Source organism: Stenotrophomonas sp. S39 (assembly GCF_016624665.1).
Lineage (GTDB): Bacteria > Pseudomonadota > Gammaproteobacteria > Xanthomonadales > Xanthomonadaceae > Stenotrophomonas.
The window spans coordinates 1-41,170 of sequence record NZ_JACVTT010000038.1; the positions used below are offsets into that span (position 1 = coordinate 1).

The window sequence follows — 41,170 nt, forward strand, 5'->3', positions numbered from 1 at the left end:
CCCCCCCGCCCGCGCCCCCCCCCCGCCCCGGCCCGCCCCCCCCCCGCCCCCCCCCCCCCCCCCCCCCCGTTCAGGTGTTGCCGGGATCAGTTGTCCAGGCGGGCGGCGGCGGCAGCGGCCTCGGCCGGGGTGTCCGCAGCCTCGCCCTTGGCCACCAGGGTGGTCAGGGCCAGGTCGCCGGTCACGTTCAGCGCGGTACGGCACATGTCCAGGAAGTGGTTCACGCCCAGGATCAGGCCGATACCCAGCGGGTTCACGCCCACCATGGCGCAGATCATCGCCACCACCGGCAGCGAGCCGGAGGGAACGCCCGCGGTGCCGATGCCGCCCAGGATGCAGACCGCCATCACCATGACCTGCTGGCCAATGGACAGGTCCACGCCGAAGAACTGGGCCAGGAAGATCACCGTCACGCCCTCGAACAGCGCGGTGCCGTTCTGGTTGGCGGTGGCGCCCACGGTCAGCACGAAGCGCGACACGCGCTGCGGCAGGCCCATCTGGTCGGCCACGCGCAGCGCGGTCGGCAGGGTGGCGTTGCTGGAGGCGGTCGAGAACGCCATGACCGTCGCTTCCTGGGTATCGCGGAAGAACGACAGCGGCGAACGGCCCGACAGCCACACGGCCGCGCCATAGGTCACGATCATGTGCAGGCCCAGCGCCAGCACCACCACGCCCACGTAGGCGCCGAGGCGGATGATCAGCTCGAAGCCGAACAGCGCGGCCAGGTTGAACATGAAGCAGGCCACCGCATACGGGGCCAGGCGGATGACCAGGTTGATCAGGGTCATCGAGATTTCGAACACGCCTTCGATGGCGCGGCGCAGCGGGGCGACCTTCGCTTCATCGGTCAGCACCATGCCGATGCCGAACATCAGCGCGAAGAACATCAGCGAAAGGATGGCGCCGTTGTCCGAAGCGGCCTGCAGCACGTTGCTCGGCACGATCGACAGCAGCATGTCCATGCCCTTCGGCGTGCCATGGATGCCGGCGACGATTTCCTTGCTGCGCTCGGCGTTCTCCGAGAGCATCAGCGCGGCGGTCTGCGGGTCGACGCCGGCGCCCGGCTTGAGCACGTTGACCAGCACCAGGCCGATGCCCACAGCGATGCCGGACAGCAGCACGGTGTAGGCCAGGGTCTTCCAGCCGATGCGGCCGAGGGCGCGGATGTCGCCCATCTCCGACACGCCCATGATCAGCGCCGAGAAGATCAGCGGCACGATCAGCATGAAGATCAGGTTGAGGAACAGGCCCGACGCCGGCGTGGTGATGTAGTCCATGACCCACTTGGCACCGGCCTGCAGGCCATCGACGCTGCCGCCCAGGGCATGCACGGCGAGTCCCAGGACCAGGCCGATCGCAAAGCCGATGCCCATCTTCCAGTGCAGGGGCAACTTCTTCTTGTCGGCAGCAGCTGCTGTCATACGCGGCGTTCCTCGAAAAATGAATCTACTCTAACAAAGCGCGCAAGCCGCGCCGGTTCAGGGTCGCTGCGTGGGGTACAGCGGCGCCAGCCCAGTGTCGGCGGCCTCCTGCGGTGCCGACCAGTGCGGTCCGTCACGGAAGCATTCGCGCAGGCGTGCACGCAGTGCGGAGGCTTCGCCCTGCCCGCCCCAGCGCGCGGCCTGCAGGTCCAGCAGCACCTGGCGCTGCGCTGGATCAGCCAGGCGTTCGATCACCTGCTCCAGGCGCTCGACGCCGGCCATTGCACACAGCTGCGCCTGCACCTGGTCGAAACCTTCGCCGTCGAGCGCACGGCGCAGCTCGGCCACGCTGCCGCGCGGCACGCCACTGTGGTTGGCGCCTGCTGCTGTAGGCGACCCTGCAGGAGACACGTGGCGGCCACGGCGCCAGCCCCAGGCCAGGGTCAGCAGCCACAGCAGGGCGAGGCCGGCGGCGGCGGCGATCCACGGCCACGGGCGCGCGTCCGCGGCCCCCAGCGGCACTGCAGTCGGTGCGGCCGGCGGCGCGTCGTCGCCGGGCAGCGCGGCCTGGGTGTCGATGGGCTGGGCGGCCGGAGCGCCACCACGGCCGGCGGCCACCGCCAACGTCAGGTCCGGCAGCGTGGCCTGCTGGGCGCTGCCGCTGTCCACGTTCCACCAGGCCAGCCTGGGCCCGGGCACCACCAGCGTGCCGGCCTGGCGCGGCACGATCGAGTAGCGCCGGGTGATCTTCAAGCGCGGCGTGCTGCCGGTGAACGTCTCATCGTACTGGGCCGGCTCGGCGAAGACCTGCCCGGCATCGCCCACGTCGGGCACCGGCAGATCGGTGAACTGGGCGCGGGTCGCGCCGTTGGCCACGGCTTCGACCACCACGGTGGCCGCTTCGCCGGCACGCGCACTGTCCGGCGCCGTGGTGTAGCGCAATTGCAGGCCATGCAGCGGCAACCACGGCTGCGGTGCCTGCGCCGGCTGCGCGCGGACCTGCAGGGTACGCTCGGGGGCGACGGCATTCATGCGCCCGTCGCCGCCGGCGCCGAAGAAATCATCGAAGAAGCCACCCGCGGTGCGCCCGTTGAAGCGGGCACCGGGCAGGCGCAGCGGCCCGCTGCGTTCGGGAATCAGCAGGAAGCGCCGCTCCACCACGTTGTAGCGGCGGCCGTTGATCTGGCGCACATCGGTGCGGTCCTCGCCCACGCGCTGCAGCGACGCGCCCTCGGGCGTATCCAGCACCAGCTCGCCGGAGGCCAGCTGCGAGGCGAAGTAGAGGCGCACCACCACGCCGACGCTCTGCTGCACGTAGGGCTGCGCATCATCCACCTCGGTTTCGACGAAGGCGACGGCGTTGCTCTGTGCGGTGGCCACCGTGCCCGCGCCCACCTGCAGCTGCAGCGGCTCGGTGCGCTGGCTGCCCACCTGCAGCGAGGGCACCAGCAGGGTGCCGCTGCGGCGCGGGGTCAGCGTCACCGAGTAGACAGTGCGCTGCTGCATGCTGCCGTTGCTCCATTGCACCTGGCGGTTGCTGCCCTGCGCGCCGAGCACGAAATCGGCATTCAACGGCGCGTAGTCCGGGCTGCCCTGGTCGGTTTCCACCTGCAGCGTGACCGGTTCACCGAGCTGCGTGCTGGTCGTCTCCAGCCACGCGCGCGTCTGCGCCAGCGCGGCCGATGGCAGCCAGGCCAGCAGCATCGCCAGCAGCAAAGTCACGTGGAGTGTCCTGCGCGGCACGCCGATCATCGCCCTTCCCTCTTTCTACGTTCGTTTTCCAGCTGGAACTTGGCGCGCAGCAACGAGCCCGGGTCATCGGGCACGCGGCGCATCCAGGCGTCCACGGCCTGCTGCTCTTCGCGCTGCTGCGGTGTACGCCCGTCGCCACGTCCAGCGGGCTTGCCCTGCTCGCCCGGCCTGGATTGCTGCATGGCCTGCTGCATGCGCTGGCGCTGTTCCGCATCGGCCTGTGCCTGCGCCTTTGCATCAGCCGCCTGCGGACCGGCGTCCTGGCGGTCCTTGTCACCGGGCTTGCCCTGCTGCGGCGGCTGTTGATCCTGCCGGCCCTGCTGCGGGTCCTGCTGCCCCTGCCTGGGATCCTGCTGCCCCGGCGAACCCTTCTGGCCCTGTTGCTGCCCTTGCTGCGGCTGCTGCTGGCCCTGTTGCTTGTCCTGGTTGGAGCGGTTGTTCTGGTCCTTGCTGGACGGCGGCTTGCGCTTGCGCGCGGCGTCCACCACCGCACGGTTGGCCACCGCGTCGGCCATGCCGGGATGCTTGGCCAGCGCGCGGTCGTAGGCGGCGATGGCACCGTCGTAGTCGCCCTGCCGCGCCAGCGCGTTGCCCAGGTTGTACAGGCCGGCATCGCTGTCGATGCCTTCGAAGCGCGCGCGCGCCGTATCAAAATCGCCGTTGCGGTAGGCCTGCACGCCTTCGGCGATGCGTTCATGCTCGCGCTGGTCGGCACGCTGCCAGAGCGTGCCGGCTTCCCTGGCCGGTGTGTTGCGGGATTGCGCCTGCAGGTTGCCTGACAGCGGCAACAGCCCCACCGCCAGCACCGCGGCCAGCACCGCGCGGCGGCGGAACGCCAGCAGGGCCAGCAGCATCAGCGGCGGCAGCAGCCAGTAACCTTCGTCCTGCCAGTGCCTGCCCTGCCCCGGGCCCTGCCGTGCAGGGCCATCACTGGCATCCAGCACGTCCAGCGCGCGCAGGTCGCGGTCATCGGCGGCAATGCGCGCGTACTGGCCCCCACCGGCGGTCGCCACCGTGCGCAGGCTGCCTTCATCCAGCGCCGCCTGCGCGATCTGCCCGCTGCCATCGCGATAGGCTGCGCCCGTGGGCGTGCCCAGCCCCAGCACGGACACCTGCAGGCCGAGACTGCGCGCCTGTGTTGCGGCAAGAGCAGCGGCAGCATCGGCCTGGTCAGTGACCAGCAGGATGCGCCCGCGCAGGGTGCCGGTCTGGCGCAGCAGCTGGGTGGCCCAGTCGATGCCACGATCGGCATGCTGGCCATCGCGCGGCATCACATCCGGGGCCAGCGCATCCAGATAGAGCGCTACGTTGGCGGTGTCATCGGTCAACGGTGCAACGGTGTAGGCATCGTCGGCATACACCACCAGGGCGACCTGGCCGCCTTGCCGCGCACGCAGCAGCGCACCGATCTTCGCCCGCGCCTGCAGCAGCCGCGAAGGCGGCAGGTCGGTTGCGGTGATGCGGCTGGACAGGTCCAGCACCACCACCAACGGCGTGCCGGCCTGGTACATCGGCTGCGCCTGCTGGCGCCAGCTCGGGCCGGCCAGGGCCAGCACCGCCAGCGTGCAGCCCAGCAGCAGGGCCCACGGCAGGCGCGTACGGCGGCGCTCACCGGCCGCCAGCAGGTGCGACAGCAGGTGGGCATCGACCGCCTGCCGCCACGCATCGCTGCGGCGTTGCCGGTACAGCGTGGCGGCGATGACCAGCGGCAGCACCAGCAGCGCCCACAACCATTCCGGCCGCAGGAAATGCAGTGCGCCCGCATCGGGGAGGACGGCGTGGAGCTTCTGCAGGAATGTCGCGATCATCGGCGTCGCTCCGGCCAGAGCCAGGCCAGCGCGCCCAGCAGCAGGGCCAGCGCCAGCGGCCAGGCATAGCGTTCGCTGCGCGGGCGCAGGCTCGGGCCCTTGGCGGCGATGGGTTCCAGCCGGTCCAGCTCGGCGTAGATGCCAGCCAGCTCGTCGGTGTCGCGGGCGCGGAAGAATCGGCCCCCGGTCATCTCGGCAATCCTGCGCAGGGTGGCTTCATCCACTGGATCACGATCACTGGCGATGGGGATGCCGAACAGGCGCATGCTGCCATCGCTGCCAAAGGCGACGGTGTGCACGCGCACGCCTTCGGCACGGGCCAGTTCGGCCGCGCGCAGCGGCTCCAGCACACCGGCATTGCTGACGCCGTCGGTCAGCAGGATCAGCACGCGCTGTCCTTCGGGTTGGCTGCGCAGGCGCTTGACCGCCAGCGCGATCGCATCGCCGATGGCCGTTTCGCGCCCGGCCAGGCCGACCACGCTGTCGCGCAGCTGGTCACGCACGCTGGCCAGGTCGGGGGTGATCGGGGTGAGGGTGTACGCGCGGTCACCGAACACCAGCAGGCCGACACGATCACCGGCACGCCGGTCGAGGAAGTCGGCCAGCACCGCCTTGGCCGCGGTCAGGCGTTCCACTGCCTGCGAGCCGAGCACCATGTCCGGCTCGCTCATGCTGCCGGACACATCCATCGCCAGCATCATCTGCCGGCCCTGCTGCGGCGGCGTGATGGCCTCCCCCAGCTGCTGCGGCCGCGCCATCGCCACACACAAGGCGGCCCACGCCAACCACAGGATGAGCGTGCGCAGCCAGGACGCATCAATGCGCCCGCCCCCGGACAATGCCTGCAGCTCGGCTGCGGCATAGGGCACGCGCAGGGCTGCACCGGGGTCGGCACGGCGTTTCCACAGGTGCATCAGCAGCGGCACCGGCAGCGCGAAGAGCGCCAGCGGCCAGGCCAGCTGCAGGTCCGGCCAGGGCCAGTAACTTGCCAGCAGGCTCATCGGCGGCGCTCCTGCAGCAATTGCAGGTATCGCTCGCGCGCCCAGCGACGGACCTCGGCCACGTCGCCTGCTGCGACCTGCGGCCGGTAGGCGCCTTCGGCCAGCAGGCGACGCTGCGGCTCGGACAACTGCTCCTTCGGATCAATCCGCTGCCACCAGGCCTGGTCATGCAGGGCTTCGCTGCCGGGCTGGGCCAGCCGCGCGGCACGGCGCAGCAGCCCGGCGATGGCGGCCAGCTCGGCCGCTGCGGCGGGCGCGGCCTGCAGCTCCCGGTCGAACTGCTGCAGCCAGCGCTGGCGACGGCGGCGACGGCGCTGGCTGATGAACACAAGAACGCCCAGCACCAGCAGCAGGACGGCGGCCAGCATCAGCCAGCCCGGTGCGGGCGGCCACCACGACGGTGGCGGCGGCAGCGCGACATCGCGCAGCGGCAGCGCCGCACTCATGCCGGCACCTCGGTGGGCGCAGGTGCCAGCCAGGCATCGCTGGGGGCGTCGGTGGAAAGGACCTGCACATCGACCCGGCGAGCGGCCAGCTGCTGGCGCAACGCCTGCAGCGGTTCGACGAAGTGGGCGTGCCAGTGGTCCTGCACCTCGCTGCGGCGCAGGTCCAGGCCGATGCGCTGCTGTGCTGCCAGGAACTGCAGCGGTGCCGACGGCGGCTGCAGTTCCAGCGGGTCGACCAGCAGCAACAGGGTCAGGTCATGGTGCTGGGCCAGGGCACTCCAGCGCGCCGGCGCGATGCGCAGGGCCTGCTGGGGATCGGCCAGCACCAGCATGCGCGCGCCGGGGCGCAGCACGCGGCCGGCGTGGTCCAGCGCACGCTCCAGGCCGAGGTCATCGGCGGGCGGTTGCGCGTACCAGCGGGTCAGTGCGTCGAGCACGCGCAGCACGCCACGCGGCCCGCCGGCTGGAGCAATCGGTGGTTCACGGTCGCTGCCGCGCAGGGCGCCGATACGGTCGCCACGACGCTGTGCCGACCATGCGGCCACGGCACCGGCGCGTGCAGCCTGCACCGATTTGAAACGAACGCGCGTGCCGAAGTACAGCGCGGGCGAGGTGTCGGCCACGATCAGGCTGACCCGCTCGCGCTCGGCCTGGAACAGCTTGGTGTGGGCGCGACCGGTACGTGCGGTCACCCGCCAGTCGATGTGCCGCGCGTCATCGCCGGCGACGTATTCGCGTGATTCGGCGTACTCCATGCCGCGCCCACGCAACGGTGAGGGCGCCTGGCCGGCATTGCCGGCACGCCCACGGCGTGGCGGTGGCGGTCGCTGTGCCAGGCGGCGCAGGGCCACCAGTTCGGCCAGCTGCGGGCGCAGGCCATCGCCTTCGACCACGCGGGCGCTCTGTGGCGCGGATGGATCGGACATGCGCAGGCTCAGGGTGCCGGCACGCGGGCCAGCAGTTCCTGCACCAGGCGCTCGCCATCCCAGCCTTCGGCAGTGGCTTCGTAGCTGGGCAGCACGCGGTGGCGCAGCACATCGGCGGCCACGGCACGCACGTCATCGGGGGTGACGAAGTCACGACCGGCCAGCCAGGCCCGCGCACGCGCACAGCGCTCCAGCGCGATCGAGCCACGCGGGCTTGCGCCCCAGGCGATGCGGCGGCCGAGGCCGACGTCATAGCGCGACGGATCGCGCGAGGCCAGCACCAGCTCGATCAGGTAACGCTCCAGCGCTGGCGCCATGTGCAGGTCCAGCACTTCGCGACGGGCGTCGAAGACCACCTGCATCGGCAGCTTTTCCGGTGCGGGCGCCGCGTCGCCGAGGGCGCCACGTGCACGCTCGCGGGCCAGGCGCAGGATCTCCGATTCAGCGGCCTGGTCGGGATAGCCGATCCGCACATGCATCAGGAAGCGGTCCAGCTGCGCCTCGGGCAGCGGGAACGTGCCCTCCTGCTCGATCGGGTTCTGCGTGGCCATCACCAGGAACAGCGACGGCAGCGCATAGGTATGCCTTCCGACAGTGACCTGGCGCTCGCCCATCGCTTCCAGCAGGGCCGACTGCACCTTGGCCGGGGCGCGGTTGATTTCATCGGCCAGCAGGATCGGATGGAAGATCGGGCCCGGCACGAATTCGAAGCGGCCTTCCTGCGGACGCCAGATCTCGGTACCGGTCAGGTCGGCCGGCAGCAGGTCCGGGGTGAACTGGACACGGGCGAAATCAGCTTCCAGGCGCGAGGCCAGCGCGCGGATGGCGGTGGTCTTGGCCAGGCCGGGGGCGCCTTCGACCAGCAGGTGGCCATCGGCCAGCAGAGCGATCAGCAGGCGCTCGACCAGCGCGGCCTGGCCGACGATCTCGGCCGACAAGGCGTCACGCAGGCCGATGAAGGCCGCATGCAGCTGCGAGGGGGTCGGCGCGGGCGGCGCGGTGGTTGTCGCGTCGGGCGGCGCGTTCGACGAATCGGGCATCGGCGGTGGCAGGTTCATGGGGGCCTTTGACCGGCGCGGGGTGGCACGGGTTCCCCACATCATCGCAGGCCGGTCCCGGGATTGGATCAAGGACGGATGAATGGCCATCCATGCAGGGCATGGCGCCACAACGAACCGGGGCCGCACATGGCGGCCCCGTTTCGAACAGCGTGTGATGGCTGGCTCAGCCCTTCTTGGCCACGCGCAGCACCTTCGGGGTCACGAACACCAGCAGTTCGGCCTTGTCCTTGTTGCGGCCACGCTTCTTGAACAGGTTGCCCAGGAACGGCACGTCGCCCAGGAACGGCACCTTGCTGACGCTGCTGCGGTCGGTGAACTCGTACACGCCACCAATCACCACGGTCTGGCCGTCTTCCACCAGCACGGCGGTGTTGACTTCGCGGCGGTTGATTTCCGGGATTTCACCGTAACCGGCCAGGGTGATGTAACGCTGCACTTCGTCCTTCTTGACCTCCATGTTCAGGAACACACGGTTGTCGTCGGTGATGGTCGGGGTGACCTTCAGCTGCAGCACCACTTCCTTGAACTGGACGTTCGGGGTGGCGGCACCGCCGGCGGCACCGCCGCCGCTGATGGTCACGTAGCCGATTTCCTTACCCTGCTTGATCAGGGCCTCGCGCTGGTTGGTGGTCACCACGCGCGGGTTGGAGATCACTTCACCGCGCGACTCTTCCTGCATGGCCGACAGTTCGACGTCCAGCAGGTAGCCCGCGTTGAGGATCGACAGTGCCAGCGAGCCCGGGTTGCTGGTGGAGGCCACCGGCAGGTTCCAGTTGAGGCCGTCGCCAATCTTCGAGGCAGTCGGAACCGGGGCGGGGCCGACGCTGCCGCCAATGATCCAGTCACGCACGGCATTGGCGTTGGCTGCGTTGGTGTCCACCTGCGAGTTGAGCGTGCTGTGGTTCTGGGCCACGTTGCCGCCGAAGAACACATTGTCGCGGCTGCCGCTGATGCCGAACTTCGCACCCAGCTCGCGGGCGAAGGTATCGGTGGCGATGACGATGCGGCTCTCGATCAGCACCTGGTCGACCGGGCGGTCGATCACGTCGATCAGCTCGCGCATGCGCGCGATCTTCTTCGGGATGTCGCTGATCATCAGGGTGTTGGTGCGCTCGTCGGCCACGATGCGGCCGCGCGAGGACAGGAAGCCACTCTCTTCATTGCTGGAGCTGCTGCCACCGTTGCCACCGCCACCACCGCCACCGATGCCCTTGGCTTCGGTCAGCGCTTTGAAGATCTGCGAGGCGCTGTGGTAGTTGATCTGCACGTAATCGGTCACCAGATCCTCGCGGTTCTCGATGGCGATGCGTGCGTCTTCCTTTTCCTGCTCGAACTTGGCCAGCTCAGCCTGCGGCGCGACCCAGATCACGCTGCCATCCTGGCGCTTGTCCATGCCCTTGGCGCGCAGCACGATGTCCAGTGCCTGGTCCCACGGCACGTTGACCAGGCGCAGGGTCACATTGCCCTGCACCGAATCGGACGCCACGACATTCAGGTTGGATTCTTCGGCGATCAACTGCAGCACGGTGCGCACCGGCACGTCCTGGAAGTTGAAGGTCACCGGCTTGCCGCTGTAGCCACGCTGCGGCACGCCCTTGGCGGCCTGGGTGACGCTGCCTGCGGTGACGGCACCGACGGCGGCCGGTGCCTTGCGGGCACTGATCTCCACCACGTACTCGTTGCCGCTCTGGTAGGCCAGCGATTCAACCGCGCCGCCGGTGCTCAGCACCAGCTGGGTGCCTGCGCCGGACGGCTTGGCGTCGATGCGCTGCACCGGCGTGGCGAAGTCGGTGACGTTCATCGGCTTCTGCAGGTTGGCCGGCAGCCGGGCATTGCCGACGTCGACCACCACGCTGTTGTCCTGCGTGCGCAGGTCAGGGATGGCGCCCTGGCCGTCGAACTCGACGATCAGGCGGCCGCTGCCGTCTTCGCCGCGTTTGAAATCGATCCGCTGCACCGCCAGCGATGCCGGCGCGGTGGACTGCGCTGCAACGGTGGTGCTGGCCGGCTTCTCAGCCGGTGCGGCAGCCAGTGCCGGAGCGCAGGCCAGCATCAGCGCGACTCCCAGCGCGCTGATGCGGTTCAAGGTAGAGCGCCGGATGGGTCGCAGCCCCTTGGCTTGGTGAAAAGTCATCGTGCTATCCCCAGTAAACGATCATTGATCATCGAGCGCGAGCGTGGCCGGACGTTCCAGCCAGCCCCCCGCGCCGTCCGGCACAAGTTCGATCAGTTCCACGCGGTCTTCGTAGACCGCGGTGACCCGCCCGTCGCTCTGCCCAAGGTAACCACCCGGGCGCACCCGGTAGGTCACCTTGTCGGGCCCCATCACCAGGGCGACCGTGCCGCCTCCGGTACCGATGGTGCCCACCATGTCCAGCGCATCCAGCGGGAAGCCTTCAAGCGGCTCCTTGCGCCGGTTCGGATCCGGACGGGTTCCACCAGCCCCCTGCTGCGGATTGGTCCAGGCATCGGTGAACGGATCGCGCATGCCCTGCGCGGAGTATTCGAAGGTCTCGAACTGCTGCATCACCGGCAGCGGCTCCAGCGGCTGCGCCGGTCGTGCACGTTCGCTGGCGACCCAGGTTTCAAGGTTGGGCGCGTCGCCCGGCGTGCTGGTGACGCCGCGGCCACAGCCGGCCAGCATCAACACCGCCAGGGCCATGCCGCCTCGTGCAATGAAGGAACGGATCACGGCTGCGCCTCCTTGCCGGCTTCAAGCTGCTGCTGTTCGGCGACCTCGGCATCATCCAGGTAACGGTAGGTCTTGACCGTACCGGACAGCTCCAGCGCACCGGCACGGCTGTTGCCGTTGGCCTTGTCGACAGGCTTCAGGTTGATGTCGTGCATGGTCAGGATGACCACGCGCGGCAACGAGGCCACGCCACTGACGAACGCGCCGAACTGGTGGTAGCTGCCCACCATCTTCAGTTTGATCGGCTTCTCGGCGTAGAACTCCTTGATCTGTTCCTGTTCCGGCTCGAACAACTGGTTGGTCAGGCCGCTGGACAGCGCGGTCTGCGAGATGTCGATGATCAGGTCCGGCATTTCGGTCTTGCTGGGCAGCTGCCGGAGCATCTGCTGCAGGACCTGCTCCATCTGCGCCAGCTGCTGCTTGAGCGGTTCCAGGTTCACCGCGCGCGCCTGTTCCTTGCTGAACTGGTCACGCAGGGTGGTTTCCTGTGATTCCAGGCCCTCCAGCTCCTCGCGCTTGCCGCTGATCAGCAGCATGTACGCGACGAACATGATGACCAGGGCGATCAGCGCGCAGAACACGATCTTCGCGTTCCGCGGCCAGTTGCCGATGTCGTTGAAATCCAGGCTCTTGACGTCGAATTTCTTGCTCATGCGCGGTCCCCCTGCAGCGGGGCATGGAAGGCCTGCGGCGGTTGGGCCAGGCGGCTCCCTTCAGGCTTGGGCGGGGCCGCCGGGGTGGCTGCCGGTGCCGCCGGAGCGGGCTGGGCAGCCGGTGCCTTCGCGGGGGCAGCCGGTGCCGGCGGCGGCGTCGGGGCTGCGCCGGGCTGGGCAGGTGCCGGGGCCGCCGAAGCGGCATCGGCGCCAGCCGCCAGCGGCGCGACGGCCGGAGCCGCAGCACCCGGTGCCGCGACCGAACCATCGGCGTTCAGGCCTGGCGTGGTCGACTCATCGCTCTGCGCCGGCAGTTTCACCGTCACCTTGAACTTGTACGGCAGGGCCTTGACGTCAGCCAGCAGGTTGCCCTGGCTCGACTCCTTGTCCGGCGCGCTGGCTTCGATGATCGACAGTTCCGGGCTGGTCATCCAGCCGGACACTTCCAGGTTGCGCATGTACGCCGAAACGCGTGCATTGGACTGGGTCCGGCCTTCCAGGGTGAGCATGTCACCGTCCTGGGTCAGGGCGGTGAGCACGACGCCATCGGGAATCGTGCGGACCAGGGCGTCGAACAGATGGACCATCTGCGAACGCTTGGCCTGCAGCTGCTCGATGACGGCCTTGCGGGCCAGCAGGCGGTTCTTCTGCTCGTCGAGGCGCTTGATCTCCTCGTTCTGCTTCTTGACCTTCTCGATCTCGGTCTGCAGGTAGGCGTTGCGATCCTGCTGGCCGCTGACCTGCATGTCGTAATAGAACCAGATCAGCAGGGACAGCAGCAGGCCGCCGAGCGCGGCCATGCCAAGCATGACGCCGAACTCGCGCTGGCGTTGCTTGCGCCGTTCGGCGCGCCAGGGCAATAGATTGATGCGTGCCATCAGTCGAAGCTCCTCAGTGCCAGACCGGTAGCGATCATCAGCGCGGGGGCATCCTGGGCAAGCGCCTGCGCCTGCACCTTCGGGCCCAGGGTCATCTGTGCCAGCGGGTTGGCGACCACGGTCGGTACGCCCAGCTGTTCCTCGACCATTTCCGGCAGGCCGGCCAGCGCGGCGCAACCGCCCGCCAGCACGATGTGGTCGACACGGTTGAATTCACTGCCCGCGTAGAAGAACTGCAGCAGGCGGCTGATCTGCTGGACCGTCGCCTCCTTGAAGGGTTCCAGCACTTCCACTTCGTAGCTTTCCGGCAGCCCGCCCTGGCGCTTGGCCAGGCCGGCTTCCTCGTAGCTCAGGCCGTAGCGGCGCATGATCTCGTCGGTCAGCTGCTTGCCGCCGAACACCTGTTCGCGGCTGTACAGGCTGCGGCCACCGCGCAGGACGTTGAGGGTGGTCATGGTCGCGCCGATGTCGACCAGGGCGACCACGCCGTCGTGGGACACCGGCAGCTCGCTGGCCACCAGGGCGAAGGCGTTCTCGACCGCGAAGGCCTCCACGTCCATCACCTTGGCCTGCAGGCCGCCCAGCTCCAGCGCCGACTGGCGCAGCTCGACGTTCTCCGAGCGCGAGGCAGCCAGCAGCACCTGGACCATTTCCGGGTTGTTCGGGATCGCCCCGATCACCTCGAAGTCCAGGTTCACTTCCTCGATCGGGTACGGAATGTAGTTGACCGCTTCCAGCTCGATCTGGGCTTCCATGTCGGCTTCGTCGAGGTCGGCCGGCATCGGGATCACCTTGGTGATCACCGCCGAACCGGCCACGGCGGCAGCGGCCAGCTTGGCCTTGCTTCCGGAACGGTTCATCGCCCGGCGGATGGCCTCACCCACGGCCTCCACTTCGACGATGTTCTTTTCAACCACAGCATTCGGCGGCAACGGTTCCACGGCGTAGTGTTCCACGCGAAAACGATTGCCACTGCGGGAAAGCTGCAACAGCTTTACCGCAGTCGAACTGATGTCGACGCCAATGAGCGGCGACTGACTTTTTGGGATGAGCCCCACGGTTTCTCCCCTGCCGACGGGCACTTGGACACAGGATCTGCGTCCGCGCATTAATAACGTATTTTTAGCGAATGGCAACCGCCCTGCTGTGAAATCCCTCACAGGATGAACACGCAGCCCCTGGCAGTTCCCCTTGCGTTCCCCGGTGCCGGCCCCAGCCGCCACCTTGCGTAATCTATACTCTGCGACCACGAAATTCGCAATCGGAATCTGACACCGATGACTCGTCTCCGCCGCTGGCTGCGCTGGATCTTTTTTGTTGTCCTGGTCCTGGCGCTGGTCGGTGCTGCCGCCGTGGGCGGCCTGTACTACGCCGTATCGTCCAAGCTTCCCGACGTGCAGACCCTGCGCGACGTGGAGATGCAGGAGCCGATGTACGTCTATGCTGCCGACGGCAAGCTGATGGCCGTCTTCGGTGAAACCCGGCGCACCCCCATCACCATGAAGGACGTGCCGGAGAACCTGAAGAGGGCTTTCCTGGCCACCGAGGACGCCCGCTTCTATGAGCACGGCGGCGTGGACTACAAGGGCATCGCCCGCGCGGTCTGGCTGCTGGCCACCACCAGCGACCGCCGCGTGCCGGGTGGGTCGACCATCACCCAGCAGGTCGCCCGCCAGTTCTTCCTGAGTTCCGAATACAGCTACACCCGCAAGCTGGCCGAGATCCTGCTGGCCCGCAAGATCGAGTCGGAGCTGAGCAAGGACGAGATCTTCGAGCTGTACCTGAACAAGAGCTTCTTCGGCAACCGTGCCTACGGCGTGGCCGCGGCCGCCGAGTTCTACTACGGGAAGAAGCTGAACGAGCTGGACCTGGACGAGATGGCCTCGCTGGCCGGCATCCCCAAGTTCCCTTCCTCGGGCAACCCGATCTCCAACCCGGAGCGTGCCCGCCAGCGCCGCGACAACTACGTGCTGCAGCGCATGGCGGACCTGAAGTTCGTCAGCCAGGCCGAAGCGGATGCCGCCAAGGCGGTGCCGATGCATGCCACCCCGCATGAGCCGCCGGTGCAGGTGTATGCCCCCTACGTGGCCGAGCTGGTGCGCCAGGAAATGATCGCCCGCTTCGGCGGCGATGTGGTCAACAAGGGCTATCACGTCACCACGACGATCGATTCCACCCTGCAGGAATCGGCCAACGTGGCCGTGCGTGACGGCCTGCTGCTGTATGACCACCGCCACGGCTGGCACGGCGTGGAAAAGCAGGTGCAGCTGGGCGCCGCGGATGACGCTGCCGCCCTGGCCGAGCACCTGCGCGGCATCCCCGGCCAGGCCGGCCTGCTGCCGGCCATCGTCGCCAGCACCGGCGCCGACGGCAGTGCCACGGTGGTCATGGCCAACCGCAGCGAGGTCGTGCTGCCGGCCGCCGCCGCCAAGTGGACCAACAAGACCCCGGGCAAGCTGGTGCAGCGCGGCGACATCGTGCGCGTGCGTGCCGGGGCCAAGGAAGGCGAATGGCTGCTGGACCAGATCCCGCGCGGCCAGTCCGCCCTGGTCTCTCTGGATGCCCACAGTGGCGCCCTGAAGGCCCTGGTCGGCGGCTTCAGCTTCTCCGGCAACAAGTTCAACCGTGCCACCCAGGCACGCCGCCAGCCGGGCTCGAGCTTCAAGCCGTTCGTCTATGCGGCCGCCTTCGACAAGGGCTACAACCCGGCCTCGATCGTGCTCGACGCCCCGGTCGTGTTCCGCGACCGCCGCGGCAAGACCTGGGCCCCGCAGAACGACGGCGGCGGCTTCCGTGGCCCGATGCGCCTGCGCGAGGCCCTGGTGCAGTCGCGCAACCTGGTCTCGGTGCGCCTGCTCGATGGCATGGGCGTGGACTACGCGCGCAAGTACATCAGCGAGTTTGGCTTTGCCGAATCGGAGCTGCCGCCGAACCTGTCGATGTCGCTGGGTACCGCTTCGCTGACGCCTCTGTCGGTGGCCCGCGGCTACGCCGTGTTCGCCAACGGCGGCTCGCGCGTGGACACCTGGCTGATCGACCAGGTCAGCGACCGCGACGGCACCCTGGTGTTCAAGGAGAACCCGGCCCTGGCCTGCCGCGAGTGCGCCGGCACCAGCGACCAGCCGGTGAACCAGGTGGTGGATGGCTTCAACTTCGGTGCCCCGGCACCCAAGCCCGATGCCACCGCCGCGGCCAAGCCGGCCACCGAGGACCCGGCCGCGCCGGCCAACCCGGACGCCCGCACCGCCCCGCGCGCGATCGACGCCCGCACCGCCTACCAGCTGGTGTCGATGATGCGCGACGTGGTCCAGCGCGGTACCGGTACCGCCGCCAAGGTGCTCGGCCGCGCCGACCTGGGTGGCAAGACCGGTTCGACCAACGACCATCGCGATGCTTGGTTCTCCGGCTTCGGCGGCCCGTACGTCACCACCGTGTGGGTGGGCCGCGACGACTTCCGCTCGCTGGGTTACCGCGAATACGGTGGCAAGGCCGCCCTGCCGATCTGGATCGACTACATGCGCGTCGCCCTGAAGGACGTGCCGCTGGCCGAGAACGAACCGCCGGCCGGCATGGTCCAGGCCACGCTCAATGGCGCCGTGGAGTGGGTGAAGGTGGAAGACATGGACCGCCTGACCGACTACGACCTCAACCTGCAGAACACCCCGCAGGCTGACGCGGCAGCGTTCGACATCTTCTGAGGCAGGCAGTGGTGGGTGCCAACCGTTGGTTGGCACGATGGATCTGGTAGGTGCCAACCGTTGGTTGGCACGATGGCATCCGCCGAGCATGGGCTCGGCTCTACAAGAACATGCCCACCCCCACGCAGGTGTCACATCCCTGCGCTACCCTGCACCCAGGTCGCATCAGGAGTCTTTGCATGCATCGGGCACGTCAGCATGCTGCCAGCCAGACCCGCGAACGGCGCCACCGCCTCGCCCACGAAGCCGCCCGCCTCATGGCCGAAAGCGGCATCCGCGACTACCACCAGGCCAAGTTGAAGGCCGCCAGCCGGCTCGGCATCCACGACGATGCCTCCCTGCCCCGCAACGTCGAGATCGAAGACGCCCTGCGCGAGTACCAGCGCCTGTTTTCCGGACCAGAGCACGGCAACGACCTGCAGCGCCGCCGCGAGGCTGCCGTGCGTGCCCTGGAATTCCTGCATGGGTTCGCCCCGCGCCTGGTCGGGCCGGTGCTGGACGGCACCGCCGATGCCAACAGCCCCGTGCAGCTGCACCTGCACAGCGATGATCCGGAAGCCGTGCACCGCTTCCTGGACGAGCACGGCATCCCCGCCGAATCGCGCGTGCGGCGGCTGCGCCTGGACCGCGAACGCAGCCTGGACGTACCGGTGTGGGTGTTCAGTGCAGAGGAGCTGACCTTCGACCTGGCCGTACTGCCCTACGACGCACTGCGCCAGGCACCGCTGTCACCGGTGGATGAGAAGCCGATGCGACGCGCCTCCATCGCCCAGTTGCGGCAGCTGCTGGCCGAAGCAGAGATCACCGCCTACATCGGCGGGGGCGCCCAGCAGCAGCGGTAAACACATCAGGCCGCCCTTCGGCGGCCTGATGTCCAGATCATTCGAACGCGCACTATCAGAAGAAGATCGCGTACAGGATCAACAGCGGAATCGGCACGCCCAACAGCCAGAGCAGGATCATTTTCATGTCAGGTCTCCTTGCATGGAATACGGGTTACAGGTCGCGGCGGCGGCCGCCCCAGGTGGCGCTGAGGCTGGCGAAGAACGCGCCGATCAGCAGGGTGATGAACAGCCACAGCGCGGCATACGCCGTTGCCTTGCGGGCATCGTCGGCCGCCTGCTTGGCGGTGTTCTTTGCCTTTTCCAGCGCAGCCCGCATGCGCGTCTGCACGTCGGTCACGCGCGCCTGGGCTTCGGCCGGACTCATGCCGGTTTCGCGTGCGATCAGCTGCGACACGTACTGGGTGTCGGCGGGATCCAGCCCGTCACCCTGCAGGCTGTTGATGATGATGCGGTTCACTTCGGCACGCACTTCGCGGCGGTCACCCATCGGCCCGTTGCCCGGCATCGGGCGCGGCGGCGGCGGCGCTGCGGCCGGGTCCATCGGTCCATTGCCGGCAGCGCCCGGTGCCTGCGGAGCCGGCGGCGCTGCGGCAGCCTCCGGGCCCGGCGGGGTAGCGCTGCGGAACAGCGAATCAACCCAGTAATTGAGATCACCGTCCGGCGCGGCGGCAGCAGCACTGCCGGCGCCCGCAGCGGCGACGCCTGCGGTGGACGCTGCGGCGCCAGCGGTGGCGCCCGCCACCTTTGCACCCGTGCCCAGCACCCCACCGATGGCCGAGGTCAGCAGGCCAGCCGTCAGCAGCGTGGCTACGGCCCAAGAGACAAAGCCGTGGGCGGTATCGCGGAAGTAGGTTTCATCGCCGTGGATCTGCGTCCACTTGGTACGCAGGCGGCCGGCCAGGTAGCCGCCCAGGCCGGAAGCGGCCAGCGCGGTGAAGGTGAGCCAGATGACGCTGGACCAACCGAAGGTTTCCTTGCTGACGCCTTCGAACGACCACGGCGACACCGAGGACAGGCCCAGCCCGACGCCGAGGATCAGCAGCACCAGGGACAGTGCGGCCGCCGCAGCGGCACCGGCGAAGATCGCACCCCACGACACCGCGCTTTCGCTGGGCGGTGCGACGATGGGTGCAGTGACGACGGTGGCGACGTCGGCGCCGAGCGGGCCGCGCTCGGGTGGGTCGAATCGGGTACTCATGGGGTGGACGCTCCGTATCGGGTGCTGCGGGTGCAGCGTGCGTCCTGAGGCTGCGCGTGCCGTTGTGAAGCTGGCGAGACCCTTGAATCACGCGGCCTTGGCGCGGGCGGGTCTACGCGAAAGGCGTGCCAACCAAGGTTGGCATCTACCAGGGCAAGAGCCGCCGGGCATGGCCCGGCGCTACCGGGGACGGTGCCGGCGCCGAGGGCATGCATGCGTGGATCGATGAGCGCGTCAGTAGATCCACGCCATGCGTGGATGGTTTTTCGCGAAGGCCCAAAGCGTGCCAACCAAGGTTGGCACCCACCATGCGCGGCGCAAAAAAAAACGCCCCGCGATGCGGGGCGTTCTCATCACGACTTACCGCGGGGATCAGCCCTGGTAATCGCGCACGTCTGCGCCGGTGTAGACCTGGCGCGGACGGCCGATCTTCATTTCCGGATCGACCTGCTGTTCCAGCCAATGCGACACCCAGCCGGAGGTACGGCCGAGGGCGAACATGACGGTGAACATTTCGGTCGGGATCTGCAGCGCCTTGTAGATGATGCCGCTGTAGAAATCGACGTTCGGGTACAGCTTGCGGGCGACGAAGTACTCGTCCTGCAGCGCGGCCTGTTCCAGCTTCACGGCCACGTCCAGCAGCGGATCCTGCACGCCCAGCTGCTTGAGCACCTTGCCGGTCATCTCACCGATGACCTTGGCGCGCGGGTCGAAGTTCTTGTACACGCGGTGGCCGAAGCCCATCAGGCGGAAGCCGGAGGTCTTGTCCTTGGCCTTGACCACGGCGGACTCGACGTTGTCGGCGGTGCCGATCTCTTCCAGCATCTTCAGCACGGCTTCGTTGGCACCGCCGTGGGCCGGACCCCACAGCGCGGTGACGCCAGCGGCGACCGAGGCATACGGGTTGGCACCGGTCGAACCGACCAGGCGCACGGTCGAGGTCGAGGCGTTCTGCTCGTGGTCGGCGTGCAGGATGAACAGCAGGTCCAGCGCCTTGACCACGTCCGGGTTCAGATCGTACTGGCCATCGGCCGACTCGAAGGTCTGCTTCAGGAAGCGGCTGACGTAATCCAGCGAGGTGTCCGGCTTGTTGGCCGGCAGGCCCTTGCCGTGGCGGTAGATCAGCGCCGACAGGGTCGGCACCTTGGCGATCAGGCGCACGGCGGCCTGGCGGCGCTGTTCGGCGTCGGACAGGTCCAGCGAGTCGTGGTAGATGGCCGACAGCTGCGCGATCGCGGCAGCCAGGATGGCCATCGGGTGGGCATCCTTGGCGAAGCTGCCGATCAGCGTGTTGATCGACTCATCGACGTTGGCTTCGGCGGTCAGCTCATCGGTGAAGGCCTTCAGCTGTTCGGCGCTCGGACGCTCGCCGTTGATCAGCAGGTACGCCACTTCGATGTAGCTGGACTTTTCCGACAGCTGTTCGATCGGGTAGCCGCGGTACAGCAGCACGCCCTTGTCGCCATCGATGTAGGTGATGGCGGACTTGCAGCTGGCCGTCGCGGTGAAGCCGGAATCGTAGGTGAAGAACCCCGTTTCCTTGGTCAGCTTCGCGATGTCGACGCAGTCGTTGCCGAGGGTGGGTTTGATGACGGGCAGAACGACCGACGTGTCGCCGGCGTTGAGCGTGACCTGATCAAGATCGGACACTGTGTGCGCTCCTTCATGGGAAGGCGCCTGCCCAAGCGCATTGGTCAGGCACGTGAATGACGTCCTCGGCCTGTGCCGGGGATCAGGTCATTATCGCACAGCAGCATTTGTCGGGTGCTAGACGGAAGTCGTAGACGACGGGCAGGAGGAACCCTGCCAGCAAGCGGCCTTGATGGGCAAAGATGCCATCCCCTGAACGGTCTGTTCCGCCATTCCAAACGCCCGTTGGGTGGGCGCCGGACAAAAACAAACGGCCGCGCAAAGCGCGGCCGTCGGTTCGAAGCTGGATCGACGGATCAGCGCGCGTAGCGCTTCTGGAACTTGTCGATACGGCCCGAGGTGTCGATCACCTTGTGCTTGCCCGTGTAGAACGGGTGCGAAGCCGAGGAAATTTCGACCTTGACCAGCGGGTATTCATTACCGTCGGTCCAGGTGGTGGTTTCCTTGGTCGCCATGGTGGAGCGGGTCAGGATCTTGAAATCGGAAGTGACGTCTTCGAAGACGACGTCGCGGTAGTTCGGATGGATATCGGCCTTCATGGGCTCACACCGTAAATGGGCTGGTGGTCAAGAGCGGCATTATAAACACCGGTTGCCTCGCGGAGCAACCGGTGTTTGCGCATCGGGCTCAGTTCGCGCCCAGCGCCTGCCGCACCAGGGCCTCGAAACGCGCCTGGTCGTAGGCCATCAACAGATCGCAGTTGTCCGGCTGGCCGGTCTGGCGGTTCCAGTCGACGATGGTGGCGCCGCGGCTGAACGTACCGTTCAGTTCCACGTTCAGCGGACGCGATTCCACCTGCAGCTGGCCTTCCGGGTTCAGCGCCCAGGCCATGGCGACCGCATCGGCGGTGTACCAGCGGCCACCCTTGGCGTCTTCGGACAGCGCGCGGGTCTTGCGCGAGATCAGCTCGTAGAAGCGGGCACGGTCGGTATCGGCCTGCAGCCACTGCTCCGCCTGCTCCAGCGGCAGGCCGTGGGCAACGGTGGCTTCCCAGTCCGAGACCAGCAGGTGCTTGAACGAGGTGAACACCACATGCGCGGCTTCCGGATCGAAGGCGATGTTGAATTCGGCGGCCGGGGTGATGTTGCCGTGGCAGGTGACCGCGCCGCCCATCACCACGATGCGCTTGATGCGCTGGGGCAGGGTCGGGTCCAGCTTCAGCGCCAGCGCGAGGTTGGTCAGCGGGCCGAGCATGACCAGCATCAGCTCGCCGGCATGCTGGTGCGACAGGCGCAGGATGGCCAGCGCGGCGTGCTCGGCCTCGGCCTGGCGGCTGGGCGGCGGCAGGTCCACGTCGCCATAGCCATCACGGCCGTGCACGTGGGCGGCGTCCATCGAGGGGTGGATCAGCGGATCGGGGCTGCCTGCGAACACCGGCACATCGGTGCGGCCGACGATGTCGCATAGCTTGAGGGCGTTGCGGACGGTGTAGTCGAGGCCGACATTGCCGGCGGCGATGGTCAGGGCGACCACGTCGTGCCGTTCATCGGCGAAGGCCATCAGCAGGGCCAGGGCGTCGTCCACACCGGGGTCGGTGTCGATCAACAGCGGGATCTTGTGGGTCATCGTTGCCGTCTTCAGATCGGCAACGAAGTGTGGACCGGGTTGATGACCGTTGCAAGTACAGGGGGGGAGGTGCGCAATTCTGCCTGCGATGGGATCCCCATCGCCCCCTCCCCGCTGCAGACACTGGACGCTTCATCCGGCAATGAATGCGGCTTGAACCCAGTCACGATCACCGCAGGCATTTCGGATTAGTTGCATGGCCGGGGCCGGGGCCGTTGCGCAGAGTGCCGTGGTTGCGTCCACAGCGGCCGCAGGTTGCGCAGCCGCCGATGCGAATCGGCCACTGGCCGGCGCTGGAAGCAGTCAAAGCGCCGGCCTCGCCGGCACCACCGGAGTGTCTTTCATGGAAACAACGGCGAGCCCGGAATGGCACCTGCGGAACCGACGAGTGCAGCCAGCACTGTGCACGGTGCTGGCAGCGCTGGTCCTGCTGTTGGCCGCGACAGTCCCGGCACGGGCTGGGCGCGAGCGTGCCCCCTCCCCTGCCACTGCGCCAGCGGCACCGCTGGTGGTGGGCATGCTGCGTGAGGGCTGGCCACCGTTCGAGAGCATCGACGACAGCGGCACGCCCCGCGGCGTGTCGGTCGGGATACTGGACTACGTCACACAGCGCACCGGCATGACGTGGACGCCGCGCTTCTATGAAACCTGGCCGGCGCTGTACCAGGCCGCCTGCCGAGGTGAAGTCGACCTGCTGCTGAGCGTGACGCCCAACGCAGAGCGTGCGGCCTGCCTGGTCTTCAGTCCTGCGTACTTCCAGGCTTTCCCGGTGGTGGTCACGCGCCGTGACCTGCCCGCCGTGGCCGATCTCTCCAGCCTTGCCGGCCGTCGCTTCGCAGTGGCACGCGAATACGCACTGTCTCCACTGCTCGCGCGCCGTTTTCCCTCATCGCCGCAGGTCATGGTGGATGGGCCCCGCGCTGCGTTGCGTGCAGTGGCCGAGGGGCGTGCCGATGCCTTTGTCACCAATCCGCATACCGCCCGCTTCATCATCGACGAACAGCATCTGGCCAACCTCAGGGTCGGCAGCCCGGTGGCGGTGCCGCTGGATACGCTGACCATCGCCGCACCGCACCGCAACGGCAAGCTGCTGGCGATGATGTCCGAGTTGATCGCCGGCATGCCGAGCCTGCAGAGGAACCAGTTGGCGCAACCTTGGCTTGCAGCACGCGCAGGTACCGATGCCAGAGGCCGGCTGCCGCTCAACAGCAGCGACCGCGCCTATCTTGACGGCCTGCCGCCGCTCCGGGTGGCCTACCTTGAGCAGCGCCCCCCGATCAGCTTCAGTGACTCGTTCGGCAATGCCAACGGTTACGCGCCGACGATGATGCGGCGCGTGGCCGAGGTACTGGGACTGCAGGTGGAGTTTGTCCCGTTCGCGTCGGCGGCGGCGATGAGGCAGAAGGCCGAGAGCGGGCAGTTCGATGCCATCGTTGGCTTGGCGCGTGGCAGCGATGTCGGCCGCGGGTATGTGCCGACCGTGCCCTATTCCTCGTTCCCGATCATGTTGGCCACCCGCGCCGACGCCAGCCCGATCGCGTCGCCCAGCGAGATGAAGGGGCGCACGGTGCTGGTATCGGAAACATTGGCGCCAGCGACGATCAGCTTCCTGGACATGGCCGGCGTGGATACCCGCACAGCCAGCGATGCAGGCGAGGCCATGCAGCAGGTTCGCCGCGGTGAAGCGGCCGCCTACCTGGACAACCTGATGGTGGTGGACCGTTTGCTGCAACGCGAGTTCTACGGCGAAATGAAGATCGCCGGAGCCCCCCGCAACCGCGATGAGCTGGTGATCCAGGTCGCGCGTGGGCAGCCGCGGCTGCGCATGCTGCTGGATTCGGCGCTGGCGTCGATTCCTGCCGCCCAGCAGGAGCGCCTGCGCAGCCAGTGGACAACACTGGCACCGTATCAGGAACTGTCCTGGCGGCTGGTGTGGAGCCGCTATGGCAGCATCCTGATTGCGCTGGCGCTGGGCGTGGTGCCGATTCTGATCTGGCAGCTCCGGCTGCAGCGCGAGGTCCGTCGGCGCAAGGCACTGCAGTCACTGTTGGCGCAGCGGTCCGCGTTCCAGCAACTGCTGATCGACAGCTCACCGCACCCGATGGCCGCAGTAAACCCGGAGGGTCACGTCGTCGCCAGCAACATGGCCTACCGCGAATCGTTCGCGACCGATGCCTTGGCCGGACCGTTCGTGCATCTGGCGGCCGGGGACAGCGAAGATATCCGTGGACGCGAACTGCTGTATGCCGAGGCCGATCAGCGTGATCGGGTGGGCATGTACTGGCAATTGGAGCTCAACGGAACCGCCGGCTTCCACGGCCGCGTCGCCACCCTGGTGGATGTGACGCCACTGCGTGCGGCTGAACGCCGCGCCAAGCAGGCCCAGCTGCGATTGGCGGACTTCACCGACAATCTGCCCGGCACGCTGTACCAGTACGCCATCGATGCTGATGGCAGCACCGCTTTCCAGTATGTCTTCGGTTCGCCACGCGAGCTGTTCGGCGTGGGCGCCGAGGACATCGTCGCCAATGAGGCGCTGGCGGTCCGCGCGGTGCATCCACAGGATCGGGCGCCACTGCGCGCGGCCATCGTTGACGCCAGCCGCGAGCTCCGTCCGCTGTCGATCGAGTTCCGTACCTGTGTGGGTGACACGGTGCGCTGGGTACGCAGCCATGCGGTTCCCTCGCAGCAGGCAGGCCGCGCGGTGATGTGGAACGGCTACTGGATCGACGTGACCGATGAACGCGAGCGCCGCCAGCAGCTTTCGGCCGCCACGCGCGCCGCCGAAGAGGCCGCGCTGGCAAAAGGCCGCTTCCTGGCGGTGATGAGCCACGAGATCAAGACCCCCCTGGGTGGCGTGGTGGGCCTGGTCGATGTGATCGCCCAGACCGCCCTGAGCCACGATCAGCGGCATCTGGTCGAGCTGCTGAAGGAGGCATCGGACAGGCTCGCCGGCACCATCGATGGCGTCCTCGATTTCAGCCGTCTCGATGAAGCGGCAGTCGCCATCGCCGCCGTTCCGACCCGGCTGCGGGAAGTGCTGGAATCGACCGTTGCAGCGATGCTGCCGCTGATACCGGCCGGCGTAGGCATCGCCATCGAGATCTCTGCCACGGTGGCCGAAGCGCATACCGTGGATCCCGCGCGGCTGCGACAGATCTTCGCCAACCTGCTCAGCAATGCGGCCAAGTTCACCCACGCGGGCAGCATCACCGTGACGCTGGGCGCGGGGTCGGTCGCCGAAGGCAGACAGCGGCTGCAACTGCAGGTAGCCGATACCGGTATCGGCATGGACGCAGCAACCGTGGCATCGCTGTTTGCGCCTTTCACGCAGGCTGCTGGCACACACGACCGTTATGGTGGCACCGGCCTGGGCCTGGCGATCTCGCAGCGCATCGCGCATCTGATGGGTGCGGCTATCGAAGTGCGGAGCGAGCCTGGCAAGGGCAGCTGCTTCACGCTTCATTTCGATGCCGATACGGCTACGCTGCCGGCCGTGCCACTGCGCTTCAAGGGCCTGCGCATTGCCGTGGCGGCTGCCACGGCTGAACCTCTGGCACGCATCCTGGAAGACGAGGGTGCGCGCAGGACCCACCAGGGCCCCGTCGATCTGCAACTGGGCGACGATCCCCTGCGCGCAGGCGTACCGCAGCTGGAGCCGGTGCAGCGGCCGATCGTGGGTGGCTACCAGCGTAGCGGGCGCCGGGCGCAGGTCAGCGTGGCACCCCTGCTGCGCCGCGCGGTGGTCGCAGCAGCAGAAGCGGTACTGGATGAGGCTGCCGATACAGCACTGCCGCCGTCGGCGGAATCATCGCCGGTGCAGGCCGCCCATCGCCGCTGCGCGCTGCTGGTGGATGACACTGCCATCAACCGCCACGTGCTGGCCCTGCAGCTGGACGTGCTCGGCTATCGCTGCCGGATCGCGGCCGATGGCAGCCTTGCGCTGGATCAGCTTCGCCAGGGCGGCATCGACGTGGTCATCACCGACTGCCGGATGGCACCGATGTCAGGCTACGAATGGGTACGCCGCTTCCGTGCCAGCGATATCGCAGGCGCGCAGGATCTGCCGATCCTGGGGCTCTCCGCCGCCAGGGACGATGGCCGGTGGCGCGAAGCCGGCATGAATGCTTTCCTGGAACGCCCCTTCGCGCTGCCGCAGCTGCGCGCCGTGCTGCGCCAGCTGGATCCAGTGCCGGAGAGCCCCCTCCCGGACAGCGCCGGGGGCACCTGCGGGCCACTGCAGCCACTGGGCAATGGGGCGGCGCTGGACGACCTGCGACGGCGGATACGTGAAGCGGCAGCAAGTGCACTGGCCGATGTAAAGCAGTTGCAGTTCGCCGATGCCGGCGACCGCCTGGCGGACTGGGCCCATGCCACCCTCGGTGCACTGGTACTGCTGGGCCATAACGATCTGACCCGATGGATGGCGGACTCGGAAGAGAGCCTGCGCACGACGCCTACCCTGGCGACGCTGGCCGAGTTCGCCGATCTGTTGTCCGAGCTGGAGCAATGGAACCAGCAGGAAGACCTTGGCTAGCAGCACCCACCCATCCGCGCACCCGATCCAGCCACATCATGCCGAGGCGTAGCGCACGGCGGTGCCGATCCAGCGGTTGACCACGCGGTCGGCCAATGCCGGTTGCTGGTCCAGCAGGCGCTCGGCCAGCTCGTGCACGCCCGGCAGCAGGCCGGCGTCGCGGGCCAGGTCGGCAATGCGGAAACCCGCAAGGCCGGTCTGGCGGGTGCCCAGCAGTTCGCCGGGGCCGCGCAGTTCCAGATCCTTCTCGGCGATGACGAAGCCATCGTTGGTTTCGCGCATGGTTTGCAGGCGCTCGCGTGCCATCTGCGAAAGCGGTGCCTGGTACAGCAGCACGCAGCGTGACACCGCCGAGCCACGGCCGACACGGCCGCGCAGCTGGTGCAGCTGGGCCAGGCCCAGGCGCTCGGCGTTCTCGATCACCATCAACGAAGCGTTGGGCACATCCACACCCACTTCGATGACCGTGGTCGCGACCAGCAGGTCGATCTCGCCGGCCTTGAACGCGACCATCGTCGCCAGCTTCTCCGCCGCCTTCAGGCGGCCGTGCACCAGGCCCACGCGCACGCCGGGCAGCAGCGCCTGCAGCGATTCGTAGGTGGCCTGCGCCGGCGTGGCATCCAGCTCTTCGCTTTCCTCGATGAGCGTGCACACCCAGTACACCTGCCGCCCTTCCTGGCAGGCCAGGGCGATGCGCTCGATCAGTTCCGGGCGGCGATCGTTGTTGAGGGCCACGGTCTGCACCGGCGTACGTCCCGGCGGCAGTTCGTCGATGGCCGATACATCCAGGTCGGCGTACTCGGACATCGCCAGCGTGCGCGGAATGGGCGTGGCGGTCATGACCAGCTGGTGCGGCACACTGTTGGCGCCCGCCCCCTTGTCTCGCAGCGCCAGGCGCTGGTGGACGCCGAAGCGGTGCTGCTCATCGACGATGGCCAATGCCAGATCCTGGAACACCACCGCGTCCTGCATCAGCGCATGGGTACCGACCACGACCTGCGCTTCGCCATTGGCGACCTGCTCGATCACTTTCGCGCGCGCCTTGCCGGTGACCTTGCCGGCCAGCCAGCAGACGCGCACGCCGAGCGGTTCCAGCCAGCCGCGCAGGTTGTTGAGGTGCTGTTCGGCCAGCAGTTCGGTGGGCGCAGCCAACGCCACCTGCTTGCCCTGCTCCACCGCCAGCATGGCGGCCAGCGCGGCGACCACGGTCTTGCCGGAACCGACGTCGCCCTGCACCAGCCGCAGCATCGGGCTGGGGCGTGCGAGGTCGTCGCGGATCTGCTTGAACACGCGCGCCTGCGCACCGGTCAGGGCGAACGGCAGTTGCTTCAGCAGGGCCTTGGCCAGTTTGCCCGGGCCAGCCAGCGGCGGCGCATGGTGCGCCTGCAACGCGATGCGCTGGCGGCGCAGGCTGAGGTGGTGGGCCAGCAGTTCTTCCATCGCCAGGCGGCGCTGCGCCGGATGGGTGCCGGCCGCCAGCGCAGCCAGGTCAGCATCCGGCGGCGGCCGGTGCACGGTCAGCAGCGCACTGCGCAGCGAGGGCAGGCCCAGGCCGTCCAGCCAACCGGCAGGCAGCAGTTCCAGCGTGCTTTCCTCGGGCAGGCGGTCCAGGGCCTGGCCGATCAGCTTGCGCATGGTCATCGGGCCGACGCCTTCCACGGTGGGATACACCGGGTCGAGGCGATCGCCGAGTTCGGGGTCGTCGTTGCGGCCCAGCACCTGGTAGCTGGGGTGGACGATTTCCAGGCCGAGGTGGCCCGGCTTGGGCGTGCCGAAGCAGCGCAGCCGGTTGCCCACCGCGAACTGGCCGACCTGCTGCTGGCGGAAGTGGAAGAAGCGCAGCACCAGGGTGCCCTGCCCTTCGTCTTCCACCGCGACCTTCAGCATCGGCCGGTACCGCATGCCGCGTTCGACCGCGGTGACCCGCACTTCCACCTGCGCCGGAACGCCCGGACGCAGTTCTTCAATGCGGGTCAGCCGGGTGCGGTCTTCATAGCGCAGCGGCAGGTGCAGCCACAGATCCTGCAGGGTGGCCAGGCCACGCGCCTGCAGTTTGGCGGCCACGGCCGGGCCCACGCCGGCAAGCATCGCCAGGGATGCTTCGCCGGACGGTGACAGTGCCGGGGTGACCGCCGCCTTGCGTGCCACGGGTGGGTCAGTCGATGACCATCACCGCGTCGACCTCGAAGTTGGCACCCTTGGGCAGGCCGGAAACTTCGATGGTGGAACGGGCCGGGAACGGGGCCTGGAAGTAGTCCTGCATGACGGCGTTGACCTTGGCGAATTCGGCCAGGTCGGTCAGGTACAAGCCCAGGCGCACGACCTTGTCCAGCGAACCGCCAGCGGCTTCGGCCACGGCCTTGAGGTTGTCGAAGGCGCGGCGGGCCTGCGCTTCGACGTCACCGGCGCCGACGATGTCGCCGGTGGCCGGGTCCAGCGGAATCTGGCCGGAGAAGTACACGGTGTTGCCGGCGCGCACGGCCTGCGAGTACGGGCCGATGGCGGCCGGGGCCTTTTCGGTGTTGATGATCTGGCGGGACATGGTCGCTCCGGTGCGTTGGGGGAAAACAGAGCGGTGATTGTAGCAACCCGGTAGTGCCGGCCGCTGGCCGGCAACCTCGCAACGCAGCAGGTCCACGCGATTGCCGGCCAGCGGCCGGCACTACCAGGCGCGCATTACTGGCGGCGTACCGATTGCACCACCGACAGGCGGCGCAGGCGGCGCATGACTTCGGCCAGGTGGTTGCGGTCGCGCACCTGGATGTTGAACGCCAGCACGGCGGCGTTGAAGTCGCGGTCCAGGTAATCCACGCGTTCGATGTTGGAATGGCTCTGCGCGATGGCCGCGGCCAGCTGCGCCAGCACGCCGGTGCCGTTCTCCACTTCCACCACCAGCGCGGTGTCGTAGTCGCCGGACACCGTGGTGTCCCAGCCGATCGGCACCCAGCGCTCGGGCGACTTGCGCAGCTCGGCCAGGTTCGGGCAGTCCATGCGGTGCACCACGATACCCTTGCCGGCGGTGTGGTAACCCATGATCTCGTCGCCGGGAATCGGCTGGCAGCAGCCGGCGAAGGTGACCACGCCACGCTCGCTGCCGTTGATGAGGATCTTTTCCTGCGAGTGGTGCCGCGAATGCGGGCCGCCGCGCAGTTCCGCATAGGCCATCAGCGCCTGCGCGGCCTGCGTCGGCATCCAGTTGCCCAGCGCCACTTCGGCCAGCAGGGCCTCCAGGCGCGGGAAACGGTGTTCGGCCAGGAACGCATCCAGGCGCCCCTTGGGCAGGCGTTCCAGCGAGGAATCCATCGCTTCCAGCGCGCGGTCCAGCATGCGGTGGCCGAGCTGCACGGCGTCTTCGTGTTCCAGCTGCTTGAGCTGGTGGCGGATGGCGGTGCGCGCCTTGCTGGTGACCACGAATTCCAGCCACTGCGGCTTGGGCGTGGCCGAACGCGCGGTGATGATTTCCACCGATTGCCCGGACACCAGCTTGGTGCGCAGCGGCACCAGCTTCTTGTCCACGCGCGAGGCCACCGCCATGTTGCCGACGTCGGTGTGCACGGCGTAGGCGAAATCCAGCGCGGTGGAATTGCGCGGCAGGGCCAGGATCTTGCCCTTCGGGGTGAACAGGTAGACCTCGTCCGGGAACAGGTCGACCTTCACGTTGTCGAGGAATTCCAGCGAGGAACCGGCGGCGCGCTGCGAATCGATCAGCTCGACGATCCAGGCGTGGGCACGGCTCTGCGCGCTGTTGGGCGAATCGCCACCGAACTTGTAGGTCCAGTGCGCGGCCACGCCGCGTTCGGCGATCAGGTCCATTTCCTCGGTGCGGATCTGCACTTCGATGGGCGAACCGTAGGGCCCGAACAGCACGGTGTGCAGCGACTGGTAACCGTTGGCCTTGGGAATGGCGATGAAATCGCGGAAACGGCCATCCAGCGGCTTGAACGTGGCATGCACCGAACCCAGCGCGTGGTAGCAGCTGGGCACGCTGCGCACGACCAGGCGGAAGCCGAACACGTCCATCACCTGGTCGAAGGATTTGTTCTCGTCGCGCATCTTGTTGTAGATGCTCCAAGGGGTCTTGATGCGGCTGACCAGGCGGTGCTCGATGCCCTCTTTCGCCAGCCGCTGTGACAGCTGCACTTCCACCTGCGCCATCGCCTCGCGGCGTACCACCGGCTGGCTGCGGATGTGTTTTTCGATGATGGCGTGGCGCCACGGGTACAGCGCCTTGAAGCCGAGGTTCTGCAGCTCGCTCTTGACCAGGCTCATGCCCAGGCGCTGGGCGATGGGCGCATAGATCTCAAGCGTTTCGCGGGCGATGCGGCCGCGCGCTTCGCGGCTCTGCGCGCCCAGCGTGCGCATGTTGTGCAGGCGGTCGGCCAGTTTGATCATGATCACGCGCAGGTCGCGCGACATGGCCAGCAGCATCTTGCGGAAGCTCTCGGCGGCCGCTTCCTGGCGGTCGCGGAACTTCAGCTTGTCCAGCTTGGTCACGCCGTCGACCAGCTCGGCCACGGCTTCGCCGAACTCCGAGGCCAGCTCCTCGCGGGTCAGCGGGGTGTCTTCGATGGTGTCGTGCAGGATCGCGGCGATCAGCGCTTCCACGTCCAGGCCGAGCTCGGCCAGGACCTGGGCCACGGCCACCGGATGGGTGATGTAGGGCTCGCCCGACTTGCGCGTCTGCCCAGCGTGCGCCGACGCACCGACTTCCCAGGCACGGCGCAGCAGCGGCAGCTGTTCCGGCGGCAGGTAATGGGCGGCGCGTTCGAGCTGGAGGACGTAATCAGGTACGGCCGCGGCGGTGGGCGCGGCTACCTTGGCAGTGGGGCCTGGGTTCATGCCAGAAGCCTATGCCAGCGCGCCGATTACGGCAAACCCTGAATGCGAAACAGCCCGCACGGGGCGGGCTGTTCAGCGGTCAAGCAACGGCATTGATCGATGCGATCAATCGTCGTTCTTGGACATGTCTTCGTCGGCGACCACTTCAGCGGCGGCCCACTCCAGCGCTTCGCGCTCGGCACGCTCGCGCTCGGCCTTCTCGACTTCGTCGATCAGCGCGTTGTCGATCTTGCGGGCGGCGATTTCGCGCAGTGCCAACACGGTCGGCTTGTCTTCGGTGTCGTTGTCCAGGGTGGCCTGCACGCCGTTGGCAAGCTGGCGGGCACGCTTGGAGGCCATCATGACCAGCTCGAAACGGTTGTTAACGACTTCCAGGCAATCTTCTACGGTGATGCGGGCCATACGGGCTCCCGGCGACCGGTCGGCCGCTCAGTCGAATGAGGGAAAGGGGACGGAGTGTACTGGCAGGGGCTGGACAAAATCAAGCCAACCCCCACCCGATTCTTTTGGAATCAGTCAGTTGCGCCCGTATCCGGGGTCAGCAGGGCCTGGATGAGGCCGGCGTGGCGGACCTTCTGGGCCTCCCGGCGCAGGCGGCTGGCGGTGAAGATGGCGCACAGCTCGTCCACGGCGGTGTCGAACACCTCGTTGACGATGACGTAGTCGAACTCGTTGAAGTGCAGCATTTCATCGCGGGCGGCGCCCAGGCGCTGGGCGATGACCGCCTCGCTGTCCTGGCCGCGCTTGCGCATGCGGTCCTGCAGTGCCTGCTTGGACGGCGGCAGGATGAACACCGTCACCGTGCCCGGCACCAGCTGGCGCACCTGCTGGGCGCCCTGCCAGTCGATTTCCAGCAGCACGTCCTGGCCGGCGGCCAGCTGCGGTTCCACCGACTGCCGGGCCGTGCCCTTCCAGTCGCCGTGCACCCAGGCATGCTCGAAGAAATCGCCGTCGGCGATCATTTCCTCGAACGTCTCGGCGCTGACGAAGTGGTAGTGCTCGCCGTTCACCTCACCCGGGCGCATGGCGCGCGAGGTGAAGGAAATGGACAGGGCGATCTGCGGGTCACGCGCCAGGGTGGCGTTGACGATGCTGCTCTTGCCGGCACCCGAGGGGGCGGCAACGATGTACAGCGTACCGCGCGCAACGGCGGCCGACGGAGTGGACGGAGCGCTCATGCGCGGAACCCAAGTTGTTGATTTCGCAAAATTTATCCTCGATGTTCCAGAACCGGCGCGGAGGATCGCGCCAGCACGGCGGGAGCTGCGCGGAACATCCTGGAACCAGGCCCGGCAGATGGCTCCCCGGGGTGCGGGCACGCAACTTTAGCAGAGCGGGCCGGGATGGCTGATCCCACCGCCGCAAGAACTCCCCCCTCAGCGGGGCCGGTTTATCCTCGCCGCGGCAAACCCCGGAACCGAGCCGCACAAGACCGCCTCGACTTCATCCAGCCCCAGGCCGGCAGCAAGCGCTTCCAGCACCAGACACTCGCCCATGTATCCGGTGAGCCCGGCATTGTCGACCAGGCTGCACCAGACCAGCCGGTCAACAGGGCTCAAGCCGCGCTGCTGGTCGAGCCGGGAAGCATAGACAGCGTGCCACCGACGTCGCCCTGTCCTGTCCTGCTGGCTCCAATAGCAGCGCGCCGCGTCGACCGCCGCGCGTTGATCGGCATCCAGGCGGTCCCCCAGCCGGTCGCAGAAGGCCATGGCCAGCGTCGCCGTGGCGCGTGCGTCGTTTTCCAGCCCGGCGACGTCCAGAACCTCATCCAGCAGGTCCACGGTGGCGCGCATCGCCAGATGGGGATCGTTCGCGTCGTCCATGCGTACCCGCCTCCAGCAAACCCAATGAAGAAGGGCGCCCGAAGGCGCCCCGCTGCACATCATTCGATGTTCTGCACCTGCTCGCGGATCTGATCGATCAGCACCTTCAGCTCGACCGCGGCATTGGACGTGCGGCTGTCCACCGACTTCGACCCCAGCGTGTTGGCTTCGCGGTTGAACTCCTGCAGCAGGAAGTCCAGGCGGCGGCCCACCGGCTCGCGCTGCTTGAGCACGCGGCGGATCTCGACGATGTGGCTGCCCAGGCGGTCCAGCTCCTCATCCACATCCAGCTTCTGCAGCCACATCACCAGTTCCTGCTCGGCACGGCCGGGGTCGACCGGGTGCGGCAGATCGGCCAGGCGGGCGGCCAGCTTGGCGCGCTGTCCGTCGCGAATGGCCGGAATCAGCGTGCGCACATCATTGGCGATGCGCTCGATGCCATCCACGCGCTCGGCAATGGCGGCGGCCAGCTTGTCGCCCTCGCGCTCACGGGCGGCGACGAAGCCGTCCAGCGCCTGGTCCAACAGGGACAGGGCTTCGGCCTGCAGGGCGGCGGCGTCGGTGGCCTCGCCCTGGGTCACGCCCGGCAACTGCAGCAGCTCGGTGAAGCTGACCTGCAGGTTGGGGAAATCGGAGGTCAGCCGGTGCGCCAACTGGCCCAGCTGGCCCAGCAGCGCCTCGTTCACCTGCAGGCTGGCGGCACCTTCCGGCGCACGCAGGCGCATGACCAGGTCCAGCTTGCCGCGACTCAGGCGGGCGGCGATGCGCTCGCGCAGCTGCGGTTCCAGCGCACGCAGTTCCTCGGGCAGGCGGGTGCCCACTTCCAGGAACCGGTGGTTGACCGAGCGCAGCTCGCAGCCCAGCGTGCCCCACGGGGTGACGCGCTCGCCGCCGGCATAGGCGGTCATGCTTCGAATCATGGAATGTGTCCGGTGCGTGCAAAGGGGGAATGGTACCCTAGCGCCCTCACCTGAGCCCCCCTGCCCGCCCCCTCAAGGTCGCGGGCATGGCGGCGTACTCCCTTGCCCTTACGGAACCCGCACCATGTCCGATTCCCGCCCCAGCGGCCGCCAGCCCGACCAGCTCCGCCCGGTCGTCATCCAACGCGGCTTCACCCGCCATGCCGAGGGTTCGGTGCTGGTCTGCTTCGGTGAAACCCGCGTGCTGTGCACCGCCAGCGTGGAAAACCGCGTGCCGGGCTTCCTGCGTGGCAAGGGCGAAGGCTGGGTGACCGCCGAGTACGGCATGCTGCCGCGCGCCACCCACACCCGCAGCGACCGTGAAGCGGCGCGTGGCAAGCAGGGCGGCCGCACCCTGGAAATCCAGCGCCTGATCGGCCGCAGCCTGCGTGCCTGCGTCGACCGCAACGCGCTGGGCGAACGCACCATCACCCTGGACTGCGACGTGCTGCAGGCCGACGGTGGCACCCGCACCGCCGCCATCACCGGCGCCTACGTGGCCCTGGTCGATGCGGTGAACGTGCTGATGAAGCGTGGCGACATCAAGCGCAACCCGATTTTGGGCGCGGTGGCGGCGGTGTCGGTGGGCGTGTACCGCGGCACCCCGGTGCTGGACCTGGACTACGCCGAAGACAGCGACTGCGACACCGACATGAACGTGGTGATGAACGACGGTGGCGGCTTCATCGAGCTGCAGGGCACTGCCGAAGGCCACGCCTTCCGTCGCGATGAACTGGATGCGCTGCTGGGCCTGGCCGAAAAGGGCGTGGGCGAGCTGCTGGCCGCACAGCAGGCGGCGCTGTCGGCATGAACCGCCGCATCGCCCTGACCACCCTGGTGGTGGCCGACTACGACGAAGCCATTGCCTGGTACACCGGCAAGCTCGGCTTCGCCCTGTTGGACGACATCGACCAGGGCAGCAAGCGCTGGGTGGTGGTCGGGCCGACCGATGGCAGCGCTGCCGCCCTGCTGCTGGCCCGCGCCAGCAACGAGGAACAGCGCAGCCGCATCGGCAACCAGACCGGTGGCCGCGTCGGCTTCTTCCTCAACACCGATGACTTCCACCGCGACCACGCGGCAATGGTCGCCGCCGGCGTCGAATTCCTGGAAGCGCCGCGCGAAGAGCCCTATGCCACCGTCGCGGTGTTCCGCGATCTGTACGGCAACACCTGGGACCTGTTGGAGCCCCGCTGATGAAGACGCTCGTGCTTGCCAGCCACAACGCCGGCAAACTGGTGGAAATGCAGGAGATCCTCGCCGACCTGCCGCTGCAGATCACCTCGGCCGCCGAACTGGGCCTGGGGGACGTGGAGGAGACCGGGCTGACCTTCGTCGAGAACGCGCTGCTGAAGGCACGCGCGGCCTGCGAGGCGACCGGCCTGCCGGCACTGGCCGATGATTCGGGCCTGATCGTCGATGCCCTCGGCGGTGCGCCCGGCCTGTACAGCGCGCGCTACGCCGGCCACCCGACCAATGCCGCCGCCAACAACGCCAAGCTGCTGGAAGCGATGGCCGATGTTCCCGATGGCCAGCGCAGTGCCCGCTTCTATGCGGTCATCGTGCTGCTGCGCCATGCCACCGACCCGCAGCCGCTGATCTGCGAAGGCCGCTGGGAAGGGCAGATCATCCGCGAACTGCGCGGCACGAACGGCTTCGGCTACAACCCGGTGTTCCTCGATACCACCCACGGCCTGACCGCTGCGGAAATGGAACCGGCGTTGAAGAATGCCATCAGCCACCGCGCCACCGCCCTGCAGCAGCTCAAGCAGCAGCTGGCCACCTGGCTCTGATGCCGTCCTGATTACCCAAGGGAAGCCGGCCAGCGGCCGGCACTACCGATGAAGCCCATGCCGCACGACCACGACCACTGCAACCACCTGCCCGGCGAAGCTTGTTCGGCCGACCACGCGCACGACACCGCGCCGCGCCTGGTACCGCCGCCGCTGTCGCTGTACGTGCACCTGCCGTGGTGCGTGCGCAAGTGCCCGTACTGCGATTTCAACTCGCACCAGGCCAAGGGTGAGCTGCCGTTCGAGGCCTACATCGACGCCCTGCTGCGTGACCTCGACCAGGACCTGCCGCTGGTCTGGGGCCGGGTGGTGCACAGCGTGTTCTTCGGTGGCGGCACGCCCAGCCTGTTCCCGCCGGAAGCCATCGACCGCTTCCTGCAGCAGGCCAGCGCGCGCCTGCGCTTTGCGCCCAATGCCGAGATCACCCTGGAAACCAACCCGGGTACCGCCGAGCACGGCCGCTTCGACCGCTACCGCGCGGCCGGCGTGAACCGCCTCAGCTTCGGTATCCAGAGTTTCGACGATGCCGCGCTGAAGCGCCTGGGCCGCATCCACGACAGCGGCGAAGCCGAGCGCGCGGTGAAGATGGCGCAGGACGCCGGCTACGACAATTTCAACATCGACCTGATGTACGCCCTGCCGGAACAGACCCTGGCCGGTGCCGAGGCCGACCTGGAACGCGCCTTCGCGCTGCAGCCGGCACACATCTCGCACTACCAGCTGACCCTGGAACCGAACACCGTGTTCTTCGCGCGGCCGCCGCAGGGCATCCCCGACGAGGACCATGCCTGGGACATGCAGGAACACTGCCAGGCGCTGCTGGCGCAGGCCGGTTTTGGCCAGTACGAAGTGAGCGCCTATGCCCGCCCCGGCCGGCAGAGCGCGCACAACCTGAACTACTGGCGCTTCGGCGATTACCTGGGCATCGGCGCCGGCGCGCACGGCAAGATCAGCTCCGGTGCCGAGGAACACGTGCTGCGGCGCTGGAAGCTCAAGCACCCGCAGGCCTACATGGACAGCGCCGGCAGCCCGGCCTCGTTCGGTGGCGACGACGTGATCGCGGCCGACCGCCTGCCCTTCGAGTACATGCTGAACCTGCTGCGCCTGCATGAAGGCTTCGGCCTGCGCGATTTCGAGTCGCGCACCGGCCTGCCGCGCAGCGTGCTGGATGCGCCGCTGGCCGAGGCCGTGCAGCGCGGCTGGCTGACCGTGGCCGATGGCCATGTGCAGCCCACCGAGCTGGGCCGCCGCTTCACCAATGATGTGGTGAGCCTGTTCCTGGAGGATTGAGCCTCCTGCGTCGCACCCGCCGGGCACGACCCGGCCGCTGGCCGGCCTTCGCTGCGTTTGAACGGGTGCCCACCGCAGAAAGTCCTCAAGTAGCGCCCGCGGCTGCCGACACGGTAGATTCCCATGTCGATCCGCGGGAATCCCGGAACTGCTCCCGATGTCTGCCGCTTTCCCTTTTGCCACCCCTGACAGCGCGCGCCTGGCCGCCGCAGACCTTCCCCCCCGCGTGCGCGAGCTGCTGGGTGAACTGCTGGTGCTGTGCCGGCATGTGCTGACCGCCCCGCTGATCCTCACCGTGGAAGCGGCCGAACAGGCGTTGCTGCACGATGCCGACCACGCCCGCAACCCGCAGATGCAGGCCGAGCTGCTGGCCCAGCGTGGCCAGCTGCATGCGTTCGCCGGCACCTTCTGCGAGCGCATGCTCGATGCGCTGGCCGACAGCCTGGTGCAGCTGCGCGCGCCGCAGGACATCGCGCCGCCGGCAGCACCCGCCCGCCCGCCGGGCCTGCTGGGGCTGTCGCTGGTGGATGACCACGAAGTGGACCGCAACCTGGTGCTGACCGAGATGGTGCGCCGGGAGAACCAGCGTTCGGGCAATGCGCTGAACCTGCTGGGCCAGCGCCTTGCGGTGCTGGCCGCCGCCCCCGCGTTCGACAACGACACCCTGCCACTGGCACCGCAGGCGCTGTGCGCCCTGGTGCGGCGCCTGGCCGAACAGGATGGCCTGAGCGCGGAACTGCAGCTGGCGCTCTACCGCAGCTTCGAACGCCAGCTGCTGGAACGCCTCGGCGACGTCCTGGAGCGCTCCAACACCCTGCTGGCGCAGCACGGCGTGCTGCCCGGCCTGGTCTACACCCCGTACCTGGCACGGTCGTCCAGCACCCGCCGGATCATCACCCAGTCCGTCGGCGGCGGTCGCGCGACGCAGCCCGCGCCGCGCTCGGCCGAACCGCTGACCGGCTGGAGCGGCTCGGGCCGCGCCGGTTCGTGGTCGGCGCTGATGCAGAACGCCTTCGCCGATGCCACGCCGCCGGGAGCGCCCAACCCGGAACTGACCACGCCACCGGCCAACCTGCTGCACGACCTGCTGCAACAGGCGCGGCATGCCGCACCGATGGCCATCGAACCGCCCTCGGTGCCCAGCGGGCTGGTGGATGCGGTGCTGGCGCGCCTGCAGGCACAGGCCGGTGCCGCCACCAGCATCACCGACCTGCAGACCGCGGTGACCGCGCAGCTGCGCAGCGAGCACGGTGCGCAGGCCCAGCTGGCCAGCCATGACCGCGACCACCTGGACCTGCTGCGCCTGTTGCTGCAGCAGGTGCAGCAGCAACAGCGCCCCGACCCCGTGCCGGCCGCCCTGCTGGCCCGCCTGCAGGTGCCGCTGGCACGCGCGGCGATGGCCGACCCCGCCTTCTTCGTGCGCGACGAACACCCCGCACGCGAACTGCTCAACACCATCGCCGAAGCCGGTGCCAACTGGCTGGGCGATGACGATGTGGACCCGCAGCTGATGCAGCGGCTGGCGCAGAGCGTGCAGGGCCTGCTGGGCCAGGACGCACGCACGCCGGAGGCATTTGCGGCGGCCAACGAGGAAATCCAGCAGCACCAGCGCGCCGCCGCGCATCGGGCCGAGCTGGCCGAACGCCGCCATGTGGAAGCAGCACGGGGCAAGGAGCGGTTGGCCCTGGCCCGCCGCGAAGCCAGCGCGCAGATCGACCAGCAGTGCCAGGCACAGGAACCGCCACGCTTCGTGCAGACCCTGCTGCGCGAGGCCTGGGCCGACGCGCTGACCCTGACCCGGCTGCGCCATGGCGATGACTCGGCGCAGTGGCAGGAACGCCTGCAGCAGACCGAACGCATTGCCGCCGTCACCGCCGCGCCGGCCGAGGCCGACAGCGTGCCCGACGCGCCGCTGGCCGCGGAAGTGGAAGCGGCCCTGCTGCAGGTCGGCTACCACCCCGAGGAAGCTTCGGCGGTCGCCCGTCGCCTGGCTACGCCCGGCGGCGAAGACGAGCACACCTCACGCACCGAGCTGAGCGCGCGCCTGAAGGCACGTGCACGCCTGGGCGAGCATGCGGCGCCCCATACCGGCGCCCACGCCGCCGCACCGCGCACGGCGGCCGAACAGGCCAGCCATGACCAGCTGACCAGCCTGCCCTTCGGCAGCTGGTTCGACCTGGCCGACGAGGACGGCAGCGTGCGCCGCCAGCGCCTGTCCTGGTACAGCCTGCTGACCGGCCACGTGCTGTTCGTCAATCCGCGCGGGCAGAAGAGCAGCGAAACCGACCTGGATACGCTGGCCCGGCAGATGGCCGCTGGCCGGGCGCAACTGGTCACCGAAGAAAAAGGCCGCCTGGTCGACCGCGCGTGGCAGGCCAGCCTGTCGGCCCTGCGCGCGTTGGCCGGTCGTCGCCGCCAGGAGCCTGATGCATGAGCCAGCTACCGCCGCAGGACACCCGCCGCGCACCGCGCCGCCAGGTGTCCGACCTGGTCCCGGTCACCGACCAGATGCGCGACAGCGTGGTAGGCCGGCTGGGCAATGTGTCCGAAACCGGCATGCTGATGCTGGCCAGCCAGCCGCTGCGTGACGACGCGCTGTACCAGCTGCGCTTCCCGCTGCCGCTGGGCGACGGCCGCAGCGCAGCCATCGATGTGGGCGTGCACCTGCTGTGGAGCGAGCCGGCGCATGCCCCGGGCCAGAGCTGGGCCGGGTTCCGCTTCCTGACCCTGTCGCGCGAACATCGGCATCTGCTGCGCGCCTGGATCGGCGAGGACAGCGACGAGGCGCCGGTTTCGACAGGCTGAGTGCCGGTTCCTGCACAGCGGTTTTCTGCGGTATGCGGCAGAATCTAGGGCCGTTTTCCGTGTCGAGCCACCGCAATGATCCAGCAAGACCCTGGCGCCCTGTATTCCGACCACCTGGCCGTGCTGTGCCGACGCGCCGAACAGGCGCTGGCACGCGGCGGCTTCGACCACCTGGTGGTGCCCAGCGGCACCCTGCACTACCAGGTATTCGACGATCGTGACTACCCGTACGCGGTGAACCCGCAGTTCAAGGCGTGGCTGCCGCTCACCCGCGTGCCCAACAGCTGGGTGGTGTTCACCCCGGGCAAGCGCCCGGCGGTGATCTTCCACCAGCCGTTCGACTACTGGCACGTGGTGCCGGACGCGCCCAGCGGCTGGTGGGTGGAGCACTTCGACATCCACATCATCCGCAAGCCGGAAGACGCGCTGGCCCTGCTGCCGGCCGATCCGGCGCGCTGCGCGATCCTGGGCGAGCCGCAGAGCACGCTGGGTGCCTACGTGCCGAACAACCCGGCGCCGGTGGTGAATTACCTGGAATGGCACCGCGCCTACAAGACGCCGTATGAAATCGCACTGATGCGCCAGGCGCAGGTGCTGGGCGTACGCGGCCATCGTGCTGCCGAAGCCGCGTTCCGCAATGGTGCCGATGAGTTCAACATCCACATGGCCTACTGCCAGGCCGTGGGCCAGGATGCCAATGAACTGCCGTACGGCAACATCGTCGCGCTGAACGAACACGCTGCGGTGCTGCACTACACCGAGCTGGGCCGCAAGGCGCCGCAGCCGCTGCGCAGCTTCCTGATCGATGCCGGCGCCAGCGCGCATGGCTACGCCAGCGACATCACCCGCACCTATGCGGCCAAGGGCCACGACGAGTTTGCGGCGATGATCGACGCGGTGGACGCCGCCCAGCAGCAGATGTGCGCGGCGGTGCGTGCCGGCTTCGATTACAAGCAGCTGCACGTGGACGCGCATCTTTCGCTGATGGGCGTGCTGAAGGATTTCGGCGTCATCAAGGTATCGCCGCAGACCGCGCTGGAGACCGGCGTCAGCGCCGCGTTCTTCCCGCACGGCATCGGCCACCTGATCGGCCTGCAGGTGCACGACGTGGCCGGTTTCGCGGCCAGTGAAGAAGGCGGCCGCATCGAGCGCCCGGCCGGCCACCCCTACCTGCGCCTGACCCGCGTGCTGGAACCGGGCATGGTGGTGACGATCGAGCCGGGCCTGTACTTCATCGACATGCTGCTGGACGAAGTGAAGGCCGCTGGCCATGGCGATGCGATCAACTGGGACCGCGTGGATTTCTTCCGCCCGTACGGCGGCATCCGCATCGAGGACGAGGTGCTGTGCACCGAGGGCGAAGCGGACAACCTGACGCGCCCGGAGTTTGCTGCAGCCAACGGCTGAGCCCCTCGTGGTTGGGCGATGAATTCCAAATGCCTCGCTTGGCGGGGCGGGATGGGTTCGCGGGGGACGCCGTGAACCCATCCATGGGGGCTTGGCCGCGGCATCCATGCCGCGGACACCCCCGC

General features: G+C 68.3%; 33 protein-coding genes. 10 read left to right on the plus strand and 23 right to left on the minus strand.

Going from position 1 to position 41,170, the window contains the following annotated elements; genetic code table 11:
• Positions 1-86: 86 nt before the first annotated feature.
• From IAE41_RS11500 to IAE41_RS11555, 12 genes are all read right to left on the minus strand, one after another.
• Positions 87-1,421, minus strand: a complete 1,335-nt coding sequence (locus IAE41_RS11500; protein ID WP_200733212.1) for a dicarboxylate/amino acid:cation symporter — start codon at positions 1,419-1,421, stop codon at positions 87-89.
• Between the two features lie 57 nt (positions 1,422-1,478).
• On the minus strand, positions 1,479-3,125 hold the full coding sequence (locus IAE41_RS11505; protein ID WP_234458441.1) for a BatD family protein: 1,647 nt from the start codon (positions 3,123-3,125) through the stop codon (positions 1,479-1,481).
• Positions 3,126-3,169: 44 nt separating this feature from the next.
• The gene (locus IAE41_RS11510) at positions 3,170-4,981 is read right to left on the minus strand and encodes a VWA domain-containing protein (protein ID WP_200733214.1); all 1,812 of its coding nucleotides are present in this window, start codon (positions 4,979-4,981) and stop codon (positions 3,170-3,172) included.
• Positions 4,978-5,982: a VWA domain-containing protein gene (locus IAE41_RS11515; RefSeq protein ID WP_108747278.1), complete on the minus strand. Its 1,005-nt coding sequence runs from the start codon at positions 5,980-5,982 to the stop codon at positions 4,978-4,980. Before IAE41_RS11515 ends, IAE41_RS11510 begins: the two co-directional genes overlap by 4 nt.
• On the minus strand, positions 5,979-6,428 hold the full coding sequence (locus tag IAE41_RS11520; protein ID WP_200733215.1) for a DUF4381 family protein: 450 nt from the start codon (positions 6,426-6,428) through the stop codon (positions 5,979-5,981). The genes IAE41_RS11515 and IAE41_RS11520 overlap by 4 nt, the downstream gene beginning before the upstream one ends.
• Positions 6,425-7,354, minus strand: coding sequence for a DUF58 domain-containing protein (locus IAE41_RS11525; RefSeq protein ID WP_200733216.1), 930 nt, complete (start codon positions 7,352-7,354; stop codon positions 6,425-6,427). Before IAE41_RS11525 ends, IAE41_RS11520 begins: the two co-directional genes overlap by 4 nt.
• 8 nt (positions 7,355-7,362) lie before the next feature.
• Positions 7,363-8,412: a MoxR family ATPase gene (locus IAE41_RS11530; protein WP_200733217.1), complete on the minus strand. Its 1,050-nt coding sequence runs from the start codon at positions 8,410-8,412 to the stop codon at positions 7,363-7,365.
• A gap of 166 nt (positions 8,413-8,578) precedes the next feature.
• Entirely contained in the window at positions 8,579-10,549 is a 1,971-nt protein-coding gene (locus IAE41_RS11535) for a type IV pilus secretin PilQ family protein (protein ID WP_200733218.1), read from the minus strand.
• A 21-nt stretch (positions 10,550-10,570) separates the two neighbouring features.
• Positions 10,571-11,077 (minus strand): pilus assembly protein PilP, encoded by a 507-nt coding sequence (locus IAE41_RS11540; protein WP_079225360.1) that lies wholly within the window; start codon positions 11,075-11,077, stop codon positions 10,571-10,573.
• A gap of 26 nt (positions 11,078-11,103) precedes the next feature.
• Entirely contained in the window at positions 11,104-11,760 is a 657-nt protein-coding gene (gene pilO, locus IAE41_RS11545; protein WP_200733219.1) for a type 4a pilus biogenesis protein PilO, read from the minus strand.
• On the minus strand, positions 11,757-12,638 hold the full coding sequence (locus IAE41_RS11550; RefSeq protein ID WP_108747283.1) for a PilN domain-containing protein: 882 nt from the start codon (positions 12,636-12,638) through the stop codon (positions 11,757-11,759). The genes pilO and IAE41_RS11550 overlap by 4 nt, the downstream gene beginning before the upstream one ends.
• Positions 12,638-13,696 carry a pilus assembly protein PilM gene (locus tag IAE41_RS11555; protein WP_079223036.1) on the minus strand — a complete coding sequence of 353 codons (1,059 nt, stop codon included), beginning with the start codon at positions 13,694-13,696 and terminating at the stop codon, positions 12,638-12,640. Before IAE41_RS11555 ends, IAE41_RS11550 begins: the two co-directional genes overlap by 1 nt.
• Before the next feature lie 219 nt (positions 13,697-13,915).
• Between IAE41_RS11555 and IAE41_RS11560 the strand changes: the two genes are divergently transcribed.
• Positions 13,916-16,336: a penicillin-binding protein 1A gene (locus tag IAE41_RS11560; protein WP_200733220.1), complete on the plus strand. Its 2,421-nt coding sequence runs from the start codon at positions 13,916-13,918 to the stop codon at positions 16,334-16,336.
• A gap of 179 nt (positions 16,337-16,515) precedes the next feature.
• The gene (locus tag IAE41_RS11565; RefSeq protein WP_200733221.1) at positions 16,516-17,178 is read left to right on the plus strand and encodes a hypothetical protein; all 663 of its coding nucleotides are present in this window, start codon (positions 16,516-16,518) and stop codon (positions 17,176-17,178) included.
• 154 nt (positions 17,179-17,332) lie between these two features.
• On the opposite strand, the gene IAE41_RS11570 is transcribed toward IAE41_RS11565, so the two are convergent.
• From IAE41_RS11570 to IAE41_RS11585, 4 genes are all read right to left on the minus strand, one after another.
• Positions 17,333-18,379, minus strand: coding sequence for a hypothetical protein (locus tag IAE41_RS11570; RefSeq protein ID WP_200733222.1), 1,047 nt, complete (start codon positions 18,377-18,379; stop codon positions 17,333-17,335).
• 372 nt (positions 18,380-18,751) lie between these two features.
• Positions 18,752-20,029: a citrate synthase gene (locus IAE41_RS11575; protein ID WP_200733223.1), complete on the minus strand. Its 1,278-nt coding sequence runs from the start codon at positions 20,027-20,029 to the stop codon at positions 18,752-18,754.
• Between the two features lie 296 nt (positions 20,030-20,325).
• A complete protein-coding gene (locus IAE41_RS11580; protein ID WP_079223041.1) occupies positions 20,326-20,568 on the minus strand; it encodes a type B 50S ribosomal protein L31 in 243 nt (80 codons plus the stop codon).
• Between the two features lie 88 nt (positions 20,569-20,656).
• Entirely contained in the window at positions 20,657-21,595 is a 939-nt protein-coding gene (locus tag IAE41_RS11585) for a nucleoside hydrolase (protein WP_200733224.1), read from the minus strand.
• A 388-nt stretch (positions 21,596-21,983) separates the two neighbouring features.
• On the opposite strand from IAE41_RS11585, the gene IAE41_RS11590 reads away from it, so the two are divergent.
• The gene (locus IAE41_RS11590; RefSeq protein ID WP_200733225.1) at positions 21,984-26,132 is read left to right on the plus strand and encodes a transporter substrate-binding domain-containing protein; all 4,149 of its coding nucleotides are present in this window, start codon (positions 21,984-21,986) and stop codon (positions 26,130-26,132) included.
• A 36-nt stretch (positions 26,133-26,168) separates the two neighbouring features.
• Here IAE41_RS11590 and recG read toward each other — a convergent pair whose 3' ends face one another.
• The 7 genes from recG to IAE41_RS11625 all read right to left on the minus strand — a co-directional run bounded on the left by recG (position 26,169) and on the right by IAE41_RS11625 (position 33,714).
• Positions 26,169-28,280: an ATP-dependent DNA helicase RecG gene (recG, locus tag IAE41_RS11595; protein WP_200733226.1), complete on the minus strand. Its 2,112-nt coding sequence runs from the start codon at positions 28,278-28,280 to the stop codon at positions 26,169-26,171.
• Positions 28,281-28,287: 7 nt separating this feature from the next.
• Complete coding sequence (locus IAE41_RS11600; protein WP_046987316.1) at positions 28,288-28,674, minus strand: RidA family protein; 387 nt, start codon at positions 28,672-28,674, stop codon at positions 28,288-28,290.
• Positions 28,675-28,808: 134 nt separating this feature from the next.
• Positions 28,809-30,971, minus strand: a complete 2,163-nt coding sequence (locus IAE41_RS11605; protein ID WP_079223044.1) for a bifunctional (p)ppGpp synthetase/guanosine-3',5'-bis(diphosphate) 3'-pyrophosphohydrolase — start codon at positions 30,969-30,971, stop codon at positions 28,809-28,811.
• Positions 30,972-31,076: 105 nt separating this feature from the next.
• Positions 31,077-31,373 carry a DNA-directed RNA polymerase subunit omega gene (rpoZ, locus tag IAE41_RS11610; protein WP_079223054.1) on the minus strand — a complete coding sequence of 99 codons (297 nt, stop codon included), beginning with the start codon at positions 31,371-31,373 and terminating at the stop codon, positions 31,077-31,079.
• A 110-nt stretch (positions 31,374-31,483) separates the two neighbouring features.
• A complete protein-coding gene (gene gmk / locus IAE41_RS11615; RefSeq protein ID WP_108747289.1) occupies positions 31,484-32,149 on the minus strand; it encodes a guanylate kinase in 666 nt (221 codons plus the stop codon).
• Between the two features lie 198 nt (positions 32,150-32,347).
• Positions 32,348-32,794, minus strand: coding sequence for a hypothetical protein (locus tag IAE41_RS11620; RefSeq protein WP_200733227.1), 447 nt, complete (start codon positions 32,792-32,794; stop codon positions 32,348-32,350).
• A gap of 59 nt (positions 32,795-32,853) precedes the next feature.
• Positions 32,854-33,714: a YicC/YloC family endoribonuclease gene (locus tag IAE41_RS11625; protein ID WP_108769871.1), complete on the minus strand. Its 861-nt coding sequence runs from the start codon at positions 33,712-33,714 to the stop codon at positions 32,854-32,856.
• Positions 33,715-33,838: 124 nt separating this feature from the next.
• Here IAE41_RS11625 and rph point away from each other — a divergent pair, with 124 nt between their 5' ends.
• The 7 genes from rph to pepQ all read left to right on the plus strand — a co-directional run bounded on the left by rph (position 33,839) and on the right by pepQ (position 41,045).
• The gene (gene rph / locus IAE41_RS11630) at positions 33,839-34,564 is read left to right on the plus strand and encodes a ribonuclease PH (RefSeq protein ID WP_005410889.1); all 726 of its coding nucleotides are present in this window, start codon (positions 33,839-33,841) and stop codon (positions 34,562-34,564) included.
• Positions 34,561-34,947, plus strand: a complete 387-nt coding sequence (locus IAE41_RS11635) for a VOC family protein (protein WP_200733228.1) — start codon at positions 34,561-34,563, stop codon at positions 34,945-34,947. Before rph ends, IAE41_RS11635 begins: the two co-directional genes overlap by 4 nt.
• On the plus strand, positions 34,947-35,543 hold the full coding sequence (gene rdgB / locus IAE41_RS11640) for an RdgB/HAM1 family non-canonical purine NTP pyrophosphatase (RefSeq protein WP_200733229.1): 597 nt from the start codon (positions 34,947-34,949) through the stop codon (positions 35,541-35,543). The genes IAE41_RS11635 and rdgB overlap by 1 nt, the downstream gene beginning before the upstream one ends.
• 57 nt (positions 35,544-35,600) lie before the next feature.
• The gene (hemW, locus tag IAE41_RS11645; protein WP_234458448.1) at positions 35,601-36,833 is read left to right on the plus strand and encodes a radical SAM family heme chaperone HemW; all 1,233 of its coding nucleotides are present in this window, start codon (positions 35,601-35,603) and stop codon (positions 36,831-36,833) included.
• A gap of 157 nt (positions 36,834-36,990) precedes the next feature.
• Positions 36,991-39,267 (plus strand): DUF1631 family protein, encoded by a 2,277-nt coding sequence (locus IAE41_RS11650; protein ID WP_200733230.1) that lies wholly within the window; start codon positions 36,991-36,993, stop codon positions 39,265-39,267.
• Complete coding sequence (locus tag IAE41_RS11655; protein ID WP_108747295.1) at positions 39,264-39,638, plus strand: PilZ domain-containing protein; 375 nt, start codon at positions 39,264-39,266, stop codon at positions 39,636-39,638. The genes IAE41_RS11650 and IAE41_RS11655 overlap by 4 nt, the downstream gene beginning before the upstream one ends.
• A 75-nt stretch (positions 39,639-39,713) precedes the next feature.
• Positions 39,714-41,045, plus strand: coding sequence for a Xaa-Pro dipeptidase (gene pepQ / locus IAE41_RS11660; protein ID WP_200733231.1), 1,332 nt, complete (start codon positions 39,714-39,716; stop codon positions 41,043-41,045).
• Positions 41,046-41,170: the final 125 nt, after the last annotated feature.

Bases quoted from the DNA above. Each gene is read 5' to 3' on its own strand.
- IAE41_RS11635 (WP_200733228.1), top strand. From the start codon at position 34,561: ATGAACCGCCGCATCGCCCTGACCACCCTGGTGGTGGCCGACTACGAC.
- IAE41_RS11535 (WP_200733218.1), bottom strand. From the start codon at position 10,549: ATGACTTTTCACCAAGCCAAGGGGCTGCGACCCATCCGGCGCTCTACC.
- IAE41_RS11530 (WP_200733217.1), bottom strand. From the start codon at position 8,412: ATGAACCTGCCACCGCCGATGCCCGATTCGTCGAACGCGCCGCCCGAC.
- pepQ (WP_200733231.1), top strand. From the start codon at position 39,714: ATGATCCAGCAAGACCCTGGCGCCCTGTATTCCGACCACCTGGCCGTG.
- hemW (WP_234458448.1), top strand. From the start codon at position 35,601: ATGCCGCACGACCACGACCACTGCAACCACCTGCCCGGCGAAGCTTGT.
- rdgB (WP_200733229.1), top strand. From the start codon at position 34,947: ATGAAGACGCTCGTGCTTGCCAGCCACAACGCCGGCAAACTGGTGGAA.
- IAE41_RS11550 (WP_108747283.1), bottom strand. From the start codon at position 12,638: ATGGCACGCATCAATCTATTGCCCTGGCGCGCCGAACGGCGCAAGCAA.
- IAE41_RS11625 (WP_108769871.1), bottom strand. From the start codon at position 33,714: ATGATTCGAAGCATGACCGCCTATGCCGGCGGCGAGCGCGTCACCCCG.
- IAE41_RS11600 (WP_046987316.1), bottom strand. From the start codon at position 28,674: ATGTCCCGCCAGATCATCAACACCGAAAAGGCCCCGGCCGCCATCGGC.
- IAE41_RS11565 (WP_200733221.1), top strand. From the start codon at position 16,516: ATGCATCGGGCACGTCAGCATGCTGCCAGCCAGACCCGCGAACGGCGC.
- rpoZ (WP_079223054.1), bottom strand. From the start codon at position 31,373: ATGGCCCGCATCACCGTAGAAGATTGCCTGGAAGTCGTTAACAACCGT.
- IAE41_RS11580 (WP_079223041.1), bottom strand. From the start codon at position 20,568: ATGAAGGCCGATATCCATCCGAACTACCGCGACGTCGTCTTCGAAGAC.
- IAE41_RS11515 (WP_108747278.1), bottom strand. From the start codon at position 5,982: ATGAGCCTGCTGGCAAGTTACTGGCCCTGGCCGGACCTGCAGCTGGCC.
- IAE41_RS11605 (WP_079223044.1), bottom strand. From the start codon at position 30,971: ATGAACCCAGGCCCCACTGCCAAGGTAGCCGCGCCCACCGCCGCGGCC.
- gmk (WP_108747289.1), bottom strand. From the start codon at position 32,149: ATGAGCGCTCCGTCCACTCCGTCGGCCGCCGTTGCGCGCGGTACGCTG.
- IAE41_RS11560 (WP_200733220.1), top strand. From the start codon at position 13,916: ATGACTCGTCTCCGCCGCTGGCTGCGCTGGATCTTTTTTGTTGTCCTG.
- IAE41_RS11510 (WP_200733214.1), bottom strand. From the start codon at position 4,981: ATGATCGCGACATTCCTGCAGAAGCTCCACGCCGTCCTCCCCGATGCG.
- IAE41_RS11655 (WP_108747295.1), top strand. From the start codon at position 39,264: ATGAGCCAGCTACCGCCGCAGGACACCCGCCGCGCACCGCGCCGCCAG.
- IAE41_RS11585 (WP_200733224.1), bottom strand. From the start codon at position 21,595: ATGACCCACAAGATCCCGCTGTTGATCGACACCGACCCCGGTGTGGAC.
- pilO (WP_200733219.1), bottom strand. From the start codon at position 11,760: ATGAGCAAGAAATTCGACGTCAAGAGCCTGGATTTCAACGACATCGGC.
- IAE41_RS11525 (WP_200733216.1), bottom strand. From the start codon at position 7,354: ATGTCCGATCCATCCGCGCCACAGAGCGCCCGCGTGGTCGAAGGCGAT.
- IAE41_RS11620 (WP_200733227.1), bottom strand. From the start codon at position 32,794: ATGGACGACGCGAACGATCCCCATCTGGCGATGCGCGCCACCGTGGAC.
- IAE41_RS11650 (WP_200733230.1), top strand. From the start codon at position 36,991: ATGTCTGCCGCTTTCCCTTTTGCCACCCCTGACAGCGCGCGCCTGGCC.
- IAE41_RS11570 (WP_200733222.1), bottom strand. From the start codon at position 18,379: ATGAGTACCCGATTCGACCCACCCGAGCGCGGCCCGCTCGGCGCCGAC.
- rph (WP_005410889.1), top strand. From the start codon at position 33,839: ATGTCCGATTCCCGCCCCAGCGGCCGCCAGCCCGACCAGCTCCGCCCG.
- IAE41_RS11500 (WP_200733212.1), bottom strand. From the start codon at position 1,421: ATGACAGCAGCTGCTGCCGACAAGAAGAAGTTGCCCCTGCACTGGAAG.
- IAE41_RS11505 (WP_234458441.1), bottom strand. From the start codon at position 3,125: ATGCTGCTGGCCTGGCTGCCATCGGCCGCGCTGGCGCAGACGCGCGCG.
- IAE41_RS11520 (WP_200733215.1), bottom strand. From the start codon at position 6,428: ATGAGTGCGGCGCTGCCGCTGCGCGATGTCGCGCTGCCGCCGCCACCG.
- IAE41_RS11540 (WP_079225360.1), bottom strand. From the start codon at position 11,077: ATGGCCCTGGCGGTGTTGATGCTGGCCGGCTGTGGCCGCGGCGTCACC.